This is a genomic window from Streptomyces sp. NPDC023157 (assembly GCF_055560575.1).
Window position 1 is genome coordinate 53,657 of the sequence record NZ_JBVHIL010000001.1, and the last position, 55,253, is coordinate 108,909.

The following is a 55,253-nucleotide window of genomic DNA, read 5'->3' on the forward strand; positions in this document are numbered from 1 at the left end:
GTCGCCCTTGGCGACTCGGAAGGAAGCGGACTCGATGAGGACGCGCGCGCCGGCGCGCAGCTCGATTCCGGAAGCGGTGATCACGGACATACTCCTGGGCGGTGGGAAGGGCGGAAGGACGGCTGATGCGGGCTTCGACGCCGCTAATGCACCCAGAGGAGAACGACCATGCGGTCAGTCTAACGGTCCGTTGCAACTGATTTTGGGCCATGCGGCATACCTCACATGCTTCACAAAAGGGGTGACAAACGACCGAAGCCTCGATACTCGGCAGAAACGCGGAGGGCGGTGGGCATGCAGTTCGACGACGACGCCGATCTGGACACCTCGGAGGTCAAGGACGTCCGGGGCAGCCGGGTACCGGGCGGCAAGGCCACCATCGGTGGCGGGATCGCCGGCATCGTCGCGCTGATCCTGGGCCTGCTCTTCGGGGTGGGTCCCGAGCAGCTGGGCCTGTCCTCGGGCGGCGACGAGCCGGCCGCGACCGCCTCCTCCGCGACCCAGGTGAGCCAGAGCTGCAAGAAGGGCTCGGACGCCAACACCCGCGAGGACTGCCGGATCGTGGCGGTCGTCAACAGCGTGCAGGACTTCTGGCGGGCCGAGTTCGCGCGCCGCGGCGGGCAGTACGCGCCGGCCGCGACCGTGATGTTCACCGAGCGGGTGTCCACCGCCTGCGGCACGGCCACCTCGGCCGTCGGCCCCTTCTACTGCCCGGGCGACCGCCGGGTCTATCTGGACCTCGGATTCTTCGACGAGCTGCGCACCAAGTTCGGCTCGACCGGCGGACCCTTCGCGCAGGCGTACGTCGTGGCGCACGAGTACGGGCACCACGTGCAGAACCTCATGGGGACGCTGGCCAAGGCCCAGGACGGGCGGACCGGGGCGAACTCCAACGCGGTACGGGTGGAGCTCCAGGCCGACTGCTACGCGGGCGTGTGGGCGCGGCACGCGACGACCACCCCCGACGACAGGACCGGCCGGCCGGTGATCACCCGGCTGACCGAGGAGGACATCCGCGACGGCCTGGACGCGGCCGCGGCGGTCGGCGACGACCGGATCCAGGAGCGCTTCCAGGGGCGGGTGACGCCGGAGAGCTGGACGCACGGCTCGGCGGCGCAGCGGCAGCAGTGGTTCGCCACCGGCTACCGCACGGGCGACATGGCGCGGTGCAACACCTTCCGGTGAGGCGGCGGCCTCCGGCGATGTGTCAGTGGCGGCTGCCAGACTGAGATCCAGGTCACAGTCACATGAGTCACCGGAGAGGAAGTGATCGGGATGGCCGAGGCACCCGACATCTGTCCGACACTGCGGTACGAGGACGCGAAGGCCGCGATCACGCTGCTCACCGAGGCGTTCGGCTTCACGGCGACCGCGGTGTACGAGGGCGAGGACGGGCGTGTGATGCACGCGGAGCTCGCGTACGGGAACGGGATGGTGATGCTCGGCAGCGCGGGTTCGGGCAGCGAGTTCGACAAGCTGATGGCCCGCGGCGGCCCGACGGGGGTGTACGTGCGCGTCGCGGACGTGGACGAGCACCACGCCCGTGCCGTGGCCCACGGCGTCGAGATCGCGATGCCGCCCACGGACCAGGACTACGGCTCCCGGGACTACATGGCCCTGGACGCCGAGGGCAACGTCTGGAGCTTCGGGACGTACGCCCCCGGCGTCGCGGCCGGGTAGCGGGGCGACCGGCGGCCGGTCCGCAGGCCGGACCCGGCCGGCGGACCGGATCGGGCCCGCGGACCGGATCGGGCCCGCAGCCCGTCGGAAGGTCAGGCGCCGCCCGTGTGGACCTGGAAGGCGGCCCGGCGGACCGCCTTCGCCAGGGCCGGGTCGGGGTGCGCCGCGGCGAGCGCGACCAGGACCTGCACGGTGCGGGGGTGGCCGACGGCCATGACCGCGTCGAGCAGCGCGGGGACGGTGCCCTGCACGGCGGAGTCCAGGTGCCGTACGAGCAGGGTGCTCTCGCCGTGGTCGGCGACGGCGGCCGCGGTGTCCACCCAGAGCCAGGTCGCCTCCTCCCGGGTGAGCACCTCGGGGGCGTCGTCGGGGTCGGCGCCCTCGTACTCGGCGAGCCACAGCAGCGCGTACGGGCGCAGCGAGGGCTCGGCGAGGGCGGCGCGGACCTCGGGCTCGGCCGGGGCGCCGACCACCCGCAGGGCCTCGAAGGCGAGGCCGCGCAGCAGGGCGTCCTCGCCACGGGCCACGGCGAGGAGCTCGCCGACGGCGCTGGAGAGGGTGCGGGCGGCGAGCCAGGCGCGGTACTCGTCGCGGGCGGGGCCCGGGGTGAGGCGGGCGCAGCCGCGCAGCATGTCCTCGGCGGACTGCTCGATGTTGCCGGCGGGGCTCTGCGCGGCGACGCAGATCTGCTCCAGCTTGACCCAGACCGCCCAGTTCCCGAGCGGGGTCAGGGTGGCCTGGCCGGAGCCCAGGGTCAGGGCGCCGACGGCGGCCAGGCCCTCCAGGGCCCAGTCGAGCAGCGCGGACAGCCCCTCGGCGGCGGGGGCGGTCTCGACGACGGTGCCGGGGGCCGGGACCTCGCAGCGCTCCCCGCGCAGCTCCTCGACGCGCTGCCCGAGCAGGTCGAGCAGGGCGGGCACCAGGACGGGCCCGGCGGAGAGCTGGAGCAGCGAGAGGACCTGCGGGACGGCCTCGACGACCTCGGCGACGGCGCCGGGGGCGACGGCCTCGGGCGCCGGGTGGACCAGCGACCAGGCGTCGAAGAGGGCGACCCAGCCGCGCAGCACGGCGGAGTCGTCGCGGTCCCAGGCGTGCAGCCGCCAGCCGGGGCGGGCGGTGTCGCCGTGCAGTTCGACGAGTCCGGCGAGCCGGGCGCGGTCCCAGCCGGCCCGTACCTGGGCGGGCGTCAGATCCAGTGCGGCGGCGGCCCGTTCCCCGTCGACGACGTCCGGGGGTGCGGTCACGGCGTTGCGGTCCACGGCCGCCCAGCGGGCGATGCGTACGGCGTCGGCCAGCACGGCACGGGCCTGGCCGGCGAGTACCGCCCGGGGCGGTGTCCCCTCGGGCGGGCGTGGCGCCGGGCGGGTGCGCCGGGTCGTCACGGCCCGCCGCGCGGTGGCGAGGGCCCGCGGACGGACGAGTCGGAGTCTGGAGTTGCGCGCCAATGGTTCATCGGGCTTTCGAGACGTCACGGGGGCAGTCTTCCCGCTGACGGCCCGAAAGCCCAATCGGAATCCGCAACGCCGCTGCATTGGTCCCCTTCTTCGGGGGCGGTGGGGGCAACGCCGGGGGCGGCTCCGGCGGCGGTCCGGGGCCGGAGCCCTCCGCCCGCCGGACGCGTCGTTACACGAGCGGCGTCAGGAAGCGCCGCAGCGCCTCCTCGTAGCGGACCGGGTCCGCGTTCCACATGGACGCGTGCGGGGCGTTGCCGACCGTGGTGAGGGTGACCAGGTCGGGGCGGAGGGCGGCCAGCTGCTGCGAGCGGTCCCAGGGGGCGATCGTGTCGTCGGGTCCGTGGAAGACGAGGGTCGGTACGCGCAGCCCGGCGGGGTCGGCGGCCTCGGCGAGCCGGTCGCCGTGCAGGCCGGTCCTGCCCTGGGCGGCGCGGACGGCGAGCGGCACGAGGGGGCCGGGGACCCCGCGGGCGGCGGCGAGGTTGCGCAGGGTGGCCTCCCAGTCGAGGACCGGGGAGTCGAGGACCAGGCCGCGGATCCGGTCGCGCACCCCGGAGCCCGCGGCGGCGTGCAGGGCCATCGCGGCGCCCGCGCCCCAGCCGTGCAGGACGACCTGTGCGGCGCCCCGGCGGACGGCGTAGCGGATGGCGGCGTCGACGTCACGCCACTCGGAGTCGCCCAGGTGGGCGAGGCCGTCGGGGGCGGCGGGCGCGCCCTCGTCGCCGCGGTAGGCGGGGACGAGGACGGGGACCTGCCGGCGGTGGAGGAAGGGGACGAGGTTGAGGGCGTGCTCGCGGGTGGCGCCGAGGCCGTGCAGGGCGATCACCCAGGTGGAGTGGGCGCCGGGGACGAGCCAGGCGGGCAGGTTGCCGAGTTCGCCGGGGATCTCGACGTCCTCGTAGGGCAGGCCGAGGGCGGTCTCGGGGGTGCCGCAGTGCAGCTGGGGGGTGAAGCGGACGCGGGCGCCGGTGGAGAGGGTGCCGAGCTCGACGCGTTCGAGGCGGCGCACCACGGTGTCGGCGGTGTGCGGGACCCGGTCGAGGACGGGTCCGACGACCGCGTGCAGTCCGGTGGCCTCGATGCCGTAGGTGCCGGGGCGCAGCGAGGCGAGGCTGCGGGTGAGGGTGATCCGGCCGGGTCCGGTGGCGTGCACGGTCAGTCTGGGGTCGCCCGGGAGGGGGCGTCCGGACGGCACCCCGAGGGCGGCGTCGCTGGCGTACCGGCCGGCCGCCACCGCGGCCGCGCCGACACCGATCACTGTGGTGACGGCAAGTGCCGTCGCTGTAGCCGGGCGCACGCTCCCAGTGTCGGCAGAGGTCGGGAAGGCTGCCACCGGGCGGGCCCCCTGACGAGTGACATGGGTCTCCTCGGCGGGGTCGTCCGTCCGGCTGACGGGCCGCGCGCGGGGGCGACGGGGGGTCTTCGCGGGGGTCGTGCGGGGTCCACGGGACGGAACGGGTGGAGTGGGGTGGAAGGGGCGCGAGTCGTATGCGTCCTGGTACGGCAGGGCTTACCCCGGGTCGCACCCCGACCGCATGGTGGACAGGCGTGCCGGACGGCATGGTTCCGGGGGCGGAAACGGAATGCCGGGACCCCGGTTGGGGACACCACACAGCCCGACCCAGTTCATCTTCCGTTCACCCAGGTTGCGTACGTTCGACGAGCCACTGACGTCAAACGATTGCCTGGGTAAATGGAACACATCACGCTGCTGCTCGCGATTGTGGTCGTGACAGCTCTCGTGTTCGATTTCACGAACGGTTTCCACGACACCGCCAACGCGATGGCGACGACCATCTCGACCGGTGCTCTCAAGCCCAAGACGGCGGTGGCCATGTCCGCCGTGCTGAACCTCGTCGGCGCGTTCCTGTCCGTGGAGGTCGCCAAGACGATCTCCGGCGGGATCATCAACGAAGAGGGCATTCGTACAGAAGTGATCTTCGCGGCGCTCGTCGGCGCCATCCTGTGGAACCTGCTGACCTGGCTGCTCGGTCTGCCGTCCAGCTCCTCCCACGCCCTGTTCGGCGGCCTCATCGGCGCCGCCGTGATGTCGGCGGGCTGGGGCGCGGTCAACGGCCCGACCATCGTCACCAAGGTCCTCATCCCCGCCGTCGCGGCCCCGATCGTCGCCGGTCTGGCCGCGATGGTCGCCACCCGCCTGACGTACCGCATCGGCGCGAAGACCGAGACGAAGGCCACCGCGAAGGGCTACCGGGCCGGCCAGATCGCCTCCGCCGGTCTCGTCTCGCTCGCCCACGGCACCAACGACGCCCAGAAGACGATGGGCATCATCACCCTCGCCCTGGTCACCGGCGGTGTCCTCGCCCCCGGCTCCAACCCCCCGATGTGGGTCATCGTCGCCGCCGGCATCGCGATCGCGGCCGGCACCTACCTCGGCGGCTGGCGCATCATCCGCACCATGGGCAAGGGCCTCACCGACCTCCAGCCGCAGCAGGGCTTCGCCGCCCAGACCAGCGCCGCCACGGTCATCCTGGCCTCCTCCCACCTGGGCTTCTCGCTCTCCACCACCCAGTCCTGCTCGGGTGCCGTGATGGGCGCCGGCCTCGGCCGCAAGGGCGGAGTCGTCCGCTGGTCGACCGCCACCCGGATGTTCGTCGCCTGGGGTCTGACCCTGCCCGCCGCGGCCGTGGTCGGCGCCGGCGCCGAGTTCCTCACCAAGCAGGGCCCCTGGGGCATCGCCGCCGTCGCGGTCCTGCTGGTCGCCGGCTCCGGTGTCATCTGGTCGCTGTCCCGTCGCAAGCCGGTCGACCACAACAACGTCACGGCCGACGACCTCGACGCCCCCGCCGAGCCCGCGGGTGTGGTGACCACCGCCATCGCGGCCGTCACCCCGCCGCCGGCCGGCTCCGTCGCCGCCGTCACGGACACGGACCTGAAGGCCACCATCCCCACCCCGGGCCCCACGGACCCCGCCGCTCCCCCGGCCCCCGCCGCCGCGGTCTAAGGAACTGGAACCAAGCATGAAGATCGACTGGGCAGCCCTCGGCTCCGTCTTCGGAGTCAGCCTCGTGGCGACCGTCGCCCTGGTGGGCCTCTTCACCCTCGGCGTCATGGGCCTCTCCAAGCAGGAGGAGGCCGCCGCGAACGGCGGCTCCGCCTCGCTGGCCCGTACCGGCGCCTACGCCTGCTTCGCCCTGTGCGCGGCGGCCGTGGCGTACGGCATCTACCTGATCGTCATCTGACGCGCTCCACCGAGCGTCGTCCGAGGCGGCGAGCACGACGGCCGGGCGGTCCGCACCACAGGGTGCGGGCCGCCCGGCCGTCGTGTCTGTGGCGCTCCGCACAGTGACCCGACGCAGGTCAAGGGTGAGTTGACGGCTGTTCGCGCAGCGTGGTGGACTGCCGGGGCCATTACGGCGCCAGTAGAGGAAGTCCGGTGCGAATCCGGCGCGGTCCCGCCACTGTGACCGGCCCCCCGGGGCCGGGAGTCAGGAACTCTCGCCGCCGGTCACGTCGATCCAGGGCGCGGACCCTGAGTGAGGACAGAGCGCCATGCCCGGCCGCGGCCTCGGCTTTCCCGGCACCATCGGTTCCACCGGCGCCACCAGCGCCAGCAGCGCCACCAGCGCCACCCGCACTTTCGCTTACGGAGCGGCCGCCGGCCTCGCCGTCGACCTGCTCGCGGGCGACCCCCGCCGAGGCCATCCCGTCGCCGCCTTCGGCCGGGCGGCCGGCGCGGTCGAGGAGCGCCTGCTGCGCGACCACCGCGGCTGGGGCGCCCTGCACACCGCCGTCTGCGCCGGCTCCACCGTGGCGCTCGGCGCGCTGGCCGCCCGTACGGTACGGGGCAGCCGCGCCGCCACCGTCGCCCTGACCGCCGCCTCCGTGTGGGCCGTCGTCGGCGGTACGTCGCTGGGCCGCGAGGCCCGCGCGATCGGCGGGGCGCTCGCGGCCGGGGACCTGGAGGTCGCCCGGGAGCGCCTGCCGCACCTGTGCGGACGCGACCCGCACTCCCTGGACGGTCCCGCGATGGCCCGCGCGGTCGTCGAATCGGTCGCCGAGAACACCTCCGACGCCGTCGTGGGCGCCCTGTTCTGGGGTGCCGTCGCGGGCGTGCCCGGCCTGCTCGGCTTCCGGGCGGTCAATACCCTGGACGCGATGGTCGGCCACAAGTCGCCGAAGTACCGCCGCTTCGGCTGGGCCTCGGCCCGGCTCGACGACCTCGCCGGCTGGCCGGGCGCCCGGCTCACCGCCGTCCTCGCCACCGTCGCCGGCGGGAACCCGCGCGGCGCGGCCCGGGCCTGGCGCGCCGACGCGGCGAAGCACCCCAGCCCCAACGCGGGCCCCGTGGAGGCCTCCTTCGCGGGCGCCCTCGGCGTACGGCTCGGCGGGACCCTCGCGTACGGCGGCCGGATCGAGCACCGGCCGGTCCTCAACGGGGCGGGGCGGCCCGTCGAGGTCGCCGACATCGACCGGGCGGTACGCCTGTCCCGCCGGGTGACCGGACTGACCCTGGCCGCCTGTGTCGGCGGCCGGATGATCGCGAGCGCGCTGAAGCGGAGGAACGCATGAGGGGTGGGGGGCTGCTCGTCGCCGGGACCACGTCCGACGCGGGCAAGAGCGTCGTCACGGCCGGCATCTGCCGCTGGCTGGTCCGGCAGGGCGTCAAGGTCGCGCCGTTCAAGGGGCAGAACATGTCCCTGAACTCCTTCGTGACCCGGGAGGGCGCCGAGATCGGCCGCGCCCAGGCGATGCAGGCGCAGGCCGCCCGCGTCGAGCCCACCGCGCTGATGAACCCGGTGCTCCTGAAGCCCGGCGGCGACCGTTCCAGCCAGGTCGTGCTCATGGGGAAGCCGGTCGGCGAGATGAGCGCCCGCGGCTACCACGGCGGACGGCAGGGGACGCTCTTCGAGCCGGTGCTGGCGTGCCTGGAGGAACTGCGGGGCACGTATGACGCCGTGATCTGCGAGGGGGCGGGCAGCCCGGCCGAGATCAACCTGCGGCGCACGGACATCGTGAACATGGGCATCGCGCGGGCCGCGCGGCTGCCCGTCGTGGTCGTCGGCGACATCGACCGGGGCGGGGTGTTCGCCCAGTTCTTCGGGACGACGGCGCTGCTCGCGCCCGAGGACCAGGCGCTCGTCGCCGGCTTCCTGGTGAACAAGTTCCGCGGCGACGTGACGCTCCTCGAACCCGGTCTCGACATGCTCCACGGGCTCACCGGACGCCGCACCTTCGGTGTCCTGCCGTTCGCCCACGGGCTCGGCATCGACGAGGAGGACGGCATGGGGGTCCCCCCGGCCGGAGGCTGGGGGAGGGTCTCGCAGCGGGGCACCGTCCGCGAGTCGGTGGTGGCGCCGCCGGTCGGCGCCGACGTGCTGCGGGTCGCGGTCTGCGCCGTCCCGCTGATGTCCAACTTCACCGACGTGGACGCGCTGGCCGCCGAGCCGGGCGTCGTGGTCCGGTTCGTGGACCGGCCCGAGGAACTCGTCGACGCGGACCTGGTGGTCGTGCCCGGCACCCGCGGCACCGTCAAGGCCCTCGCCTGGCTGCGGGAACGCGGCCTGGCCGACGCCCTGGCCCGGCGCGCCGCCGAGGGGCGGCCGGTGCTCGGCATCTGCGGCGGCTTCCAGGCGCTCGCCGAGCGGATCGAGGACGAGGTCGAGTCGAAGGCCGGCGTGGTCGACGGACTCGGGCTGCTGCCCGTACGGGTGCGCTTCGGGGTCGAGAAGACCCTGGCCCGGCCGGTCGGCGAGGCGCTCGGCGAGCGGGTCGAGGGGTACGAGATCCACCACGGCGTCGCCACCGTCGAGGGCGGCGAGCCCTTCCTCGACGGCTGTCGGGTGGGCGCCGTCTGGGGCACCCACTGGCACGGCTCGCTGGAGAGCGACGGCTTCCGCCGGGCCTTCCTGCGCGAGGTCGCCGCCGCGTCCGGCCGCCGCTTCGTCCCGGCCCCGGACACCTCGTTCGGCGCGCTCCGCGAGGAGCAGCTGGACCGGCTCGGCGACCTGATCGAGGAGCACGCCGACACGGACGCGCTGCTGCGGCTCATCGAGGAGGGCGCCCCGACGGGGCTGCCGTTCGTACCGCCGGGGGCGCCGTGAGCACCCCGCCCGCACCGCCCGCCCCGACCCCCGTACGACTCGAAGGAGTGACCACCCGATGAGCACCCGCTATCCGTTCACCGCCGTCGTCGGCATGGACGACCTGCGGCTCGCGCTGCTGCTGAACGCGATCAGCCCGGCCGTGGGCGGTGTGCTGGTCCGCGGCGAGAAGGGCACCGCCAAGTCGACCGCCGTGCGCGCGCTCGCCGAGCTGCTGCCGGCCGTGCCCGTGGTCGCGGGCTGCCGCTTCAGCTGCGACCCGGGCGCGCCCGACCCCGCCTGCCCGGACGGGCCGCACGAGACCGCGGGCGGGGACGAACGGCCCGCGCGCATGGTCGAGTTGCCCGTCGGCGCCTCCGAGGACCGGCTGGTCGGCGCGCTCGACATCGAGCGGGCGCTCGCCGAGGGCGTGAAGGCCTTCGAGCCGGGCCTGCTCGCCGACGCGCACCGGGGCATCCTGTACGTGGACGAGGTCAACCTGCTCCACGACCATCTGATCGACCTGCTGCTCGACGCGGCCGCCATGGGCTCCTCGTACGTCGAGCGCGAGGGCGTCTCCGTGCGGCACGCGGCCCGCTTCCTGCTCGTCGGCACGATGAACCCCGAAGAGGGCGAGCTGCGGCCGCAGTTGCTCGACCGGTTCGGGCTCACCGTGGAGGTCGCCGCGTCCCGGGTGCCCGAGCAGCGGGTCGAGGTGGTCCGGCGGCGGCTCGCCTTCGAGGACGACCCGGCGGCGTTCGCCGCGCGCTGGGCCGGCGAGGAGGCCGCGCTGCGTGAACGGATCGTCGCCGCAAGGGAGTTGCTGCCACAGGTGGCGCTCGGTGACGCGGAGCTGCTGCAGATCGCCGCGACCTGCGCCGCGTTCGAGGTCGACGGCATGCGCGCCGACATCGTGATGGCCCGTACGGCGACCGCGCTGGCGGCCTGGGCGGGGCGGACCGAGGTGACGTCCGAGGACGTGCGGCAGGCCGCGCTCCTGGCCCTCCCGCACCGGCGGCGGCGCAACCCCTTCGACGCCCCCGGCCTCGACGAGGACAAGCTGGACGAGACCCTCGACCAGTTCAAGGGCGACGCCCCGGACGACGAGCCCGAGCCCGAGCCGGACGGTCCGGGCGACGGCGGTCCCGGCGGGGGTGGCGGGGGCGGGATTCCGCCGCAGGGCGACGGGCCCGCGCCCGAGAGCGAAGGGGCCGCGCCCGAGGAGGCCCCGGCCCCCGCGCCGCAGGACAGCGGCGCCGGTTCCGGCACAGGCGCGGGCTCGGGCTCGGGCGCGGGTGAGCGCGCCGCCGTCCAGGCCGCCGAGCCGTTCCGTACGAAGATGCTGAGCGTGCCCGGCCTCGGCGAGGGCGCCGCCGGGCGCCGCTCCCGGGCCCGTACCGAGCACGGTCGCACCACCGGCGCCGTCCGCCCCCGGGGCGCGCTGACCAAGCTGCACCTGACCGCCACCGTGCACGCCGCCGCCCCGCACCAGAAGGCCCGCGGGCGCGGTGGCCCCGGCCTGGTGGTGCGCCGGGACGACCTGCGGCAGGCGACCCGTGAGGGCCGGGAGGGGAACCTGGTGCTGTTCGCCGTGGACGCCTCCGGTTCGATGGCGGCCCGGCAGCGGATGGGCGCGGTGAAGGGCGCCGTGCTGTCGCTGCTGCTCGACGCGTACCAGCGGCGCGACAAGGTCGGTCTGATCACCTTCCGGGGCCGGGACGCGGAGCTCGCGCTGCCGCCGACCTCGTCGGTGGACGCGGCCGCCACCCGGCTGGAACAGCTCCCGACGGGCGGCCGTACGCCGCTGTCGGCCGGGCTGCTCAAGGCGCACGACGTGCTGCGGGTCGAGCGGCTGCGGGACCCCTCGCGCCGCCCGCTGCTGGTGGTCGTCACCGACGGCCGCGCGACCGGTGGCGGCGCCGATCCGCTGGCGCTCGCCGCCCGCGCCGCGCGGCTGCACGCCGCCGACGGCACGGCGAGCGTCGTCGTGGACTGCGAGACGGGACCGGTGCGGCTGGGCCTCGCCGGGACCCTCGCCCGTGAACTCGGCGGCACCGCCGTCACCCTGGACGAGCTGCGCGCGGACGCGATCGCGGGTCTCGTCAGGGACGTGAGGAACGTACAGGACAACCGCTCTGCCAGGAGGGCCGCCTGATGCCACAGGGACAGCCGACCGTCGTTCCCGACGACGGTCTCACCACCCGCCAGCGCCGTAACCGCGCACTCGTGATGGTGCACACGGGCGTCGGCAAGGGGAAGTCGACCGCCGCGTTCGGCATGGCGCTGCGCGCCTGGAACCAGGGGTGGCCGATCGGGGTGTTCCAGTTCGTCAAGTCCGCCAAGTGGAAGGTCGGCGAGGAGAACGCCCTCAAGGCACTCGGCGAGACCGGCAAGGGCGGCACGGTCACCTGGAACAAGATGGGCGAGGGCTGGTCCTGGATCCAGCGCGAGGTCGCCGAGGGCGAGCAGTCGCACGAGGAGAAGGCCCGCGAGGGCTGGGAGCAGGTCAAGCGGGACCTCGCCGAGGAGAAGTACCGGTTCTACGTCCTCGACGAGTTCGCGTACCTGCTGCACTGGGGCTGGATCGACACCAAGGAGGTCGTCGAGGTGCTGCGGGACCGTCCCGGGCAGCAGCACGTCGTCATCACCGGCCGCAACGCCCCGCAGGAGCTGGTGGACTTCGCGGACCTCGTGACCGACATGTCGAAGGTGAAGCACCCGATGGACGCGGGTCAGAAGGGCCAGCGGGGCATCGAGTGGTAGCACGTCTCGTCATCGCCGCGCCGTCCTCGGGCGCGGGCAAGACCACGGTCGCGACCGGCCTGATGGCCGCGTTCGCCGGCCGTGGTCTCGCGGTCTCCCCGCACAAGGTCGGCCCGGACTACATCGACCCGGGCTACCACGCGCTCGCCACCGGCCGCCCGGGCCGCAACCTCGACGCGTACATGTGCGGTACGGAGCTGATCGCGCCGCTCTTCGCGCACGGCGCGCGGGGCTGCGACCTGGCGGTCGTCGAGGGCGTGATGGGGCTGTACGACGGCGCCGCCGGGCAGGGCGAGCTGGCCTCCACCGCGCAGGTGGCGAAGCTGCTGCGGGCGCCGGTGGTGCTCGTCGTGGACGCCTCCTCGCAGTCCCGGTCGGTGGCCGCGCTCGTGCACGGCTTCGCGTCCTGGGACCCGCGGGTGCGGCTGGGCGGGGTGATCCTCAACAAGGTCGCGACCGACCGGCACGAGCTGCTGCTGCGGGAGGCGCTGGAGGAGTCGGGCGTGCCCGTGCTCGGGGTGCTGCGGCGGGCGCCCGCCGTGGCCACGCCGTCGCGGCACCTGGGGCTCGTGCCGGTCGCCGAGCGGCAGGCGCAGGCCGTGGAGGCGGTGGCCGCGCAGGCGGAGCAGGTACGGCGGGGCTGCGATCTGGAGGCGCTGCTCGCGCTGGCGCGCAGTGCGCCCGCACTGGACGGTGCGCCGTGGGACGCCGCCGCGGCGTGGGCGGGCGTGCCGCGGGGCGGCACGGGCGGGCACCCCGCGACCGCCGGTGCGCGGACGGCGGTCGAGCCCGGCCGGAGGCCCGTCGTCGCCGTCGCCGGCGGTGCCGCGTTCACCTTCTCGTACGCCGAGCACACGGAGCTGCTGACCGCCGCCGGAGCCGAGGTCGTCACCTTCGATCCGCTGCGGGACGAGGCGCTTCCCGAGGGGACGCGGGGGCTGGTCATAGGGGGCGGGTTCCCCGAGATGTACGGCGAGCAGCTGTCCGCGAACGAGCCCTTGCGGAAGGCCGTCGCCGAGCTCGCCGCCTCGGGCGCGCCGGTGGCCGCCGAGTGCGCGGGGCTGCTGTATCTGGCGCGGTCGCTGGACGGGCGGCCGATGTGCGGGGTGCTCGACGCCGACGCGCGCATGTCGGAGCGGCTCACGCTGGGCTACCGGGACGCGGTCGCCGTCAGCGACAGCGTGCTGGCGGCGGCGGGGACGCGGATGCGGGGGCACGAGTTCCACCGCACGGTGATCGAGCCGGGCGCCGGGGAGCAGGCCGCCTGGGGGCTGTGGCAGCCGGAGCGCCGGGTCGAGGGCTTCGTACGGGGCGGGGTGCACGCGAGCTATGTGCACACGCACTGGGCGGGGGCCCCGCAGGCGGCCGCGCGTTTCGTGGAGCACTGCGCGTGAGCTCAGCCGCCGGACAGGCCCACCACGAGCCAGATGAAGGCCACGCCGGCCACCGTGCACAGCAGGGTGGTCAGGGCGGGGTGGTCGTGGTGGGCCTCGGGCAGGATCTCGGCGGCGGCGAGGTAGAGCAGGGCGCCGCCGAAGAAGCCGAGATAGCTGCCGAGCAGTTCCTCCGGAAGGGTGAACAGCAGGGTGGAGGCGGCGCCGACGAGCGGGGCGACCGCGTCGGCGACGAGCATGGCGAGGGCCTTGCGGCGGGCGTTCCCGTACAGGCTGGTGATCGTGTACGTGTTGAACCCGTCGGCGAAGTCGTGGGTGATGACGGCGAGCGCGACGGTCGCGCCCATGCCGCCACCGACCTGGAAGGCGGCACCGAGGGCGATGCCGTCCATGAGGCTGTGACCGACCATGGCGGCGGCGGCCGTGAGTCCGACCTGCGGGACGCGCTCCCCCGGCTCGGCTCCGTGCGCGGCGCTGCGGACGGCGAGGAGACGTTCCATCACGTGGGCGAGGAGGAAGCCGCCGACGAAGAGCAGCAGCGCCTGGGGGACGCCGAAGACCTGCTTCCCGGCGGCGTCCATGGCCTCGGGGAGCAGGTCGAGTCCGACGACGCCGAGCATGAGACCGCCGGCGAGGCCGAGGACGAGGTGGCGTCGGTCGGTGACGCGCTGGGCCGTCCAGCCGCCGAACAGCGTCATGAGGAACGCGCCGAGCGCGACGACTACAGCCATGGGCCTTTGCTATCCGATGGCGGGACGTCCGCGCACCTCGAAGTGGGGGTGCGGGTCGTGGTGGGGGTCGGGGCCCGGTCCGGGGCCGAGGCGGCGGAGGTGCTGGGGCTGATCGGGTCGGCGCTGCGCGAGGCGGGGCTCGGCGGCGGGGACGTGGGCGTGCTCGCGACGCTGGAGGCGCGGGCCGGTGAGCCGGGGATCGCGGGGGCGGCGGAGCGGCTCGGGGTGCCGGTGCGGGCGTTCCGGAGCGAGGAGCTGGCCGGGGTGCCCGTACCGCATCCTTCGGGGCGCGCGCTGGCCGCGACGGGGACGGCGTCCGTGGCGGAGGCGGCGGCGCTGCGGGCGGCGGGGCCGGGGGCGGTGCTGGTGGTGCCGAAGCGGCGGACGCGGAGCGTGACGTGCGCGATCGCCCGTTCTGTCACGGGGTGGCCGGATGATGCGGGTGCGTCGAACGAAGATGGCTTAGGCGTACGGTTGTTGGGCCGGGGCCACGGGTACATCGCAGGCGAGCCCGGCTCATCCCCCACACGCGCCCTCCCCCCGGGCACCATCCCCACCCCCATCCCCACCCCCCACACGACGGCGGCCATGGACATCCACACTCATGCTGATGCACACGATCTGCGTCACCACGGCGACGCCGAGGTCCGGGACGAGAAGCTGATCGACCTCGCGGTCAACGTCCGGACGAACACGCCGCCGGAGTGGCTGCGGGAGCGGATCGCGGACTCCCTGACCGGTCTGGCCGCCTACCCCGACGGGCGGGTGGCGCGGGCGGCGGTGGCCGAGCGGCACGATCTGCCGGCCCGGCGGGTGCTGCTCACGGCGGGCGCGGCGGAGGCGTTCGTGCTCCTGGCGCGGGCGCTGCCGGCGCGGCGGCCGGTCGTGGTGCATCCGCAGTTCACCGAGCCGGAGGCGGCGCTGCGGGACGCCGGGCACGAGGTGGAGCGGGTGCTGCTGCGCGAGGAGGACGGTTTCCGGCTGGATCCGGCGGCGGTGCCGGAGGAGGCCGATCTGGTGGTGATCGGCAATCCGACCAACCCCACCTCGGTGCTGCATCCGGCGGAGGCGATCGCGGCGCTGGCCCGGCCCGGGCGGACGCTGGTGGTCGACGAGGCGTTCATGGACGCGGTGCCGGGCGAGCGGGAGTCGCTGGCCGGGCGGACGGACGTGCCGGGTCTGGTGGTGCTGCGGAGCCTGACGAAGACCTGGGGTCTGGCGGGGCTGCGGATCGGCTATGTGCTGGCGGCGGCGGAGACGATCGCCGCGCTGGAACGCGCCCAGCCGCTGTGGCCGGTGTCGACGCCGGCGCTGGTGGCGGCGGAGGCGTGCATGGCGCGGGCGGCGCTCGCGGAGGCGGAGGAGGCGGCGCACCGGATCGGCAGGGAGCGGGCGCATCTGCTCGCGGGGCTCGCGGAGTTCGACGAGGTGCGGGTGGTCGAGGCGGCGGAGGGGCCGTTCGTGCTGGTGCGGATCGAGGGCGCGGACGCGGTACGGGAGCGGCTGCGGGGGCTCGGTTTCGCGGCGCGGCGCGGGGACACCTTCCCGGGGCTCGACCGGAACTGGCTGCGGCTCGCGGTGCGGGACCGGGTGACGACGAACCGTTTCCTCCAGGCCCTGGACCAGGCGTTGTTGATGCTGGGCTGAGACCCAACGGACCCCGCGGGCCTCACGGACCCCACGCCTGGGTGGCGCCGGGGGCGGTGCCGCACGTGCGGCACCGCCCCCGGCGTCCCCTTTCGTTCTCCCCTCGGGCCGGTCAGCCGCGGGCGCGGGCGCGGCCGCGGGCGAGCAGCATCGAGCCGCCGCCCACGCCGAGGAGCAGGAGGGCGCCGCCGGCCAGGTACGGCGTCATGGAGCTGCCGCCGGTCTCGGCGAGGTTCTCGGTGGGGGTGGTGCCGCCGTTGTTCGTCGTCACGCCGGTGTCGTGGCTGGGCGGGGTGGAGGGCTGCTGCGAGGGCTGCTCGGACGGCTGCTGGGAAGGCTGCTCGCTCGGGCGCTCGCTGGGCCGCTCGCTCGGCTTGTTGCCGGCGGGGGTGGCGCAGGTTGCTTCGGCGAGGGTGATCGTGCCGCCGACCTCGGCGACGTTGAGGTTGAGCGGGTTGACCGTGACCTTCAGCTCCAGGGCCGTGGCGGCGGCGGTGCGGGAGGTGGTGGAGGTGCGGGAGAGGTCGAGGACGACCTCGCCGACGCCGGGCACGCTCACCTTGGTCCGACCGCCCGTCGACAGCGTCGTCTTCTTGCCGAGGACGGTGATGTGGCCGAGCAGGTTGGACTCGGCGACGGGGCGCTTGCCGGCCTCGCAGACGGCCTTGGAGGTGACCTTCTCGACCTCGACGAGGGAGAGCAGCGGGAGTCCGGGGACGTGGACCCGCGCCTTGACGAGGTTGACGTACCCCTTGGCGGTGGTGCCGTGGACGGTCGCCTCGGAGGTGGCGACGTCGGCGCGCAGGACGTCGACCGGCTTGTTGTTCTCCGCGCCCTTCACCTGGACGGTGAGGGCGGTCCGCTTGGCGCTGGCCGGGGCCTCGACCTCGTTGAGGGAGGCGCGCAGCGGCACGCTCACGGCCTTGTTGAGCAGGTTCACGTCGAGTCCGGCGCGCAGGACGACGGCGGTGGCGTGCCCTTCGGCGCCCTCTCCGCCCGTGGCGTGGGCCGCCGGGGCCGCGAGGAGCACGGGGCCGACCGCGAGCGCGGCGACGGTGGCGGCTGCGGCGGAACGGCGTACGGGCATGCGGAAGGTGTTGCTGTTCAAGGCGGTGGAACCCCCACGAGAGACATGGCGTCGCCGGCCGCTCGCCACGGGGACTGTGGGTCGGTGCGGCAGCGGCGACTTGAGACACCGGAATCTTTACGCACTGTGGGTGAACTGGCAGACACCTGGAGTGAGTTCACTCCAAAGGGTGGTTTCCGTGCCCATATTCGAATCTTTCGACACAGGCGTTCCCGCAAGCCCCGCGCGTCGCGGTGTGCGCGGGGCGCGGGGCGTGCGTGGCGGCGTCGGCGTGAAGTGCTTCAACGATCCATGCCGGGCGGGGGTAACGGATCGTCAACCGGTCACAAGATCCCCGGCACGCTCCCACTGGACCCGCGCGGCCCACCCCACTCTCGCCCCTGTCCGCCCTGTAGGTTAATTTAGGTCAGCCTAACCTAAGAAACCACGATCGGATCGGGGCCGAACGCAGTGAGCATCGAGGTCTACCGGGACCCCTTCGGCATCCCGCACCTGCGCGCCGGCGATCCGCGCGAACTGGCCCGCGCCCAGGGCCTGGTGACCGCGCGGGACCGCGCCTGGCAGCTGGAGGTCGAGCGGCACCGGGCGCAGGGCACCACCGCCGCCTTCCTCGGCGCGGCGGAGACCGGCTGGGACACCTTCGTACGGCAGGCCAGGCTGGCCGACACCGCCCGCCGCTGCCACGACCGGCTGGACGCGGAGACGGCGGCCTGGGTGCGGGCGTACGTGGACGGGGTCAACGAGGGCCTCGCGGAAGGCGCCCGGCGGGCACCGGAGTTCGCGGCGACCGGCCTGGAGCCGGGGCGCTGGGAGCCCTGGACGCCGCTCGCCGTGTGGCTCTCCACCCACATCCTCTTCGCCGGCTTCCCCACCAAGCTGTGGCGCGAGCAGGTCGCGCGGCGGCTCGGCGAGGAGTGGACCGAACTGTTCGCGACGGACGGCCCCGGCACGGCGGGCTCCAACGGCTGGGTCGTCTCCGGCGCCCGGACCGCGAGCGGCGCGCCGATCGTGGCGGGCGACCCGCACCGCTTCATCGAGGCACCCGGCGTCTACCAGCAGATCCGGCTCTCCTGCCCCGAGCACGACGTCCTCGGCCTCGCCGTCCCGGGCGTCCCCGGCCTCGCCCACTTCGGGCACACGGGCCGGGTCGCCTGGGCGATCACCAACGCGATGGCCGACTACCAGGACCTCTACCGCGAGCGCCTGCGCCGCCACCCCGACGGGCGCGTCGAGGCCCTCGGCCCGGCCGGCTGGGAACCCGCGACCGCGCACACGGAGACGATCCGGGTCGCGGACGCGGCACCGGTCGCGATCGAGGTGATCGAGACGGCACGGGGGCCGGTGATCATCGGCGCGGCCGGCGAGCGCGGCGCGGCACCGGGCGCGGGCACGGGCACGGGCGACACCGCCGTCACGGGCGACCCGGGCGTCACGGGCGACCCGGGCGTCACGGGCAACCCAGGCGTCACGGGTAACCCGGGCGCACCGGGCGACACGGGCGCCGTCCCCGCCGACGGAGGCGCCACGGACGCCGCCCCCGAATGGGAAGCCGTCAGCCTGCGCTACCCGCCCCGCGTCACCGGCGAGTCGGGCTTCGCCGTGCTGCCCGCGCTGCTGCGGGCGCGGAACGTCGAGGACGTGGACCGGGCGCTCGACCGCTGGATCGAGCCGGTGAACGTCGTGCAGGCGGCCGACGCCGACGGCGGGCTGCTGCACCGGGTCGCCGGGTACGTGCCGGTGCGCGACCGGCTCAACTCGCTGCGGGTGGTGCCCGCCTGGGAGGCCGCGCACGCCTGGACGGGCGAGTCCGCGGCCACGCCCCGCGCCGAGGTCGGGGAGCGGGCGGTCATGGCCAACGCGCGCGGGCTCGCCGCGCCGCTGGGCGTCGAGTTCGCGCCGCCGCACCGCGCCGAGCGGATCACCGCGCTGCTCGACGCCTCGAAGGCCTGGACGCCGTCCGCGATGGGCGCCGTCCACACCGACACCGACAACCCTTCCGCCCGCCGCCTGCTCGACGCCGTACGGGACACCGACGAGGCGGCCCTCTCCCCCGCCGCCCGGGACGTGCGCCGCACGCTCCTCGGCTGGGACCGGCGGATGGACGCCGACAGCACGGACGCGGCGCTGTACGCGGCGGTGCGCGGGGCGGTCGTGCGCCGGCTCGCGGCGCACGAGGCGTTCACGGAGCTGCGGACGCCCGCCCCGTACCCCGAACTGTTCCGGCCCTGGCTGGCGCTGGGCCCGCGGGTGGCCTTCGCCCTGGAGACGCTGCTTGTCGGCGGGCCCGTACCGGCCGGGGACGTACGCGGGATCGTGCGCGCGTCCCTGGAGGAGGCCGGGGCCGCCGAGGCGCCGCCCGCGTGGGGCGTGACGCACCGGCTCGCGCCCTGGCAGGCGCTGCCGGACGAGGAGCGCACCCCCGACGCCGCGTGGCCCGGGCTCGCCGGGGACCACGACTGCGTCCTGTCGACGTCCTCCGTCCCCGGCTTCACCGACCGGTCCGCCCGCGCCTCGGCCGCCCGCTACGTCTGGGACCTGGCCGACCGCGAACGCAGCCTGTGGGTCGTGCCGTTCGGCGCCTCCGGGGTGCCCGGAGACCCGCACCACCATGACCAGCTGCCCCTGTGGCTGCGGGGCGGCCTCGCCCCGGTCGTCACCGGCTGGAACGACCTCGTGAAGGAAGAGCATGAGCAGAACTGAGCACGTCCGGACCATCGAGGGCTTCGGCACCGTCCGGGTCGACCGCATCGACCCCGAGCACCACGCCGAGCTCATCCACCGCTGGGTGAACGAGGAGCGCGCCCGCTTCTGGGGCATGAACGGCACGAGCGTCGAGCAGGTGCGGGAGATCTACGCGCACCTCGACTCGCTCAGCACCCACCACGGCTACCTGGTGCACCGGGACGACGTGCCGGTCGGCGTCTTCCAGACGTACGACCCCGAGGCCGACCGGATCTCCGAGTGCTACGAGGCACGGCCGGGCGACATCGGCGTGCACCTGTTCGTCGCCCCCTCGGCCGCCCCGGAGCGGGGCTTCACCGAGAAGCTGTTCAGCGCCCTGCTCGACTTCGCGCTGACCGACCACACCCGGGTCGTGGGCGAGCCGGACGCCGCCAACGAGAAGGTGCTCGCCCGGCTCGCGCGCAGCGGCTTCGAGCTGGGCCCCGAGATCACGCTTCCCGAGGTGGACCTGCCGGAGGTGTTCATCCCGGAGAAGCGGGCCCGGCTGGTCTTCTACAGCGAGGCGTGACGCTCGGCCACGGCGAGGCGTGACGGCTCAGCTGCGACTGACCGCTCAGCCGATCACCCGTCCGTTGACGATCACGCGCCGGGGCGCCGCCAGGACGCGGACGTCGGCGCGCGGGTCCTCGGCGTAGACGACGAGGTCGGCCGGGGCGCCCTCCTCCAGGGAGGGGCGGCCCAGCCAGGCGCGGGCGCCCCAGGCCGTCGCGGAGAGCGCGTCGAGGGCGGGGATGCCCGCCTTCGTCAGCTCCTCGACCTCCGCGGCGACCAGTCCGTGCGCCAGCGAGCCGCCCGCGTCGGTGCCGACGAAGACGGGGATCCCGGCGTCCCAGGCGGCGCGGACGGTGTCGTACCGGCGCTCGTGGAGCCGGCGCATATGGGCCGACCAGCGCGGGAACTTCTCCTCGCCGCCGTCCGCGAGGTGCGGGAAGGTCGCGATGTTGACCAGGGTCGGGACGATGGCGACGCCCCGCTCGGCGAAGAGCGGGATGGTCTCCTCGGTGAGCCCGGTGGCGTGCTCGACGCAGTCGATGCCCGCCTCGACCAGGTCGCGCAGCGAGTCCTCGGCGAAGCAGTGCGCGGTGACCCGGGCGCCGAGCCGGTGCGCCTCGGCGATGGCCGCCTGGACCTCGGCGCGCGGCCAGGACGGGGACAGGTCGCCCAGGTCGCGGTCGATCCAGTCGCCGACCAGCTTGACCCAGCCGTCGCCGCGCCGCGCCTCGCGCCCGACGTACGCGACCAGTTCGTCGGGCTCGATCTCGTGGGCGTAGTTGCGGATGTAGCGGCGGGTGCGGGCGATGTGCCGGCCCGCCCGGATGATCTTCGGCAGGTCCTCGCGCTCGTCGATCCACCGGGTGTCGGAGGGCGAGCCGGCGTCGCGGATGAGCAGGGTGCCGGCGTCCCGGTCGGTGAGGGCCTGCTTCTCGGCGGTGGCCTCGTCGACCGGACCGTGCTTGTCGAGCCCCACGTGGCAGTGGGCGTCGACGAGACCGGGCAGTGCCCAGCCCTCGACGGTCAGGGTCTCGCCGGCCGGGGCCCCGGGGCGCTCGAAGGTGATCCGCCCGTCGACGCACCACAGTTCGTCCCGTACGTCCTCCGGGCCGACGAGCACCCGCCCCTTCACATGCAGCACCACGTGATCGCTCATACGGGCACTCTACGGGCGCCAGTCGGCCTGCAGATCGTGCGTACCGGCCTTGGTGAGCTGGGTGAGCGCGGTGCCGTCGGCCCGTACCAGGAAGAGGTGCTGGGGGTCCGCGTCGTCCGTGCCTCCCCGGGTGAAGACGAGCCGCCGGCCGTCCGGCGACCACGAGGGGTACGTGTCGTTGGCGCGGGCCGAGGTGATGCGGTGGGCGCCCGAGCCGTCGGGGCGGACGACGTAGAGGTGGGCGAAGCCGGTGGCGTCGACGCGGCTGAAGACGATCCGGTTGCCGCGCGACCAGTCGGGCGTCCCGTCGTGGGTGCCGGGCCCGGTGACGGGGCTCTGGGCCAGGGTGGACAGCTGGAGGCGCATCAGACGGCTGGTCCCGGAGGCGTCGGCGCGGCTGAACGCCAGCTGCTTGCCGTCCGGGGACCAGGTGGGGCGGAACTCGTCGCCCGCGGTGTGGGTGAGCCGGGTGGCGGAGGTGCCGTCGACGCCGGCCACGTAGATCTCGCGCTGGGTGCCGACCGGCCGGGAGTAGGCGATCCGCTTGCCGTCCGGGGACCACGCCGGTTCGGACGCCCCCTTGGTGCCGGGCACGGCCTTGAGGCCGCCGCCCGTGCTCTTCATCGTCCAGATGCCGTCGACGGCGCCGCCGGACCCGTAGCGGAGGAACGCCACCCGCTCGCCGTCCGGGGACCAGCTGGGCATCACGTCGCTGACGGCCGGGGTGTGGGTGAGCTTGACGGGGGCGCCGCCGGTCGGGGCGATGGCGTACAGGTCCTCGACGGGGGCCGCCGTGCTGTAGCGGGCGAAGACGATGGGCCGGTCCGGCGCCACCACCCGCACCGCGCCGGTCCCGGCGGCCGGCGCCGCCGCCCCGAGGGTCGGCGGCACGACGACGGCCAGCGCCGCGGCGCTCACGACGGCCCGCCCGAGTCTTCCGGCTCTCGCGGCTCTCGTGGTTCTCCGCGTCATGGTGTCCACCCCGTTTCCTCCCGGCGGCTCCCCCGCGGGGCCGCTCAGGCCCGCACCATCCCACCGGTGGGGCGCCGGGGGAAGCGCCAGGGCGCGGCGGTGCACGCCCTGTGACAGGTTCCGCACAGCGCCGTGACGGGGCGCCCGCGAGCGGCGCCCCGACGGCACCGCCCCTCCACGGCGCCCCCGCCGGTGGGTCAGACGCTCCCGAAGAACAGGCTGCCCGGCGCGGCCGGGTCGTCCGAGAAGAAGTACTCCCGCATGGCGCGGAGGAACTCCTGCCGCGAGATCGCGCCGTCCCCGTCGGTGTCCATCTTGTAGAACGAGTCCATCGCGTCGGGCGCGGTGACCTTCCACACGTCGTTCAGTGCACGGGCGAACTCGTCCTTGGTGACCTCGTTGTCGCCGTTGACGTCGATGACGTCGAAGATCGCGTGGGCGATGGCATCGGTCACGTTGATCCGGCTGCTGTCGATCGCGGCGAGCCGGCTGGCGGCGACGAACTGCTGCTTGGTGAGCCGGTCGCCGTCCACGCCGGAGTGGCGCAGCAGCTCCAGCCAGAACATCTGGAAGACGTTCTGGAGCGCCCTGGACCGACGGTCCTTCGCGTCCAGGGCGTACGCCGTGGTGTAGCGGTCGGCGATCGCCCGGTAGTCCGCCCATTCCAACTGCCCGTCGCCGTTGGCGTCCACGGTGTCGAAGGCGCGCTCCAGCTTGGCGGTGATGACGTCCTGCGGGGTGGTGGTCATGGACCAGTCCTTCCGTGATCTTGTCGCGAGCGAGCCCAGCATGGGGGTGGGGTCGCACGATCCGGTATCGAACAGTCCCCGACTCACCCGATCCGGTGATCACGGCGCACGGGAGTGACCGGCCGGGGCGGCGGCCGGACCGCTTACGCTGGCACCAGCTCGATCCCGATGTATGCGACACGCATTCGACCCCGAAGAAGGCCCTCCGTGACCGTGACCCATCCGCTTCTGGACCTGGCCCCGCTGACCGCCGCGCACTTCGCGTCGATCGAGCGGCGGGTCGCCGCGCTGCTCCGCACCGAGCAGGACGTCGTGATCACCCAGGGCGAGGCGCTGCTGCCTCTGGAGGGCTGCATCCGCAGCGGCGCGCGGCCGGGCTCGACCGCGCTGAACATCGTCACGGGGCCGTACGGGCAGACCTTCGGCAACTGGCTGCGCGACTGCGGCGCGACGGTCGTCGACCTGGAGGTGCCGTTCCACACGGCGGTGACCGCCGAGCAGGTGGCGCGGGCCTTCGCCGAGCACCCGGAGATCGACTTCGTGTCCCTGGTGCACGCGGAGGCGGCGACCGGCAACACCAACCCCGTCGCGGAGATCGGCGAGGTCGTGCGGGCGCACGGCGCGCTGTTCTACCTGGACGCGGTGGCCTCGATCGGCGCCGAGCCGGTGCTCCCGGACGAGTGGGGCGTCGACATGTGCATCATCGGCGCGCAGAAGGCGATGGGCGGCCCGGCGGGCGTCTCCGCGGTGTCGGTGAGCGCGCGGGCCTGGGAGCGGTTCGCCGCCAACCCGCAGGCGCCGCGCCGCTCGTACCTCTCCCTCCTGGACTGGAAGGAGCGGTGGATCGACGGCGGCCGCAAGGCGCTGCTGCACGCCCCGGCGCAGCTGGAGATGCTGGCCCTGGAGGCCTGCCTGGAGCGGATCGAGGCGGAGGGCCTGGACGCGCTGATGGCCCGGCACGCCTCGGCCGCGGCGGCCACCCGCGCGGGTGCGCTGGCGCTGGGCGGCGGCCTGGAGCCGTACGTGCACGAGGCGCCGGACGCGGCCCCGGTCGCCACGACCCTGCGCTCCCCCGCCGGGGTCGACGCCTCCGAGCTGGTGGCGAAGGCCCTGGCCGCGGACCCGTCGCTGCCGCTGATCGCGGGCGGCGGGGCGCTGGCCAAGGAGATGATCCGGGTCAACCACTACGGGGTGGACGCGACCCCGGGCGCCGTCCACTCCTCGCTCGCGGCCCTGGGCACGGCCCTCACGGAGACGGGCCGCACGGTGGACCTGGAGGGCGCCCGCCGGGCGGTCACGGAGGCGTGGGGGCGCTGACGGCGGGCCGGGACCGGGCCGGGGGCCAGCGGGGCACCCCACCGCGCACCACCGCCGGCCCGAGCGCCCGCCGGCCGCCCGGCGCCGTCCAGGGGCCGCCGGGGAATGCGTACCTCCGCGTCCCCCGGCGGCCCCTCCGTCTGTCCCCCGGTACGACAGGGGCTCAGCCCGCGAGGACCTCCAGGGCCCGTTCCACGTCGGCCGAGGAGTTGTAGAGGTGGAAGGAGGCCCGCAGGTTGCCCGCGCGGGCCGAGAGGAGGACGCCCGACGCGCGCAGGGCGTCGGCGCGGGCGCCGAGGCCCGGGATGCCGACGACGGTCGACTCGTCCGCGACGGCGGCGTGGCCGAGTTCGGTGAGGCCGGCGCGGAAGCGGGCGGCGAGGGCCTTGTTGTGGGCCTCGATGCGCTCGATGCCGACCTCTTCCAGGAGGGCGAGCGAGCGGGCCGCGCCGTGGTACGAGAGGAAGGCGGCGGGCTCGTCGAACCGGCGGGCCGAGCGGGCCAGTTCGCGCACCGGGCCGTAGCTGTTGGCCCACAGGTCCTCGCCGGTGACCCAGCCCGCGTGGATCGGCAGCAGCGCGTCCTGGGCCTCCTCGGTGACCGTGAGGAAGGACGCGCCGCGCGGGCAGAGCAGGTACTTGTAGCCGCCGGCGACGGTGAAGTCCCACTCCGCCGCGTACAGCGGCAGCCAGCCCGCCGACTGGGTGGCGTCGAGGAGGGTGCGGGCGCCGTGCGCGGCGGCCGCGGCGCGGATCGCGGCGAGGTCGGCGGTCCGGCCGTCCGCCGACTGCACGGCGGAGAAGGCGACGAGGGCGGTCTCGGGCCGCACCGACTCCGCGAGCCGCTCCAGGGGGACGAAACGAATCTTCAGGTCGCCGCGGACGGTGAACGGCGTGATGACGGAGGAGAAGTCGCCCTCGGGGAAGAGGATCTCGGCCCCGGACGGCATGGACTGCGCCACCATGCCGACGTGGACGGAGACCGAGCTGCCGACCGCGACCCGGTCGGTGCCGATGTGGGCGATCCGCGCGAACGAGGCCCGGGCCTCGTCGACGATGTCGAAGCTGCCGGCGCCGTCGGGGCGCCCGGCCGCGGTCTGCTCGGCGAGGAGGGTGACGGCCTCGACCGTCCGGCGGGGCAGCAGGGCGCAGGCGGAGGTGTTCAGATAGGTCTGCGTGGGGGCGAACTCGGCTCCGCCCAGGGGCTCCAGAATGTCCATGGGCCCAGCCTGGATTCCCCACGATCTCCCGTCAATTGCCATAGATCATGGGGAATCTCCAAGTGGCGCTTATGCGTCGGTCAGCCAGCGACCTCGGCGGGCGTCCCGTGGGTGCTCAGCAGTTCCCGCCGTCGATGTCGCAGGCGTCGGCGTCGCCGCCGACGGGCTGGAGGGTGCGGCCCTGCCAGGCCTGCTCCAGGGCCTGGGTGAAGACCTCGGCGGGCTGCCCGCCGGAGACGCCGTACTTCCGGTCGAGGACGAAGAACGGCACGCCGTTCGCGCCGAGCTCGGCGGCCTCGCGCTCGTCCGCCCGTACGGCGTCGGCGTACGCGGACTCGTCGGCGAGCACCGCGCGGACCTCGGCCTCGTCGAGACCGGCCTCGACGCCGAGGGCGACCAGGGTGTCGGGCGTGAAGACCGAGCGCTCCTCGGCGAAGTTGGCCCGGTAGGCGAGGTCGAGGAGCTCGCTCTGGCGCCCGCGCTCCTTCGCCAGGTGCAGCAGGCGGTGGATGTCGAAGGTGTTGCCGTGGTCACGGCCCTCGGTGCGGTAGCCCAGGCCCTCGGAGTGGGCGTTGGAGGCGACGTGGGCCTCCATGGCGCGGGCCTCGTCGAGGGTGCGGCCGTACTTGGTGGCCAGCATCTCCAGGACGGGCGCGGTGTCGCCCTTGGGCCGGTTCGGGTCGAGCTCGAAGGAGCGGTGCACGACCTCGACGTCGTCGCGGTGGGCGAAGGCTTCGAGCCCCTTCTCGAAGCGGGCCTTGCCTATGTAGCACCAGGGGCAGGCGATGTCGCTCCAGATCTCGACGCGCATGGTGGGGTTCTCTCCAGACGGGGGCGGGGGCGGTTGTCCACGATGCGGAACGCCCCGCCCCGCCCGATTCATTCCGCCGCGGGCCCGGACCGGAGTGTGAGCCGGAGCACGAGGTGGTCCCCGGCGTGCGGGGTGTCCGGGTCCGGGAGCCAGCCGCGGGCCGCGTAGAAGGCCTGGGCGCGGGTGTTCCGGTCGAACACCTCCAGGCGGGCGGTGCGCACCCCGGCGGCCCGCCAGGCGTCGACGCAGGCGGTGTGCAGGGCGGTGCCGACCCCGCCGCGCCAGCGGGCCGGGGCGACGTGGAGCTGGGTGAGGTGCGTGACGCCGTCCCGCTCCCCGTACGCGGCGACGCCGAGGAGCTCCCCGGCGGCGTCGCGGGCCCGGAGCACCCGCCCGGCGTCGATGGCCGCGGCCCAGCCGGCCCGGGAGCGGGCCAGCTCCTCGGGGCCCTCGAAGGCGGCGTCGGGGAGGTGGCCGCGGTAGTAGCTCGCGCGGGCCTCAGCGTGGAGGGCGGCGATGGCGTCGAGGTCGGCGGGGAGCGCGTACTGGATACGCAGGGGGGATCCGGTCATGATCTCTCAGGACGCGGAGGCGACGGGCCCGGTTGCGGACGCACCCAGCCGGTTGAAGGAGCCGCGGTAGGCGCTCGGGGTCAGGCCGGTCCTGCGCAGCAGGTGCTGGCGGAGCGAGTCGGCCGTGCCGAGGCCGCTCGCCCGGGCGACCTGGTCCATGGGCAGGGAGGTGGTCTCCAGGAGCTCCTTGGCGCGTTCGACGCGCTGGTGCAGCAGCCACTGGAGCGGGCTGACCCCGGTCTCGGCGTGGAAGCGGCGGGAGAGGGTGCGGACGGAGACCCCGGCGTGCCGGGCGAGGTCGGTGAGGGCGAGCGGTTCGTCGAGGTGCTCCATGGCCCAGGCGCGGGTGCGGGCGAAGGAGGCGCCGCGCTCGGGCGGCAGCGGGGTGAGGGTGAACTGGGTCTGCCCGCCGGGCCGTACCGGCGCGACGAGGGCGAGCCGGGCCACGGTGTTGGCGACGGCGGCGCCGTGGTCGGTGCGGATGATGTGCAGGCACAGGTCGATGCCGGCGGCGTAGCCGGAGGAGGTGAGCACCGGGCCGTCCTGGACGAAGAGGACGTCGTCCTGGAGATCGACGGTCGGGTGCCGCTCGGCGAGCTGCTCGCGGTAGGCCCAGTAGGTGGTGGCCGCGCGGCCGTCCAGGAGTCCGGCGGCGGCGAGCGCGAAGGAGCCGGTGCAGATGGAGGCGATCCGCTTGCCCGCGGCGGCGGCCCGGCGCAGCGCGTCCAGGATCCGGGGGTCGGGATCGGTGTACGAGCCGCTGCCGGCGAGGATCACGGTGTCGGCCGCGTCGGTGGCGTCGAGGCCCAGCGGGACGTGCAGGTCGAGGCCGCCGGTGGTGGCGACGGGGCCGGGGTCGGGGGCGCAGATGAGCGTCTCGTAGCCGGGGCCGCCGTCGACCTCCACCTTGGCGAAGAGCATCTCCGGGATGGCGAGGTTGAACATCGAGGCGGGCGGGGCGGCGATCACCGCGACGCGGCGGACCCGGGACGACGGCATGGCCAGAACCTCCGGTCATATGGCATTCGGGCCACTACTCTACGGCCCGCGCGCTCACCAAGCTGGGCGCATGACCTCAACCGACCTTCCCGAAGCCGCCGTTGCCACCGCTCCCGAAGCTCTCCGCAAGGCCTCCCCCGGCGCCCGGCGTCCCGGCCCCGCCCTCGTCGCCGCGATGCTGGGCTTCGCCCTGATCACGCTCGACACCTCGGTGGTCAACGTCGCCCTGCCCGCGATCGGCGCCGACCTGGGGGCCGGGATGACGGGCCTGCAGTGGGTGGTCGACTCCTACACGCTGGTGTTCGCCGCGCTGCTGCTGTCCAGCGGGGCGCTCGCCGACCGGATCGGGGCGAGCCGCGCGTACGCCGTGGGGGTCGTCGGCTTCACACTGGCCTCCGTCGCCTGCGGTCTGGCCCCGGGCCTGCCCGCGCTGCTCGCGGCCCGTACGGTGCAGGGCGCGGCGGCGGCGGTGATGCTCCCGGCCTCGCTCGCGCTGGTGCGCGAGGCGTACGGCGACCCGGTGCGGCGGGCCCGCGCGGTGTCGCTGTGGGCGGCGGGCGCCACGGTCGCGGTGGCGCTGGGGCCGGTGGTGGGCGGCGCGCTGACCACGGCGTGGAGCTGGCGCGGGATCTTCTTCGTCAACCTGCCGCTCGGCCTGGTCGCGCTCGCCCTGCTGACCCGGGTCGCGGGCTCGGCGCGGCGGCCGGCGCCGCTGGACCTGCCGGGCCAGCTGACGGCGATGGCGGCGCTGGGCGGGCTGACGTTCGCGGCGATCGAGGGCGGCACGGCCGGGTGGTGGGCGCTGGGCGGCGCGGTGCTCGCCTTCGCCGCGTTCCTCGCGGTCGAGGCGCGGCGGGCGCACCCGATGGTGCCGCTGGGTCTGTTCCGGGAGCGGATGGTCGTGGTGGCGGTGCTGGCGGGCTCGGCGAACAGTGTCGCGTTCTACGGCATGATCTTCGTCTTCAGCCTCTTCTTCCAGCAGGTGCTGGGGCTTTCCGCGCTGGGCGCGGGCCTGATGTTCCTGCCGATGACGGGGCTGCTGGCCGGGGTGAACGTGCTGTCGGCGAAGGTGGCGGCCCGCCATGGCGCCCGGCTGCCGATCGTCGTGGGCCAGGTCGTGGCGGTGTTCGGGCTGCTCGGTCTGCTGACGGTGGACGCGGGCACCCCGCGGGCGCTCCAGGCGCTGCTGCTGGTGCCGCTGGCGCTCGGGGCCGGCTTCTCGCTGCCGCCGCTGATCGCCGCGATGATGGAGGCCGTCCCGGCCGAGCGCGCGGGCACGGCGGCGGGTCTCCTGAACGCGGTCCGGCAGACGGCGGGCGCCCTGGCCATCGCGGTCTTCGGCTCCCTGGCCGCCGACGGGGTGGAGCCGAGCCTGCGGGTGTCGTTGCTGATCAGCGCGGTGCTCCTCGCCCTGACCACGCTGGTCTCGCTGCGCCTGCCGCGCCACCGCACGCGCGCCTGACGCCCGGCCGGGCGGCGGCCCCGGGCCGCCCCGGGCGGGCCCTAGGCGGCCTTCCGGTACTGGCCGGGCGCGACTCCGTACTCCCGCTTGAAGGCCTTGGCGAAGGCGAACTCCGAGGAGTAGCCGGAGCGTCGGGCCACGGTCCGCAGGGGCAGGTCGTCGGTGCGCAGCAGCCGGCCGGCGGTCGTCATGCGCCACCAGGTGAGGTACGCGAGCGGGGGCCGGCCCACCAGGGCGGTGAAGCGGCGGGCGAACGCGGCCCTCGACAGGCCGCCGAGGGCGCCGAGTTCCTCGACCGTCCAGGGGCGGGCCGGGTCGTCGTGGAGGGCGCGCAGGGCGCCGGCGACGGCCGGGTCGCTCAGCGCGGCGGACCAGCCGGTGGAGCGGTCGGCGCGCTCGGCCAGCCACCAGGTGCGCAGCAGGTACAGCAGCAGGGTGTCGAGGAGGGCGGGGACGATGGTGTCGGCGCCCGGCTGGGGTTCGGCGAGTTCGGCGCCGAGGAGGTCGACGGCGGCGCGCAGCCGGGGGTGGGCGCCGACCCGGGCGGGGATGTGGACGTACGGGGGCAGCCCGGTGAGCAGCGGGTGGGCGCGGGCCCGGCTCAGCTGGTAGGCCCCGCACAGCAGCAGGGTCTCCTCGGCGCCGACGGGCCCGCGGTCGGGGAGGGTGGGCCAGGAGCCGTCGGGTGCGGGGACGGCGTCGGCGAGCGGGGTGTCCGGGTGGTCGGCGAGGCCGTGTCCGGTGCCGTGGGCGAGCAGGACGACGTCGCCGGGGCCGAGCCGGACGGGCGCCGCGCCGTCGGGCGGCAGCAGCCAGGCGGTCCCCTGGAGCACGACGTGGAATCCGGCTCCTTGGGTGGCGGGGAAACGTAAACCCCAGGGCGCGAATCTGACGGTACGGGAGGAGTGCGGCCGGCCGGTGCGCATGGCGGCGATGGCATCGCTCAGTACGTCCATGCCCCGCACCGTACCTCCGGCGCTCTCGCCCCCTCTCACCCTTCGTCCGTGGGACGAGACGATCGGACATGACGGGGAGCCATCGGGACATGGATCGTCTCGCCCGCTCCTCCTAGCGTCGAAGGCATGGGAAACGACACGATGACGAAGGCCGTCCTGTTCCACGAGCTCGGCGGCCCCGAGGTGCTGACCGTCGAGGAGGTGCCGCTGCGGGCGCCCGGGCCGGGCGAGTTGCGGGTCCGGGTGGAGGCGATCGGCCTCAACCGGGCGGAGGCGCTGTTCCGTTCGGGCACGTACCACTACCAGGCGACGCTGCCCGGTTCGCGGCTCGGTTACGAGGCGGCCGGGGTGGTCGAGGAGGTCGGCGAGGGCGTCACGGCGTACGCGCCGGGCGACGCGGTGATGGCGGCGGCCAACTTCGACTTCGGCGTGCACGGGGTGTACGCGGAGCGGGTGGTGCTGGCGGAGGAGTACGTGGTGCCGCGTCCCACGGGGGTGGACGCGGTGACCGCGGCGGCGGCGTGGCTGACGTACTCGACCGCGTACGGCGGCATGGTGGAGGCGGGCGGGCTGCGCCCCGGGGACGCGGTGGTGATCACCGGCGCGTCCAGCGGGGTCGGCACGGCCGCGATCCAGACGGCGCTGCGGATCGGCGCGGTACCGATCGCCACGACCCGCGGCACAGAGAAGCGGAAGCGGCTGCTCGAACTGGGCGCCGCGCGGGTGATCGCCACCGACACCGAGGACCTGGTGGCGCAGGTGCGGCGGCACACCGGCGGGCGGGGCGCCCGGGTCGCGTTCGACGCGATCGGCGGCCCCGGCTTCGCCGAGCTGGGCGACGCCCTGGAGCGGGGCGGCACGGCGGTGCTGTACGGGTGGCTGGACCCGCGGCCCGCGGCCGTCCCGCTGAACTGGCCGATGACCGTGCGGGGTTACGCCAACGGAGCGGTGGTGCGGACGCCCGAGGGGCGGGCCCGGATGGCCGGCTTCATCGGCTCCGGACTGCGCGACGGCTCGCTGGCGCCGGTGATCGCCGAGACCTTCGAGGGGCTGGCGGCGATCCCCGACGCGCACCGGTTGATGGAGTCCAACACCCACACCGGGAAGATCGTGGTGCGGGTGTAGGACCGCCCGCTCAGAAGCGCGGCACGCCCAGCGGGTTGTCGTCGCGCAGCTCCGGCGGGAGCAGGTGTCCGGGGGTGGACTGGTAGGCGACCGGGCGCAGCCAGCGCTCGATGGCCGTCCCGCCGACGGAGGTGCCGGTGGAGGTGGTCGCCGGGTAGGGGCCGCCGTGGTGCTGGGCGGCGGCGACGGCGACGCCGGTCGGCCAGCCGTTGACGAGGATCCGGCCGGCGAGCGGGGTGAGTTCGGCGAGCAGCGAGGCGGCGGCCGGGTCCTCGTCGGCGAGGTGCAGGGTGGCGGTGAGGTTGCCGGGCAGCAGGCCGAGGACGGCGCTGACCTGCTCGCGGTCGGTGTAGCGGGCGACGACGGTGACGGGCCCGAAGCACTCCTCCAGGAGCGGGTCGTGGCCGCCGTCGGGCAGCAGGCCCGCGTCGACGGTGAGCACTCCGGCGCTGACCGTGTGCTCGCCGCCGGCGCCCGGGGTGACGGGAGCGGTCACGCCGGGCAGCCCGGCCCGCTCGCGCACCCCCTCGACGAAGGCTCCGCGCATCCGGTGGTCGAGCATCACGCCGGGTTCGGTCTCGCTGACGGCGGCGGTGAGGGCGGCGACGATCCGGTCGCCCGCCTCGCCGTGGGGCGCCAGGACGAAGCCGGGCTTGGTGCAGAACTGGCCCTCGCCCAGGGTCATGGACCCGGCGAGTCCGGCGCCGATCTCCTCGGCCCGCTCCTCGGCGGCGGCCTGGGTGATCACCACCGGGTTGAGGGAGCCGAGTTCGCCGTGGAAGGGGATGGGCACGGGACGGGCGGCGGCGGCGTCGAAGAGCGCGCGCCCGCCGCGTACGGAACCGGTGAAGCCGGCCGCGGCGACCAGCGGGTGGCGGATGAGCTCCACGCCCGCGTCGAAGCCGTGCACGAGGGAGACGACGTCGGCGGGGAGCCCGGCCTTGACGGCGGCCCGGCGCAGCAGCGAGGCGCAGAGCTCGGAGGTGGCCGGGTGTCCGGGGTGGGCCTTGATCACGACGGGGCAGCCGGCCGCGAGGGCGCTGGCGGTGTCGCCGCCGGGGACGGAGAAGGCGAGCGGGAAGTTGCTGGCCGCGTAGACCGCGACTACCCCGAGCGGGATCTTCATGCGCCGCAGGTCGGGGGTGGGCGGGGTGGTGGCCGGGTCCGGCGGGGAGATCCGTACGTCGAGGAAGGCGGCGGCGTCGACGATGTCGGCGAAGGAACGCAACTGGGCCGTGGTGCGGGCGAGTTCGCCGGTGAGGCGGACGGGACCGAGGGCGGTCTCCGCGTCGGCCGCCTCGATGACGTGGTCGCGGGCCTCGTCGAGGAGGTCGGCCGCGGTCCGCAGCAGCGCGGCGCGGGCGGTGCGGTCGGCGAGCGCGTCGAGGGCGGCGCGGGCGGCGCGTACGGCCCCGTCGATCTCCTCGGCCGTGGCCTCCACCGCGACCTGTTCGCGCGGCTTTCCCGTCCGGGGGTCCACGCTCCACACTGGTTCTGCCGCCACCGCCACGCACCTCGTTCGCTATTCTGAACACTGTCCAGGTAGGTGAATCCTGAGCGGACTCTATTGACGGCCCGGCCGTCTCCACAAGTGGCTTCCTGAAGAGGGGCGAGGGCGATGTCGACGAACGACGCGGGTGGGGCCCAGGTCAAGTCCGCCGTGCGGACGGTGGAGTTGCTGGAGCACTTCGCGGGACGGCCCGGCATGCACTCGCTCGCCGCCGTCCAGGAGGCCGTCGGCTATCCGAAGTCCAGCCTGTACATGCTGCTGCGCACCCTCGTCGAGCTCGGCTGGGTGGAGACCGACGCGACCGGCACCCGGTACGGCATCGGCGTGCGGGCGCTGCTCGTCGGCACCTCGTACCTCGACGGCGACGAGGTGGTGGCGGCCTCCCGCCCCGCCCTCGACCGGCTGTCCGACGACACCACCGAGACCATCCACCTGGCCCGCCTCGACGGCACCGACGTGGTCTACCTGGCGACCCGTCAGTCCCCGCACTTCCTGCGCCCGTTCACCCGCGTCGGACGCCGGCTGCCGGCCCACTCGACCTCGCTCGGCAAGGCGCTCCTCGCCACCCACACCGACGAGCAGGTGCGCACGCTGCTCCCCGAGACGCTGCCCGCGCTCACCGCACACACCGTCACCGACCGGGAGCAGCTCATCGAGGAGCTGCGTCTCGTCCGCGAGCAGGGCTACGCGGTGGACCGCGAGGAGAACACCCTGGGGCTGTGCTGCTTCGGCGTCGCGCTCCCCTACCGGACCCCGGCCCGGGACGCCGTCAGCTGCTCGGTGCCGGCGGCACGGCTGACCCCGGGGCACGAACAGCTCATCAAGGAGGCCCTGTTCGACGCGCGCGACCGGCTGGCGCCGGCGACCCGCCGGCTCTGACCGCCGCCGGGACCCGCCGTCCCCTCGCGGCCACCCGCCCACCGAGCCCCGAGGTCGGGCCGTCTCCCCCGTGCGGCGGAGGCGGTTCGTCTTCCGGCAGGAGGTGCCGGGGCGGGTCCGGGCGGGACGGTGGGGTCATGACCGCACCGACGCTCCCCGCTCCCGCCGCCACCGTGCCGGCCGGCCCCCTCCGGCCGGTCCTGCGCACCCTGGCGATCCTCGCCTGCCTCCCGTACATCGTGCTCAAGGTCGTCTGGGTGGCCGGCGGCCGGCTCGGCATCCCGGACGGGAGCGTGCTGCTCGACCACCCGACGATGATGGGCGTGGCCAACGGGGTCTCCGTGCTCGCCGACGCCGTCGTGGTGCTGCTCGCGCTGCTGCTCACCCGACCGTGGGGGCTGCGGGTGCGGGCCTGGCCGCTGGTCTTCCCGCTGTGGGCGGCGATCGGCCTGATCGCGCCGATCATGACGGCCTACCCGGCCCAGCTCGCCGTCTCCCTGCTGGGCGGCGACGGCGGCGGCAGCGCGGGGCCGCCCCGCGAACCCTTCCTCGACGCCTGGGTCTTCCCCGTCGTCTACGGCGGCTTCATCGTCCAGGGCCTCAGCCTCGGCACCCTCTTCGTCCTGTACGCCCGCGACCGCTGGGGCCGGGTCTGGAGCGGGCGGCTCCGGGAGCTGCCCGCCGGGGCGAGCACCCCCGGGCTCCGCGCCGCCGCCGTCACCGGGGCCGTGCTCGCCCTCGCGCCGGCCACCCTGTGCTTCCTGTGGGCCTCCGGCTCGACGACCGGTCTCTCCGCCGACCTCGCCGCCGTGTACGACTCCGACCGGGCGGTCGTCGACACGGTGCGCGGGATCTTCCTCCTCGTCGCCGCCGTCGCCGTCCTCCTGCTCGTCCTGCGCCGGCCCGCCGGGCCGCGGGTGCGCACCGTCATGGGCGCGGCCTGGGTGGCCTCCGGTGCGGCCGGGTGCTGGGGCGCGTACATGACGCTGGTCTCCCTGCTGCCGGCGGCCGGGGCCGGGAATAGGCCGACGGGCCTGATGATCACGACCTACGCTGTCGAGATGATCACCGGATTCCTGCTGGCGGGCTGCCTCGCCCGCGTCCTCGGCCGCCGGAGCGCGGCGACGTGACACGGTTCTGGGGCGTCCTCTTCGGGCAGTCGGCCCGGCGGCGCTGGCTGCATCTGATCCTCGGCGGCGCGCTGTTCATGCCGTACTGGCTGGTCGGGACGGTGGTCGTGGGGCCGTTCACCCCGGACGGCAACGTCTTCGGCGGCGGCCTCCGCTACCAGTTCGCGGCCTACGCCGTCGGGCTGCCGCTCGCCGCCCTGACCGCCCTCTTCCCGCTCGCCCGGCCGATGTCGGTGGCGGCGGCGCGGGCGCTGTGCGGGGTGGCGCCGGGCCGGTTCGCCGACGGGCCCGCCCGGGGCCGGGCCGCCAGAGCGCGGACCGCCGGGTGGTTCACCCTCCACCTCGGGACGGGCGCCCTGCTCGCCGGGGCCTCGCTGGCACTGCCGCCGTTCGCGCTCGCGGTGAGCGCGCTGCCGTTCTCGGCGGCCCTGCGCGCCTCCGAGGCCGGCCGCTTCTGGCACCTGGACCGGCCCTGGCTCGCCTGGGCCGGGCTCCCGATCGGCCTCCTGCTGCTGCTCGCCCTCGCGGGCGCCGCCGCCGCGACGGGCGCGCTGCTGGCCCGCGAGGCGCCCCGGCTGCTCGGACCCAGCCCGGCGGACCGGCTCGCGGCGGCCGAGCGGCGCGCCGCCGAACTGGCCGTGCGCAACCGGCTCGCCCGCGAGCTGCACGACTCGGTGGGCCACGCGCTGAGCGCGGTCACCCTCCAGGCCGGTGCGGCCCGCCGGGTCCTGGAGACCGACCCCGGGGGCGCGGACCTCGGTTTCGTACGGGAGGCGCTCACCGCGATCGAGGAGACCACCCGCCGCACGGTCGGCGAACTCGACGCGGTCCTGGGCCTGTTGCGCCGCGGCGAGGACGACGGCGAGCTCGCCGCGCCGGGCCTGGACGCACTGGACGCGCTGGTGAAGGGCGCCGGTCCCGGGGTGGCGCTGACGGTGAGCGGGAGCCTCGCCGAGCTGCCGGAGGCGGTGTCGCGCGAGGCGTACCGGATCGTGCAGGAGGGGCTGACCAACGCCGTGCGCCACGCGCGCGGCGAGACGGTGACGGCGCGGATCGCGCTGTCGGGGGACGAACTGGAGATCACCATGGAGAATCCGCTGCCCGGCACCGCGCCGGTGGCCCGCCCGGACGGCGGTCGCGGCCTGCGCGGCATCGCCGAACGCGCCCGGCTGCTGGGCGGCACCGCCCAGGCCGGCCCGGCGGACGGGACCTGGCTGCTGGCCGCGCGGCTGCCGGTGGGCACGGCCGGGGGGCGGGGCTGATGGGCGGCACGGTCAGGGTCGTCCTCGCGGACGACGAGCGGATGGTCCGGACGGCGCTGCGGGTGATCCTGGACGCGGAGCCCGGCCTGGAGGTCGTCGGGGAGGCCGCCACCGGCGCCGAGGCGGTCTCGGTGGTGCGGGAGCTGCGGCCCGACGTGGTCCTGATGGACGTCCGGATGCCCGAGATCGACGGCATCCAGGCGACCCGGCGGATCCTGGCCGCGCTGCCGGACCCGCCCCGGATCGTGGTGGTGACCACCTTCGAGAACGACGCCTACGTGTACGACGCGCTGCGGGCGGGCGCGGCCGGGTTCCTGCTCAAGCGGGTCGCGCCGGAGGAGCTGGTCAGCGCGGTGCGGCTGGTGGCGCACAGCGAGTCGCTGCTCTACCCGGCGGCCGTCCGCGGTCTCGCCGCCGAGCACGCCCGCCGCCATCCGCCGGTCGCGCCGTGGGCGGCCCGGCTCACCGAGCGGGAGGCGGAGGTGCTGCGCCGGATGGCGAAGGGGCTGACCAACGCGGAGATCGCCGACGGCATGGGCGTGGGCCCGGCGACGGTGAAGACGCACGTGGCCGCGGTGCTGGCGAAGACCGGCGCGCGGGACCGTACGCAGGCGGTGATCGCCGCGTACGAGTCGGGGTTCATCACCCCGGGCTGAGAGCCGCGGGGCCGGCCGGACACGGGGGTGCCGGCCGGTCCCGCTCCGGTCGGCGGGTCCGCATGAACGTTTCCTGAGAAAGCTGAGAAAGCTGAGAAATGGGACACATCCGGAACGCCTGCCGCCGTTCCGTTCGTCCCCTCTAGCGGGATGAACAAGACGATCAGGCGCGCCTCGGTCTTCTCGCTGCTCCTGGTGCTCGCCCTGCTGGGCCGGGCCACCTGGGTGCAGGCGTACGAAGGCAAGGCCCTCGCGGACGACAAGAGCAACCGGCGGAACACCATCGCGCAGTACGCGCAGCCGCTCGGGAACATCATCGTGGCCGGTTCGCCGGTCACCGGTTCGAAGGAGACGAAGGGCGGCGATCTCGCGTACAAGCGCGACTACACCGACGGCGAGCTCTACGCGGCGGTCACCGGGTACAGCTCGCAGGCGTACGGCGCGACGCAGCTGGAGGGGATCTACTCCGATGTCCTGGACGGCACCGACACCCGGCTGAAGAACCCGGTGGACGCCGTCACCCGCAAGCAGGCGGAGCCGGGCTCCGTCCTGACGACGATCGACCCCGCCGTGCAGAAGGCCGGCTACAAGGCGCTCGGCAACAAGAAGGGCGCGGCGGTCGCCATCGACCCGAAGACGGGCCGCGTCCTCGGCATGGTCTCGACGCCCTCGTACGACCCCTCGAAGATCGCGGGGCTCAACGACGGCGCGATGTGGAAGCAGCTCACCGAAGACGAGGACAAGCCGCTGGTCAACCGGGCGCTGCGGCAGCCGCTGCCGCCGGGTTCGACGTTCAAGCTGGTCGTCGCGGCGGCCGGTCTCGAGGACGGCCTGTACGGCTCGGTGGACACGCCGACGCGCAGCCCCAACCCGTACAAGCTGCCCGGCACGACCCGCTACCTGGAGAACGAGAACCCCTCGGCGCCCTGTGAGAACGCCACCATCCGCACCGCGCTCCAGTACTCCTGCAACAACGTCTTCGCGAAGATGGCGGTCGACCTCGGCCAGGACAAGGTGAAGGCGATGGCGGAGAAGTTCGGCTTCAACGACAAGGAGCTGGACGTTCCCGTCCGCGCCTACGCCAGCGTCTACCCGTCCGGCATGGACAAGGCGCAGACGGCGCTGACCGGCATCGGCCAGTTCGACGTGACGGCCACCCCGCTCCAGATGGCCATGGTGTCGGCGGCCATCGCCAACGACGGCCTGATGGCGAGTCCGCACATGGTCTCCCAGGTCGTCGACTCCGACGGCGACGCCCTGAAGTCCTTCGAGGACGGGGACACGAAGCGGATCGTCTCCTCCGCGACGGCGGAGCAGCTGCGCAGCGCGATGCAGACGGTGGTGGAGAAGGGCACCGGCAGTAACGCGGCGATCGACGGCATGGAGGTCGGCGGCAAGACGGGCACCGCCCAGCACGGCGAGAACAACAGCAAGACGCCGTACGCCTGGTTCACCTCGTACGCGAAGGACCCGGCCACCGGCAAGGAGGTCGCGGTGGCGGTGATGATCGAGGACTCGGGCGCGGCACGCTCGGAGGTCAGCGGCAACGGTCTGGCGGCGCCGGTGGCGCAGAAGATGATGAAGGCCGCCCTGAACTGACGCACGGGCGGAACACACCGAGGAAACGCACTGGGGGAACGCGCTGAGGTGACGTAACGGCTCAAGTGCCGTGGAAGCGGGGGCCGGTGGAACGACCGCCCCCGCTTCACGATATGCAGGGTGCATGCTCTCCACCGCACGCCTGCCCCGCTCCCCCTCCGGCTGGACCATGGCCGTCTTCGGCACCCTCGCCGCCGCCCTGGGGGTGGTGGGTCTGGTGTCCCCCGACACCACGATCCGACTCATGGGTCTGACCCCCATACCCGGCGCGGACCGCGCGGACGCGGACCACACCCTCCTCTTCCTGACGGCCTCCTCCATGGCGGCCCTCAACATGGGCGTCTACTACCTGCTGGCCGCCCTGGCCGACTGGAAGGCCTTCTTCCGCTGGACGGTCCCCTTCCGCCTCCTCACCTTCGCGGTCTTCACCCTCGCCGTCGTCACCGGCCGCGCCCCGGCCGGCTTCCTGGGCGTGGGCCTCTGGGAGGGCCTGGGCGCACTGGCCACCGGGGTGGCGCTGCGGTACGAGAAGCGGGCCGGGCGGTCGGCCCTCAGCGGGAGCCGGGCGTCCTAGGCGGGAGCCGGCGGTCCCGGGCCGGAACCGGGCCCGCCGATTAGGGCATCCGCCCGATCCGGAGGGGGCTCCTCAGACGTCAGCCTGCGGGAATGCGTCTTCCTCTCTACCTCTGCGCCGTCCTCGTCTCCGGGTTCGGCACCACCGCGATGTGGCTGGTCTCCGGGATCTGGGTGAAGTCCCTGACCGGATCCGACTCCCTCGCGGCACTCACCGCCTTCGCCCTCTGGGCGCCCGCGCTGTTCGGCCCGGTGCTCGGCGGGCTCGTCGACCGGGTGCCCCGGCGCCCGTTGCTGATCGTGGCGAACCTGGCCATGGCGGCCCTGCTGCCGCTGCTGCTGTGGGTGGACCGGGCGGACAGAGTCTGGCTGCTGTTCGCCGTGCTCGTCGTGTACGGGACGCAGGGCGCGGTCCACGAGTCGGCGGAGGCGGCGCTCGCCGCGGGCGCGCTCGATCCGGAGCGGCTCGGGTCCTTCAACGGGCTGCGGATGACCGTGAACGAGGCCATGAAGCTGGTCGCCCCGCTGGTCGCCGCCGGGCTCTTCGCGCGCCACGGCGGCGGGCCGGTCGCGCTGCTCGACGCGGCGACGTTCGCCGTGGCGGCGGGCGTGTTCGCGCTGCTGCGGGTGCGGGAGGCGCGGATCCCGGCGGCGACGGGCGACGGGCGGGGCCGGATCGCCGAAGGGGTCCGGCTGGTGTGGGGCGTGCCGAAGCTGCGGGCGCTCGTGGTGGCGGGCGGGTTCGTCATGTTCCTCGCCGGGCTCAACGGCGCCGCCGTCTACGCCGTGGTGGACCGGGGACTCGGGCAAGCCCCCGCGTACGCCGGGGTCCTGTACGCCGCGCAGGGCGCGGGCTCGGTGGTGGCGGGGCTCGCGGCGGGGCCCCTGCTGCGGCGGGTGCCGGAGCGGGGTCTCGCGGCGGCCGGGCTCGCCCTGTTCGCCGTGGGGGTGGCCGCGCGGGCCCTGCCGTACGACGGGGTGGCCCTGGCGGCGAGCGGGGTGATCGGGGTGGGGCTGCCGTGGGTCCTGATCGCCGCGATGACGGCGGTCCAGCGGGGTGTGCCGGCCGAGGCCGTGGGGCGGGCCGCCGGCACCGCGAACACCCTGGTCTTCGTCCCGAACGCGGTGGCCCTGGCCGTGGGGGCCGGACTGGTCGCGGTACTGGACGTCCGGGTGCTGCTGCCGGTGGTGGCGGTGGCGGGTCTCGCGGGCGCGGCGCTGCTGGCGGGCACGCCCCGGGCGCGCCTCGCACGGGGCCGCGCGCTGGGTCGCGGGGGCTCGACCGCACGCTGACCACGAACGGAGACCGGTACATGACGCCCGCTCGACGTGCGGCCCGTCCCGGGCGCGCCGGAGGCGATCGTGGCCGCCGGCATCACCGGACTCCGGCGCCTGTACGAGGCCGTGGGCGAGGCGGCCGTTGCCGGAGGCGGTGAGGGACGCGCCGGAGCCTGCGGGGAGGCGCCTGGAAAGGGGAACGGGCCCGGCCGGACAATGCGGGGGAGCCGGCCAGGCCCGGGTCGACGCGTGCGGCTGGCGCACGCGGACATTCAGAAGATATGACCCGGTCAAGATCATCGCGAGCCGCGGAACGCGGCGGCCGTCCGGAAAGCGCGATCGGTTCCCGCCATCCGCGTACGACCGGCGCGTACGCGGTCCGTAACCGCCGGTACGGAGTCGCCGGTCCTTACCCACCAACCCGGTCCCGGCCCCGCTCAGCGCCGCAAGGTCGCCGAGGGCGACTCGCCGAACCGTTCGCGGTACCGCGCCGCGAACCGGCCCGGGTGGGCGAAACCCCAGCGCCAGGCCACCTCGGTCACGCTCAGGCCGTCCGGCGCGCCCGCCCGCAGCTCCTCGTGGACCCGCTCCAGGCGCACCTCGCGCACGTACGCCATCGGGGACATCCCCACGTACTCCCGGAACGACTCCTGGAGCCGGCGCACGCTCACCCGGGCGAGGGCGGCCAGTTCGGTGCTGGTGAAGGGGTGTTCGGGGCGGGCCCGTACCGCGTCCATCGCCCGCTTCACCGGACCGGGCCGCGCGGGCCCGCCCGGGTGGGCCAGCTCCTCGCGCCAGGGGTGTTCGGCGGCCAGCAGCAGCCCGTTGAGCAGGGCCTCCTGGAGCGGTCGGGAGACCAGCTCGTGGGTGGCGAGGCCGTCGCCCGCGAGCGCCCCGGCCGCCACCTGGCGGGCGAAGGTCACCCAGCTGAGGCCGGGACCGCTCGTGATGTCGAGGCCGGCACCGAAGGCGAGCCGGCCGCGCGGCGGACGCCCGATCAGCTGCTCCAGACGCTCGTGCAGCGCCGTCGCGTCGATCTTGACCGAGAGGGCGCGGCAGTCCCCGCTCCACCGGTCGAGGACGGTGTCGCCCAACGGGTCGAGCAGCACCGCCTCCCGGCTCGTGGCCACCAGCGGGCGCCCGCCGCCGCCCTGGCGCAGCTCCATGGTGCCGCTCATCGGCGCGTTGAGATGGAACGCGCCCAGCTCACCGAAGCGCATCCGCACGTCGGCGCCGCAGCTCAGGTCGCCGATCATCAGCGGCCCGAGCCCGACGGTGTCGAACCGGGCGGCGAAGGGACGTTCCTGCGCGTCGATCACGTCCATGAAGTTGGCGTAATAGCGCGCGCCGATCTCGGCCCGCGCCTCATCCACGTCCCGCGTCCGGAAAGAGCTCCCCACGGGTCATAAGAATATTCATATGACGGATGTGGCCGGGAACGGCAGGATGCCCGGCATGCCAGCACCTCAGGGATTCTCCTACGCACGCCGTGCGGACGGCACGGTCGTCCTCACCCACCGTGGCCGCGCCGCGGGCACCCTGCGCGGCGGCCGCGCGGAGAAGTTCCTGGCGGAGGTCGAGGCCGGCGACCCGCAGCTGGTGATGGCCCGCTGGACCGGCTCGTACCGCTTCGGGAACGAGCGCACCGCGCGCGAGCATCCGCGTCACCGAGGTGGCCGAACCGGGCGAAGGTAAGGGAACGGCAAAAGCGTCTCGTTCGTTACCCCCGGCATGACCGCAATGACCCCCGGCTCGAACATCCCTCTCACCGCCGCGCGCGTGGCGGTGGACGTCGCCGCGCCCGTGCGGCTCGACGTGTCGGGCCTGCTGCTCGGCGCCGACGGCAAGGTGCGCTCCGACGACGACTTCATCTTCTACAACCAGCCCGCCGGGCCCGGTGTCAGCTACCGCTCCGGCGGCGGCAGCGCCCCGGACGCGATCGTGGTGGACACCGGGGCCGTCCCGGCCGGCGTCGAGAAGATCGTCGTGACCGCGAGTCCCGACGCCGCTGGCCAGACCTTCCAGGGCATCGAGCCCACGGCGACCGTGCGCAACGCCGACGACGGCAGCGTCCTCGCCACCTTCACCCCGCCGCGGCTGGGCACGGAGACGGCCCTCGTGGTCATGGAGATCTACCTGCGCAACGGCGCCTGGAAGGCCCGCGCGGTGGGCCAGGGGTACTCCAACGGCCTCGCCGGGATCGCGACCGACTTCGGCGTCAGCATCGACGAGGAGCCGACGCCCGCCGCGGCACCCGCCGCCCCCGCGCAGGCCCCCGTGCCGGTGCCGGCCGCCGCGCCCGTCGCCGCTCCCCCGGCCCCGGCCGCGCCGCCCGCCGCCCCCGCCCCCGGCACGGGGAAGATCAACCTGGACAAGGGCCGGGTCAGCCTCCAGAAGAACCAGACGGTGTCCCTGGTCAAGGGCGGCCGGCCGCTGCTCTCCCAGGTCAAGATGGGCCTCGGCTGGGAGCCCGCCTTCCGCGGCAAGGACATCGACCTCGACGCCTCGGTCATCGCGTACGGCCCCCAGCGCAACCACCAGGACAGCTGCTACTTCGGCAAGCTGTCCATCCTCAACGGCGCCATCAAGCACTCCGGCGACAACCTGACCGGCGAGGGCGCGGGCGACGACGAGGTCATCGTGGTCGACCTGGGTCGGCTGCCCGCCGACACCACCGGCCTGGTCTTCACGGTCAACTCCTTCTCCGGCCAGAAGTTCACCGAGGTCGCCAAGGCGTACTGCCGGCTCATCGACGCCGCCTCCGGCGAGGAGCTGGTCCGCTTCGACCTGACCACCGCCGAGCCGCAGACCGGCGTGATGATGGCCAAGCTGATCAAGCAGTTCACCGGCGAGTGGGAGATGACGGCGATGGGCGAGTTCGTGAAGTCGCGGACCGTCCGGGGCATGGTGAAGCCCGCGGCCCAGGCGCTCTGAGCGGCGGGCCGGGAGCGGCGCGGGTCCCCGTGCCGCTCCGGCGTGCGGCTAGAACAGCGCGCTGTACGCGTTGAGGGCCGGCTGGCCGCCCAGGTGGACGTAGAGCACGGTCGCGTCCCGGGCGATCTCCCCCCGGTCCACCAGGTCGATCATTCCGGCCATCGACTTCCCCTCGTAGACGGGGTCGGTGACCATGCCCTCGGTGCGGGCGGCCAGCCGCATCGCGTCGAGGGTGGCCTCGTCCGGGACGCCGTACACCCCCGCGTGGTACCGGGCGTCCAGCTCGACGTCGGCGGCCGTCAGCGGCCGTTCGACGCCGATCAGGGCGGCCGTGTCCCGGGCGATCCGGGTGATCTGCTCATGGGTGGGCACCGGCTTCGCGGAGGCGTCGATACCGAGCACCCGGCGGGGCCGCCCGCCCTCCTCGGCGAGCGCGGCGAAGCCCGCGACCATGCCGGCCTGGGTCGAGCCGGTCACCGAGCAGACCACCACGGTGTCGAAGAAGACGCCGAGCTCACGCTCCTGTTCGGCCACCTCGTACGCCCAGCGGGCGAAGCCCAGCCCGCCGAGCCGGTGGTCGGAGGCGCCCGCCGGGATGGCGTACGGCTTGCCGCCGGACTCCTCGACCTCGCGCAGCGCCCGCTCCCAGCTCTCCTTGAAGCCGATGCCGAACTCGGCCCGCACCAGACGCACATCGGCGCCCGCGAGCCGGCTGACGAGGATGTTGCCGACCTTGTCGTAGACGGAGTCGGGCCACTCGACCCAGCTCTCCTGCACCAGCACGCAGCGCAGCCCGGCGTGCGCGGCGACGGCCGCGACCTGGCGGGTGTGGTTGGACTGCACCCCGCCGATGGAGACCAGGGTGTCGCAGCCCTGGGCGAGGGCGTCGGCGACCAGGTACTCCAGCTTGCGGGTCTTGTTCCCGCCGTACGCGATCCCGGAGTTGCAGTCCTCGCGCTTGGCCCACAGGGTGGCGCCGCCTAGGTGGCCGGTCAGCCGCTGGAGGGGGTGCACGGGCGAGGGCCCGAAGAGCAGCGGATAGCGCTCGAAGTCGTCGATCGTCGGCATAGGGGCTCCCTGGGGTGGTCGCGGTCGAGGTCCTGGACGCCTCGCACGGGCCGACGGCGGATCGGGGCCGGAACGGGAAGGGCCGGACCAGCCCTAGGGCCGGTCCGGTGGGTCCGTCGCCTCGTCGGCGAGCTCCTCAAGGGCCCGCCATATCTCCGAGGTCACCCGCACCGCCTCCTCCGTGTCGCCCGCCTCGCACGCGTCGATCAGGCGCGCGTGGAGCTCGGCGGAGCCGCAGGTGCCCGCGTCGCCGAAGAGGCGGCGCTCGACCCGGCGGATCAGGGGCGTGTAGCGGGCGATCGTGGCGGCCACCGCGTGGTTGCCGCTCGCGCCGACGAGGACGTCGTGGAGCTCGTCGTCGGCGCGCAGGGCGGCCTCGACGTCCGCGGCGCGCACGGCCGAGGCGAACCGCCGGTTGGCCTCGCGCATCGCCCGGATGCCCTCGGGGCCGAGCAGCGGTACGGCGGTGCGGGCGGCGAGTTCGTGCATCACCCGCACCACGGAGGCGGCGTCCCGCACCACCCGGCTGACCAGCCGGGTGACCCGGGTGTAGCTCTGCGGCTTGGTCTCGACGAGACCCTCGTCGCCGAGCCGGGCCAGGGCCTCGCGCACCGGAGCGCGCGAGAGGCCGAGGCGTTCGGCCAGGTCGGCGTCCTTGACCACGGAACCGGGCGCGAGTTCGCCGCGCACGATGGCCTCGCGCAGCGCGTCGTACGCGCGGTCGCGCAGCAGGGTCCGGCCCACCGGCCGTAAGGCGTCCATGGACTGACATGTTAGGTGTCAGCCCGTGGACGGCACCAGGGGCAGGAGGTCAGCGACGCGGCTGGCGGCGCCACGGTCCGGTGATGGCGAGCATGATGCCCGGTTCCTGGATGTTGGCGAACAGGGTGTCGCCGTCGGGCGAGAAGGTCACGCCGGTGAACTCGCTGTCGTTCAGGTCGTTGCGGGCGATCGGGTAGGTCCGGCCGCTCTCGGTCGCGCCGAAGAGGTGCTGGACGCCCTCGCCGTCCTCGGCGATGACGATGCCGCCGTACGGGGAGACGGTGATGTTGTCGGGGCCGTCGAAGGCGCCGTCCTGCTCCGGGGTCGCGTTGACGCCGAGCAGCACCTGGAGGGTGAGGGTGCGGCGCTTGGGGTCGTAGAACCAGACCTGGCCGTCGTGCGCGGCGCCGGGGCTCTCCGCACGGGCGTACGAGGAGACGACGTACGCGCCGCCGTCGGCCCACCACATGCCCTCCAGCTTGCGGGCGCGGGTGACCTCGCCGGGGCCGAACTGCTTGCGGACGGAGGTCTTGCGGGCGTCGCGGTCGGGTACGTCGACCCAGTCCACGCCGTAGACGGTGCCGATCTTCGTGGCGCGGGACAGGTCGTCGACGAAACGGCCGGCCGAGTCGAAGCACTTGAAGGCCTGGAGGACACCGGCGTCGTCGGCGAGGGTGCCGAGCTGCCCCCGGCCGTGCTCGAAGCCCTTCGGCGGGACCCAGCGGAAGAACAGGCCGTTGGGGCCGGAGGCGTCCTCGGTGAGGTAGGCGTGGCCGCGCTTGGGGTCGATGACGACGGCCTCGTGGGCGTAGCGGCCGAAGGCCTTGACCGGCTTCGGGTCACGGTTGGCGCGGTGGTCGTGCGGGTCGACCTCGAAGACGTAGCCGTGGTCCTTGGTCATGCCGTTCTTGCCCGCCAGGTCCTCGGTCTCCTCGCAGGTGAGCCAGGTGCCCCAGGGGGTGCGGCCGCCCGCGCAGTTGGTGGAGGTGCCGGCGATGCCGACCCACTCGGCGACGGTGCCGTCGCGGTGCACCTCGACGACCGTGCAGCCGCCGGCGGCCGCCGGGTCGTAGACCAGGCCCTCGGTGAGCGGGACGGGGTGCGCCCAGCCGGAGCGGGGGCCCTTGAGCTCGTGGTTGTTGACCAGGTACGTGGTGCCGCGGCGCCCGGCGAAGGTGGCGGTGCCGTCGTGGTTGGAGGGCGTGAACTCGCCGGACTCCAGGCGGGTGACACCGCTGTGGGTGATGACGCGGTACGTGAAGCCCTCGGGCAGCGCGAGGACGCCCTCCGGGTCCGGGACGAGCTCGCCGTAGCCGAGCCGGTGCCCGTGGCCGTGCCCGTGGCCCTCGCCGTGGCCCTCGCCCGCGAACTCCTGCGGGTCGTCGGCGGCGAGCGCCTCCGGCGCGGTGGCGAGCGTGCCGACCGCGCCGGTGAGCGCGAGGCCCGCGCCGGTCGCGGCGGACTTCTTGGCGAATTCTCTGCGGTTGAGAGACATGACGGTTCTTTCTCCCTGTCGTCACCCGGTGTCGCGGCACACGGTCGCTCCCCCGTATAAACGGCAGTTGAACAGAAAGGCGATCCCTCATGAACCTGCCACACAGCGGCCGGCGCGTTCTGGTCAGCGGTGCCTCGCGCGGGCTCGGCCGCGCGGTGGCGCGCGCGTTCGCGGCCGGCGGTGACCGGGTGGCCGTGCACTACGGCTCGCGCGCGGAGGAGGCCCGCGCGACCCTCGCGTCCCTGGACGGCACCGGCCACGTGCTGGTCTCGGGCGACCTGGCCGACCCGGCGGCAGCCGCCCGGATCGCGGACGAGGCGGCCGACGCGCTCGGCGGCCTCGACGTCCTGGTGAACAACGCGGCCGTGAACCTGCCGCACCCGCCGGCCACCACCCCGTACGAGGAGTGGGTCGAGCTCTGGCAGCGGCACGTCTCCGTGAACCTGCTCGGCACGGCGTATCTCAGCCATCTCGCGGCCCGGCGGATGATCGAGGCCGGGCAGGGCGAGCGTAGCGAGATGGGGGTCCCCCCGGCCGGAGGCTGGGGGAGGATCGTCAACATCGGCTCGCGCGGCGCCTTCAAGGGCGAGCCGGACCACCCGGCGTACGGCGCCACGAAGGCGGCCGTGCACGCCCTGGGCCAGTCGCTGGCCGTGGCCCTCGCCCCGCACGGGATCGGGGTGGCCTCGGTCGCCCCCGGCTTCTTCGCGACCGAGCGGGTGGCGCCCCGGCTCGCGGGGCCCGAGGGCGAGGCCATCCTCGCCCAGAGCCCGTTCGGCCGGGTCGGCACCGCGGAAGAGATCGCCGCGGCCGTCCGCTGGCTCGCCTCCCCCGAGGCCCAGTGGGCCTCGGGGACGGTGCTCGACCTCAACGGGGCGTCGTACCTGCGGACCTGAGCCGGCCGCCGCCCCCGGGGGGCGGGTCAGCTCTTCGAGCGCGCCTTGAAGGCCGCCTTGCGGGCCTCCTTCGCCGTGGGCTTGTCCCGGTGCAGGCGGCCCATGGCCTCCAGGACCTCGGCCGTCGCCGGGTGCTCGACCCGCCACGCCGCCTCGAAGAAGCCGCCGTGGCGGCCGGTCAGACCCTCGATGAGGTCCTGGAGCTCGGTCAGGTCGCCGTCGGCGTCGAGCTGGGCGGCGATCGTGTCGATGGCCAGCCAGAAGATCATCGCCTCCGGCGGGGCCGGGATGTCCGCCGCGCCGCGCTCGGCGAGCCAGACCCGGGCGAGACCGCCGAGCTCCGGGTCGTCCAGGACCTCCCGGACGGCCGGCTCCGCCTCGGCGCCGACGAGGGACAGGGCCTGCTGCGCGTGGAGCCGGCGCAGCGGGGAGTCCGGGTCGCTGCCCTTGGCGGCGGCGAGGAGTTCGCGGGCGGCGGTGCCGGGCTCGCGGGCGGCGAGCCAGCCCGCGGTCTCGGCGCGGGCGGCGTCCTGCGGGTAGTGGGCGATGCCGTCGAGGAGGGCGTCGGCGCCCTTGTCGGCGAGCTCGCCGACCGCGGGGACGACGAGTCCGGCCTCCAGCATCCGGGCGCGCACGCCGAACAGGCCGAGCGGGGTGAGCCGGACCATGCCGTAGCGGCTGACGTCCTCGTCGTCGACGGGCGGGGCGGGCTCCTCGCCCTCCTCGGCCATCAGGGCCTCGTCGACGGGGTCGTACGCGACCAGGCCGATCGGTTCGAGGACCCGGAACTGCTCGTCGAGCCGCATCATCGCGTCGGAGACCTGCTCCAGCACGTCGTCGGTGGGCTCGCCCATGTCGTCGGGGACGACCATCGAGGCGGCCAGCGCGGGCAGCGGCACCGGGCCCTCGCCCGCCCCGCCCTCGCTGACGGTCAGCAGGTACAGGTTGCCGAGCACGCCCTCCAGGAACTCGGCCTCGCCCTCCGGGTCCCAGTCCAGGGCCTCGAAGTCGATCTCGCCGTCCTCGCCGACGAGCGCGTCGAGGTCCTCGAAGTAGGGCGCGGCGGCGTCGGCGAAGACGGCGTCGAAGCCCTCCAGCCAGAGCGCGAGGACGTCCTGCGGGGAGCCGCCGGTGACCAGCGCCAGGTTCTCGCCGGGGGTGACGGTGCCGTCCTCGGCCCCTTCTGCCCCCTCGGCCCCCGCTGCTCCCTCTTCGGGGTCCTGGACGTCCAGGAGGCCGGTGTCGACGGCGATCCGCCAGGCCTCGCTCACGTACGCCTCGGCGTCCGGGTCGCCGGTGAGGCCGAGGACCTCGGCGGCGGCGGGCAGCTGCTCGTCGACGAGTTCGCCGCCCGGCCCGACCCGGGTCTCCGGGCCGGCCCAGCGGGCGAGCCGCACGGCGCGGGCCAGGAGGGGGGTGGCCAGGGCGTCCCGCGCCAACTCCGCGTCCGAGCGCAAGCGAACGGGGGGCAGGGTCTGGCGGTCCGGTGCCATCTGGGGTGTTCTCCTCGACGAGTGCGGGGGCCTTCACGGCGCTTCGAGCGGCCTTCAGCGTAGACGTATTCGGGGGGCGGTCCGGCGGTTCACGGAGGCGTCAGCCTTCGTACACCCGTCGACCCTTGACAAGTGCGAGGGTCTGGAACGAAATTGACGCGCGTAGACCCTTCGCTCGTATCTCCAAGCCCTCACGGAGCTTCTTGATGTCTTCCTCCATACCGAGATCCGCCGCCGTCGCCGCCGTCGTCACGGCCGCCCTCGCCGCCGGCCTGCTGGGTGGCGCGTCCGCCTCCGCCGACGACGTGACCGCCGGCGCGGCCCCCGTACGCATCCACGACATCCAGGGCACGACCCGGGTCTCGCCGCTGGCCGGCAAGCCGGTCGCGGGTGTCACCGGCATCGTCACCGGGGTGCGCACGTACGGCTCGCGCGGCTTCTGGATGCAGGACCCGCAGGCGGACGACAACCCGGCCACCAGCGAGGGCATCTTCGTCTTCACCAGCTCCGTGCCGACCGTCGCCGTCGGCGACTCGGTGAGCGTCAACGGCTCGGTGACCGAGTACGTGCCGGGCGGCCTGAACTCCGGCAACCAGTCGCTGACCCAGATCTCCAAGCCGGTCGTCACCGTCCTGTCGAAGGGCAACACCGTCCCGGCGCCCGTCACCATCTGGGCGGGCTCCGTTCCCGACGCGTACGCCCCCGAGGGCGACCCGGCGGCCGGCGGCTCCGTCAACGGGCTCACCCTGGACCCCGAGACCTACGCCCTGGACTACTACGAGTCCCTGGAGGGCACCAACGTCCGCATCGGCACCTCGCGCGTGGTCGGCGCCACCGACCCGTACTCCGAGCTGTGGGTGTCGGTGAAGCCGTTCGAGAACGACAACCGCCGCGGCGGCACGGTCTACGGCTCGTACGACGCGCAGAACACCGGCCGGCTCCAGATCCAGCAGCTCGCGCCGATCGCCCAGCAGCCCTTCCCCAAGGCGAACGTCGGCGACTGGCTGGCCGGCCCGACCGAGGGCCCGCTGGACTTCAACCAGTTCGGCGGCTACACCCTGGTCGCGAACACCCTGGGCCGGCACGTGGACCTCGGCCTGGAGCGCGAGGTGACCGAGCGCCAGCACAAGAACGAGCTGGCGGTCGCCACGTACAACGTGGAGAACCTCGACCCGAGCGACCCGCAGGAGAAGTTCGACGCGCTCGCGAAGGCGGTCGTCGAGAACCTGGCCTCGCCCGACGTCGTCGCCCTGGAGGAGATCCAGGACGACAACGGCGCCAAGAACGACGGCACGGTCACGGCCGGCGAGACGCTCAAGAAGTTCACCGCCGCGATCGTCGCGGCCGGCGGCCCGGCGTACGAGTGGCGTTCGATCGACCCGCAGAACGGCAAGGACGGCGGCGAGCCCGGCGGCAACATCCGTCAGGTCTTCCTCTTCAACCCGGAGCGGGTCTCCTTCGTGGACCGCGCGGGCGGCGACGCGACGACCCCGACCGCGGTGACGGGCACCAAGGGCAACGCCCACCTGACCCTCTCCCCCGGCCGGATCGACCCGGCGAACACCGCCTGGGAGAACAGCCGCAAGCCGCTCGCGGGCGAGTTCCTCTTCCGCGGCCGCACGGTGATCGTGGTTGCCAACCACTTCGGCTCCAAGGGCGGCGACGAGTCCATCGTCTCGCACCACCAGCCGCCGAACCGTTCCTCGGAGACCAAGCGGCTGCTCCAGGGACAGGCCGTCAACGCCTTCGTCAAGGACGTCCTGGCGCTGGACAAGCAGGCCGACGTGCTGGTCCTCGGCGACATCAACGACTTCGAGTTCTCCGGCACCACGAAGGCGCTGACCGACGGCGGCGCGCTGTACCCGGCGGTCAAGTCCCTGCCGCTCAGCGAGCGCTACTCGTACGTCTACCAGGGCAACAGCCAGGTCCTCGACCAGATCCTGACCAGTCCCGGCGTGCACCACTTCGAGTACGACAGCGTGCACATCAACGCCGAGTTCGCGGACCAGAACAGCGACCACGACCCGCAGGTGCTGCGCTTCCGCCCGTGATCACCGATGGCACGGGTGTGCGAGACTGCGGGCCGTGATCCTGCGCCCCGCCACCCGTGCCGACCTGCCCGCCGTCCTCGCGCTCCTCGCGGACGAGGAGCGGGTGGTGGACCCCGCCTCGATGCCCGTCACGCCCGCGTACGAGCGGGCGTTCGCGGACATCGAGGCGGATCCGCGCAACGAGGTGCTGGTGCTCGTCGAGGAGGCCGCCGGCGCCTCCGACGGCCTCGTGCTCGGCTGCCTGCAGGCCACGTACATCCCCGGCCTCGGCAAGGGCGGCGCCGAGCGGGCCCTGATCGAGGCGGTCCGGATCAGGGCCGACCGGCGCGGCGGCGGTCTCGGCCGGGAGCTGATGGAACGCGCGGTGGCCCGGGCCCGGGCCCGTGGCTGCGCGCTCGTCCAGCTCACCAGCAACAAGGACCGGACGGCCGCCCACCGCTTCTACGCCTCGCTGGGCTTCGCCCGCAGCCACGACGGCTTCAAGCTGAGCCTGTAGGCGCGGCCCCGGGCGCGCCGTCAGCCGAGCAGGTGCCCGCCGCCGTCCACGAGCAGCACCTCACCCGTGATGTACGTGGCCTTGGCCAGGTCGTGCACGGCCTCGGCGATGTCCTCCGGCCGCCCGACCCGGCGCATCGGCACGACCGGGACGTTGACGTCGTACAGGTGGCGCCACACCTCGGGCGAGGCCGCCTCGAAGTCGTCGTGCGGGATGAAGCGGGTGGTGCCCGCGCTGTTGACGAGCAGGTCCAGGCGGCCGAAGTGCGCCACCGTCTCCTCGACCAGGCGGGTGGCCTGGGCCTGGTCGGAGACGGCGGCGCGGACGTAGTGGGCGCCGGGCAGTTCCGCGGCCGGCTTCTCGCCCGCCTCGACGGAGCGGGCCGAGTTGACGGCGACGCGGTAGCCCGCGTCGGCGAGCCTGCGGGCGACGGCGGCTCCGATCCCGGAGGAGGAGCCGGTGACGAGGGCGACGACGCGCGAGACGGCCGACGGCCCGCCGCCCCGGGGAGGGGCGGCGGGCCGTCAGGTGCGCGCGGACTCCGCCGGATTCAGGCCGAGTCGGTCGTCGCGGTGCTGCCCAGGATGGCGGCGTGCTCCAGGACGTCCTCCAGCGGGTCGTCGATCTGACCGGTGGAGATCAGCGCCACGTGCGGCCCGTTGTGGGAGTGGCTGTGCGTCTCGTCGGCCCCGGCCGTCCCGGCCGGGAAACACGACCGCCGCGGCGGCGAGCGCACCGGTGAGCACCGGCCGCCGCGCCTTGGCCGCCCCGGTCGCCTGAGTCGCCTTGGTCGTCGCCCTGATGCTCATCGATTCTCCTCGCCTCGACTGCCGTACGTACGGTCCCCGCGCTCTGTCAACGCGGGGACCCACGGGTCAGTTGTGGCTGTGGAGGATCTCGTTGAGGCCGCCCCAGACCGCGTTGTTCGGGCGGGCCTCGACGGCGCCGGTGACCGAGTTGCGGCGGAAGAGGATGTTCGAGGCGCCGGAGAGCTCGCGGGCCTTGACGATCTGGCCGTCGGGCATGGTGATCCGGGTGCCGGCGGTGACGTACAGACCGGCCTCGACGACGCACTCGTCGCCCAGGGCGATGCCGACGCCGGCCTCGGCGCCGATCAGGCAGCGCTCGCCGATGGAGATGACGACGTTGCCGCCGCCCGAGAGGGTGCCCATGGTGGAGGCGCCGCCGCCGATGTCGGAGCCGTCGCCGACGACGACGCCGGCGGAGACGCGGCCCTCGACCATCGAGGTGCCGAGGGTGCCGGCGTTGAAGTTGACGAAGCCCTCGTGCATGACGGTGGTGCCGGCGGCGAGGTGGGCGCCGAGGCGGACGCGGTCGGCGTCGGCGATGCGGACGCCGGCGGGCACGACGTAGTCGGTCATGCGGGGGAACTTGTCGATCGAGGTCACCTGGAGGTGCAGGCCCTCGGCGCGGGCGTTGAGCCGGACCTTCTCGATGTCGTCGACGGCGACGGGGCCGAGCGAGGTCCAGGCGACGTTGGCGAGCAGGCCGAAGAGGCCGTCCAGGCTCTGGCCGTGCGGCCGGACCAGCCGGTGGCTGAGGAGGTGGAGGCGCAGGTAGGCGTCGTGGGCGTCGAGCGGCTTGTCGTCGAGCGAGGCGATGACGGTGCGGACGGCGACCACCTCGACACCCCGGCGGGCGTCCACGCCGAGGGCCTTGGCGGCGCCCTCGCCGAGGGCGTTGACGGCCTCGTCGGGGCCGAGCCGCTCGGTGCCGGCGGGGCCGGGGTCGGCGGTCAGCTCGGGGGCGGGGAACCAGGTGTCGAGAACGGTGCCGTCACCGGCGATGGTGGCGAGGCCGGCGGCGACGGCGCCGGTGGAGCGAGGAGCAGTGGTCATGACGGAAAACCTAACCGGCGGGCCCCCGCGCGGGCCAACCGGTCTCAGGTGTCGGTCCGCTCCCCTGGCGGTTCGGACGAGTCCCCGGGCCGGGTCTTCGGCGCTTCGTTCAGCCCGCCCGGCGGCCGTCGCCCAGCACCCGTCCGAGCATCTCGCGGGTGTACTCCTCGTCGTACGTGCCGTCGGTGAGCAGGACCTGGAGACAGATGCCGTCCATGAGGGCGATGACGGCGCGGGCGGTGGCCGGGTCGGTGCGCCGGGCCAGGCAGGCGCTGACGTCCTCGGCCCATTCGGCGGCGACGGGCCGCAGGGCGGGGCGGCGCAGGGCGGCGAGGTACAGCTCGTACTCCAGCTCCACGACGGTCCGTTCACCACCGAGCCACTCGCCGATGAGGCGGGCGAGGACGGCGGCGAGGTCGGCGGCCGGGTCGGCGAGGCCGGGGCTCTCGCGCAGCGCGCGCCCGAAGTTGGCGTTGGCGCGGCGCAGGGCGGCGACGAGGAGTTCGTCGAGGGAGGCGAAGTGGTACGTGGTGGAGCCGAGCGGCACGTCGGCCTCGGCGGCGACGGTGCGGTGGCTGAGGCCCGCGATGCCGCGGCTGCCGACCACGCGCAGGGCCGCGTCGACGATCCGGTCGCGCCGCTCGGGGTCGTAGCGCCTGGGGCGGGCCATCAGTGGGCGCCGCCCATGTTGAGGACGGCGACCCCGGCGACGATCAGCACGATGCCGGCGATCTTGGCGAGGTTCATGGACTCGCCGAGGAAGAGCGCGCCGATCGCGGCGACGGCGGCGGTGCCGACCCCGGACCAGATGGCGTAGGCGGTGCCGACCTGGAGGGTCTTGAGCGCCTGGGCGAGCAGCGCGAAGGCGACGACGTAGCCGGCGCCGGTGATCAGCGAGGGCACCAGTTTCGAGAAGCCCTCGCTGTACTTCATGGAGGTGGTGGCGATGATCTCCGCCGCTATGGCGCCCGCGAGCAGTCCGTATCCCATGTGTACGAGCGTACACAACGCCGGACGCTACGGTGTGCGCATGACATATCCCTCGGGGCCGTACGGATACGGATACGCTCCCCCACCACCACCGCCGAAGCCCGGCGTCATACCCCTGGTGCCGCTGTCCTTCGGGCAGATCCTGACGGGCGCGTTCAGTGCGTTCGGGCGCTACTGGAAGCCCCTGCTGGGCATCGCGGCGATCGCCTACGGGGTGGCGACGGCGCTCGTCGGCGGCGCGATGGCACTCGCCTGGAACGCCGTGTCGGACAACGTCGACCGGCTCTCGAACCTCCCGCACGGCCAGGACCCCGAGATGGCGGACGTCCGGGGCCTGTTCGTCGCCTTCTGCTGCGTCTGGCTGACCGGCGCGCTCTGCCTGGTGCTGGCCAACGCCCTGGTCTACGCCGCCGTCCCGGTCGTCGCGCAGGAGGCGGTGCTCGGCCGCCCCGTCGGCTTCGGGGCCGTCTGGCACCGCGCCTGGTCGCGACTGGGCGCGGTGCTGGCCTCGGTCCTCCTGACGATGCTGGCCGCCCTCGTGCCGGCGCTGCTCTTCGTGCTCGGCTCCGGCTTCCTGATGTACGGCATGCTCGCGGGCATCGGCGCGTCCGGGAGCGACGAGGGCATGGGCCCCATGGTCGCCGGCACGCTGGTCCTCCTGGTCGCCCTGGCGACCGTCCCCCTCACCGTCTGGCTCTGGGTGAAGTTCAGCCTGGCCCCCGCGGCCGCCGTCATCGAGGGCGCGAGCCCGATGGCCGCACTGCGCCGCTCCGCCGACCTGGTCCGCGGCTCCTGGTGGCGGATCTGCGGCTGCACGCTCGCCGCGGGAGCGATCGTGGCCTTGGTCAGCGGGGCGATCCAGCAGGTGTTCTCGATCCTCGCCTGGATCCCGATGTCGACGCTGACCTTCGACGCGGACGCGTCCCCCGGCGACTTCATCGCCTCGATGA

The 55,253-nt window shown here is 74.4% G+C and carries 51 protein-coding genes, 1 pseudogene and 1 riboswitch (2 of these 53 running past the window's edge); of the genes and pseudogenes, 28 read left to right on the forward strand and 24 right to left on the reverse strand.

Going from position 1 to position 55,253, the window contains the following annotated elements; translation table 11 throughout:
• A protein-coding gene (locus ACZ3ZE_RS00295; RefSeq protein WP_361179626.1) for an ABC-F family ATP-binding cassette domain-containing protein crosses the window boundary here: on the reverse strand, positions 1-84 show its 5' end (the start). 1,515 nt of this gene lie to the left of the window's left edge; only the first 84 of its 1,599 coding nucleotides appear in the window; the start codon lies at positions 82-84; its stop codon lies beyond the left edge, outside the window.
• Between the two features lie 210 nt (positions 85-294).
• On the opposite strand from ACZ3ZE_RS00295, the gene ypfJ reads away from it, so the two are divergent.
• Both ypfJ and ACZ3ZE_RS00305 read left to right on the forward strand, forming a co-directional pair.
• A complete protein-coding gene (gene ypfJ / locus ACZ3ZE_RS00300) occupies positions 295-1,185 on the forward strand; it encodes a KPN_02809 family neutral zinc metallopeptidase (RefSeq protein WP_363292813.1) in 891 nt (296 codons plus the stop codon).
• A gap of 90 nt (positions 1,186-1,275) precedes the next feature.
• On the forward strand, positions 1,276-1,680 hold the full coding sequence (locus ACZ3ZE_RS00305; RefSeq protein WP_361179622.1) for a VOC family protein: 405 nt from the start codon (positions 1,276-1,278) through the stop codon (positions 1,678-1,680).
• A gap of 92 nt (positions 1,681-1,772) precedes the next feature.
• Here ACZ3ZE_RS00305 and ACZ3ZE_RS00310 read toward each other — a convergent pair whose 3' ends face one another.
• Both ACZ3ZE_RS00310 and ACZ3ZE_RS00315 read right to left on the reverse strand, forming a co-directional pair.
• Positions 1,773-3,152, reverse strand: coding sequence for a hypothetical protein (locus ACZ3ZE_RS00310; RefSeq protein WP_467256873.1), 1,380 nt, complete (start codon positions 3,150-3,152; stop codon positions 1,773-1,775).
• Between the two features lie 151 nt (positions 3,153-3,303).
• Complete coding sequence (locus ACZ3ZE_RS00315) at positions 3,304-4,431, reverse strand: alpha/beta hydrolase (protein ID WP_361179618.1); 1,128 nt, start codon at positions 4,429-4,431, stop codon at positions 3,304-3,306.
• Positions 4,432-4,827: 396 nt separating this feature from the next.
• Here ACZ3ZE_RS00315 and ACZ3ZE_RS00320 point away from each other — a divergent pair, with 396 nt between their 5' ends.
• From ACZ3ZE_RS00320 to ACZ3ZE_RS00350, 7 genes are all read left to right on the forward strand, one after another.
• Positions 4,828-6,099 carry an inorganic phosphate transporter gene (locus ACZ3ZE_RS00320; protein WP_361179616.1) on the forward strand — a complete coding sequence of 424 codons (1,272 nt, stop codon included), beginning with the start codon at positions 4,828-4,830 and terminating at the stop codon, positions 6,097-6,099.
• Between the two features lie 16 nt (positions 6,100-6,115).
• On the forward strand, positions 6,116-6,337 hold the full coding sequence (locus tag ACZ3ZE_RS00325; protein ID WP_361179614.1) for a hypothetical protein: 222 nt from the start codon (positions 6,116-6,118) through the stop codon (positions 6,335-6,337).
• Between the two features lie 182 nt (positions 6,338-6,519).
• A riboswitch (adenosylcobalamin (AdoCbl) riboswitch) is annotated at positions 6,520-6,594 on the forward strand.
• Positions 6,595-6,647: 53 nt separating this feature from the next.
• Positions 6,648-7,667, forward strand: coding sequence for a cobalamin biosynthesis protein (locus tag ACZ3ZE_RS00330; RefSeq protein WP_467256875.1), 1,020 nt, complete (start codon positions 6,648-6,650; stop codon positions 7,665-7,667).
• A complete protein-coding gene (locus ACZ3ZE_RS00335) occupies positions 7,664-9,199 on the forward strand; it encodes a cobyric acid synthase (RefSeq protein ID WP_467256877.1) in 1,536 nt (511 codons plus the stop codon). The genes ACZ3ZE_RS00330 and ACZ3ZE_RS00335 overlap by 4 nt, the downstream gene beginning before the upstream one ends.
• 58 nt (positions 9,200-9,257) lie before the next feature.
• The gene (locus ACZ3ZE_RS00340; RefSeq protein WP_361179606.1) at positions 9,258-11,333 is read left to right on the forward strand and encodes a putative cobaltochelatase; all 2,076 of its coding nucleotides are present in this window, start codon (positions 9,258-9,260) and stop codon (positions 11,331-11,333) included.
• On the forward strand, positions 11,333-11,941 hold the full coding sequence (gene cobO, locus ACZ3ZE_RS00345; RefSeq protein WP_329419540.1) for a cob(I)yrinic acid a,c-diamide adenosyltransferase: 609 nt from the start codon (positions 11,333-11,335) through the stop codon (positions 11,939-11,941). Before ACZ3ZE_RS00340 ends, cobO begins: the two co-directional genes overlap by 1 nt.
• A complete protein-coding gene (locus ACZ3ZE_RS00350; protein ID WP_361179602.1) occupies positions 11,935-13,335 on the forward strand; it encodes a cobyrinate a,c-diamide synthase in 1,401 nt (466 codons plus the stop codon). Before cobO ends, ACZ3ZE_RS00350 begins: the two co-directional genes overlap by 7 nt.
• A 2-nt stretch (positions 13,336-13,337) precedes the next feature.
• Here the strand turns inward: ACZ3ZE_RS00350 and ACZ3ZE_RS00355 are convergent, their stop codons facing one another.
• Positions 13,338-14,066, reverse strand: coding sequence for a ZIP family metal transporter (locus ACZ3ZE_RS00355; RefSeq protein ID WP_361179599.1), 729 nt, complete (start codon positions 14,064-14,066; stop codon positions 13,338-13,340).
• A gap of 57 nt (positions 14,067-14,123) precedes the next feature.
• Here ACZ3ZE_RS00355 and cobC point away from each other — a divergent pair, with 57 nt between their 5' ends.
• A complete protein-coding gene (gene cobC, locus ACZ3ZE_RS00360; RefSeq protein ID WP_467256879.1) occupies positions 14,124-15,713 on the forward strand; it encodes an Rv2231c family pyridoxal phosphate-dependent protein CobC in 1,590 nt (529 codons plus the stop codon).
• Positions 15,714-15,825: 112 nt separating this feature from the next.
• On the opposite strand, the gene ACZ3ZE_RS00365 is transcribed toward cobC, so the two are convergent.
• Entirely contained in the window at positions 15,826-16,821 is a 996-nt protein-coding gene (locus ACZ3ZE_RS00365) for an SCO1860 family LAETG-anchored protein (RefSeq protein WP_363291168.1), read from the reverse strand.
• Between the two features lie 429 nt (positions 16,822-17,250).
• Here ACZ3ZE_RS00365 and ACZ3ZE_RS00370 point away from each other — a divergent pair, with 429 nt between their 5' ends.
• Together ACZ3ZE_RS00370 and ACZ3ZE_RS00375 are read left to right on the forward strand one after the other, a co-directional pair.
• On the forward strand, positions 17,251-19,500 hold the full coding sequence (locus ACZ3ZE_RS00370; protein WP_467256881.1) for a penicillin acylase family protein: 2,250 nt from the start codon (positions 17,251-17,253) through the stop codon (positions 19,498-19,500).
• Positions 19,487-20,050, forward strand: a complete 564-nt coding sequence (locus ACZ3ZE_RS00375) for a GNAT family N-acetyltransferase (RefSeq protein ID WP_361164580.1) — start codon at positions 19,487-19,489, stop codon at positions 20,048-20,050. The genes ACZ3ZE_RS00370 and ACZ3ZE_RS00375 overlap by 14 nt, the downstream gene beginning before the upstream one ends.
• 45 nt (positions 20,051-20,095) lie before the next feature.
• Here the strand turns inward: ACZ3ZE_RS00375 and ACZ3ZE_RS00380 are convergent, their stop codons facing one another.
• The 3 genes from ACZ3ZE_RS00380 to ACZ3ZE_RS00390 form a co-directional block, all read right to left on the reverse strand.
• The gene (locus ACZ3ZE_RS00380; protein WP_361164577.1) at positions 20,096-21,190 is read right to left on the reverse strand and encodes an amidohydrolase family protein; all 1,095 of its coding nucleotides are present in this window, start codon (positions 21,188-21,190) and stop codon (positions 20,096-20,098) included.
• 9 nt (positions 21,191-21,199) lie between these two features.
• Positions 21,200-22,108: a hypothetical protein gene (locus tag ACZ3ZE_RS00385; RefSeq protein WP_361164574.1), complete on the reverse strand. Its 909-nt coding sequence runs from the start codon at positions 22,106-22,108 to the stop codon at positions 21,200-21,202.
• A gap of 251 nt (positions 22,109-22,359) precedes the next feature.
• A complete protein-coding gene (locus ACZ3ZE_RS00390; protein ID WP_361164571.1) occupies positions 22,360-22,911 on the reverse strand; it encodes an EF-hand domain-containing protein in 552 nt (183 codons plus the stop codon).
• Between the two features lie 213 nt (positions 22,912-23,124).
• Here ACZ3ZE_RS00390 and ACZ3ZE_RS00395 point away from each other — a divergent pair, with 213 nt between their 5' ends.
• Complete coding sequence (locus ACZ3ZE_RS00395; protein WP_361164767.1) at positions 23,125-24,228, forward strand: pyridoxal-phosphate-dependent aminotransferase family protein; 1,104 nt, start codon at positions 23,125-23,127, stop codon at positions 24,226-24,228.
• Positions 24,229-24,391: 163 nt separating this feature from the next.
• Here ACZ3ZE_RS00395 and ACZ3ZE_RS00400 read toward each other — a convergent pair whose 3' ends face one another.
• The 4 genes from ACZ3ZE_RS00400 to ACZ3ZE_RS00415 form a co-directional block, all read right to left on the reverse strand.
• Positions 24,392-25,447, reverse strand: a complete 1,056-nt coding sequence (locus ACZ3ZE_RS00400) for an aminotransferase class V-fold PLP-dependent enzyme (protein WP_361164568.1) — start codon at positions 25,445-25,447, stop codon at positions 24,392-24,394.
• 115 nt (positions 25,448-25,562) lie between these two features.
• The gene (locus ACZ3ZE_RS00405; RefSeq protein WP_361164565.1) at positions 25,563-26,258 is read right to left on the reverse strand and encodes a DsbA family oxidoreductase; all 696 of its coding nucleotides are present in this window, start codon (positions 26,256-26,258) and stop codon (positions 25,563-25,565) included.
• Between the two features lie 68 nt (positions 26,259-26,326).
• Positions 26,327-26,830 carry a GNAT family N-acetyltransferase gene (locus ACZ3ZE_RS00410; RefSeq protein ID WP_467256883.1) on the reverse strand — a complete coding sequence of 168 codons (504 nt, stop codon included), beginning with the start codon at positions 26,828-26,830 and terminating at the stop codon, positions 26,327-26,329.
• Positions 26,831-26,836: 6 nt separating this feature from the next.
• On the reverse strand, positions 26,837-27,829 hold the full coding sequence (locus ACZ3ZE_RS00415) for a GlxA family transcriptional regulator (protein WP_361164559.1): 993 nt from the start codon (positions 27,827-27,829) through the stop codon (positions 26,837-26,839).
• A gap of 70 nt (positions 27,830-27,899) precedes the next feature.
• Here ACZ3ZE_RS00415 and ACZ3ZE_RS00420 point away from each other — a divergent pair, with 70 nt between their 5' ends.
• A complete protein-coding gene (locus tag ACZ3ZE_RS00420) occupies positions 27,900-29,291 on the forward strand; it encodes an MFS transporter (protein ID WP_467256885.1) in 1,392 nt (463 codons plus the stop codon).
• A 41-nt stretch (positions 29,292-29,332) separates the two neighbouring features.
• Here the strand turns inward: ACZ3ZE_RS00420 and ACZ3ZE_RS00425 are convergent, their stop codons facing one another.
• Positions 29,333-30,247 (reverse strand): AraC family transcriptional regulator, encoded by a 915-nt coding sequence (locus ACZ3ZE_RS00425; protein ID WP_361164553.1) that lies wholly within the window; start codon positions 30,245-30,247, stop codon positions 29,333-29,335.
• Positions 30,248-30,373: 126 nt separating this feature from the next.
• Here ACZ3ZE_RS00425 and ACZ3ZE_RS00430 point away from each other — a divergent pair, with 126 nt between their 5' ends.
• On the forward strand, positions 30,374-31,372 hold the full coding sequence (locus ACZ3ZE_RS00430; RefSeq protein WP_361164550.1) for a zinc-dependent alcohol dehydrogenase family protein: 999 nt from the start codon (positions 30,374-30,376) through the stop codon (positions 31,370-31,372).
• A gap of 10 nt (positions 31,373-31,382) precedes the next feature.
• On the opposite strand, the gene ACZ3ZE_RS00435 is transcribed toward ACZ3ZE_RS00430, so the two are convergent.
• Entirely contained in the window at positions 31,383-32,876 is a 1,494-nt protein-coding gene (locus ACZ3ZE_RS00435; RefSeq protein ID WP_361164547.1) for an aldehyde dehydrogenase (NADP(+)), read from the reverse strand.
• A 114-nt stretch (positions 32,877-32,990) separates the two neighbouring features.
• Here ACZ3ZE_RS00435 and ACZ3ZE_RS00440 point away from each other — a divergent pair, with 114 nt between their 5' ends.
• The 7 genes from ACZ3ZE_RS00440 to ACZ3ZE_RS00470 all read left to right on the forward strand — a co-directional run bounded on the left by ACZ3ZE_RS00440 (position 32,991) and on the right by ACZ3ZE_RS00470 (position 40,274).
• Positions 32,991-33,761: an IclR family transcriptional regulator gene (locus tag ACZ3ZE_RS00440; protein WP_361164544.1), complete on the forward strand. Its 771-nt coding sequence runs from the start codon at positions 32,991-32,993 to the stop codon at positions 33,759-33,761.
• A 137-nt stretch (positions 33,762-33,898) separates the two neighbouring features.
• Positions 33,899-34,891 carry a hypothetical protein gene (locus ACZ3ZE_RS00445; protein ID WP_467256887.1) on the forward strand — a complete coding sequence of 331 codons (993 nt, stop codon included), beginning with the start codon at positions 33,899-33,901 and terminating at the stop codon, positions 34,889-34,891.
• On the forward strand, positions 34,888-36,153 hold the full coding sequence (locus tag ACZ3ZE_RS00450; protein WP_361164538.1) for a sensor histidine kinase: 1,266 nt from the start codon (positions 34,888-34,890) through the stop codon (positions 36,151-36,153). The genes ACZ3ZE_RS00445 and ACZ3ZE_RS00450 overlap by 4 nt, the downstream gene beginning before the upstream one ends.
• Entirely contained in the window at positions 36,153-36,809 is a 657-nt protein-coding gene (locus ACZ3ZE_RS00455) for a response regulator transcription factor (protein ID WP_361164535.1), read from the forward strand. Before ACZ3ZE_RS00450 ends, ACZ3ZE_RS00455 begins: the two co-directional genes overlap by 1 nt.
• A gap of 150 nt (positions 36,810-36,959) precedes the next feature.
• Complete coding sequence (locus ACZ3ZE_RS00460) at positions 36,960-38,408, forward strand: peptidoglycan D,D-transpeptidase FtsI family protein (RefSeq protein ID WP_467256889.1); 1,449 nt, start codon at positions 36,960-36,962, stop codon at positions 38,406-38,408.
• Positions 38,409-38,532: 124 nt separating this feature from the next.
• On the forward strand, positions 38,533-38,982 hold the full coding sequence (locus tag ACZ3ZE_RS00465; protein ID WP_361164529.1) for a hypothetical protein: 450 nt from the start codon (positions 38,533-38,535) through the stop codon (positions 38,980-38,982).
• 92 nt (positions 38,983-39,074) lie between these two features.
• Positions 39,075-40,274, forward strand: a complete 1,200-nt coding sequence (locus tag ACZ3ZE_RS00470) for an MFS transporter (protein WP_467256891.1) — start codon at positions 39,075-39,077, stop codon at positions 40,272-40,274.
• A 422-nt stretch (positions 40,275-40,696) separates the two neighbouring features.
• Here ACZ3ZE_RS00470 and ACZ3ZE_RS00475 read toward each other — a convergent pair whose 3' ends face one another.
• Positions 40,697-41,632: an AraC family transcriptional regulator gene (locus tag ACZ3ZE_RS00475; RefSeq protein ID WP_361164523.1), complete on the reverse strand. Its 936-nt coding sequence runs from the start codon at positions 41,630-41,632 to the stop codon at positions 40,697-40,699.
• Positions 41,633-41,714: 82 nt separating this feature from the next.
• Between ACZ3ZE_RS00475 and ACZ3ZE_RS00480 the strand changes: the two genes are divergently transcribed.
• Positions 41,715-41,954 carry a hypothetical protein gene (locus ACZ3ZE_RS00480; RefSeq protein WP_361164520.1) on the forward strand — a complete coding sequence of 80 codons (240 nt, stop codon included), beginning with the start codon at positions 41,715-41,717 and terminating at the stop codon, positions 41,952-41,954.
• A 36-nt stretch (positions 41,955-41,990) separates the two neighbouring features.
• Positions 41,991-43,193, forward strand: a complete 1,203-nt coding sequence (locus ACZ3ZE_RS00485) for a TerD family protein (protein ID WP_467256893.1) — start codon at positions 41,991-41,993, stop codon at positions 43,191-43,193.
• A 48-nt stretch (positions 43,194-43,241) separates the two neighbouring features.
• On the opposite strand, the gene ACZ3ZE_RS00490 is transcribed toward ACZ3ZE_RS00485, so the two are convergent.
• From ACZ3ZE_RS00490 to ACZ3ZE_RS00500, 3 genes are all read right to left on the reverse strand, one after another.
• Entirely contained in the window at positions 43,242-44,261 is a 1,020-nt protein-coding gene (locus ACZ3ZE_RS00490; protein ID WP_361626005.1) for a 1-aminocyclopropane-1-carboxylate deaminase, read from the reverse strand.
• A 93-nt stretch (positions 44,262-44,354) separates the two neighbouring features.
• The gene (locus ACZ3ZE_RS00495; RefSeq protein ID WP_361164511.1) at positions 44,355-45,023 is read right to left on the reverse strand and encodes a GntR family transcriptional regulator; all 669 of its coding nucleotides are present in this window, start codon (positions 45,021-45,023) and stop codon (positions 44,355-44,357) included.
• Between the two features lie 49 nt (positions 45,024-45,072).
• Positions 45,073-46,518 carry an alkaline phosphatase PhoX gene (locus ACZ3ZE_RS00500; protein ID WP_361164508.1) on the reverse strand — a complete coding sequence of 482 codons (1,446 nt, stop codon included), beginning with the start codon at positions 46,516-46,518 and terminating at the stop codon, positions 45,073-45,075.
• A gap of 89 nt (positions 46,519-46,607) precedes the next feature.
• Between ACZ3ZE_RS00500 and ACZ3ZE_RS00505 the strand changes: the two genes are divergently transcribed.
• Positions 46,608-47,414 (forward strand): SDR family NAD(P)-dependent oxidoreductase, encoded by an 807-nt coding sequence (locus tag ACZ3ZE_RS00505; RefSeq protein ID WP_361164505.1) that lies wholly within the window; start codon positions 46,608-46,610, stop codon positions 47,412-47,414.
• A gap of 26 nt (positions 47,415-47,440) precedes the next feature.
• Here the strand turns inward: ACZ3ZE_RS00505 and ACZ3ZE_RS00510 are convergent, their stop codons facing one another.
• Complete coding sequence (locus ACZ3ZE_RS00510) at positions 47,441-48,907, reverse strand: hypothetical protein (protein WP_361164502.1); 1,467 nt, start codon at positions 48,905-48,907, stop codon at positions 47,441-47,443.
• Between the two features lie 206 nt (positions 48,908-49,113).
• On the opposite strand from ACZ3ZE_RS00510, the gene ACZ3ZE_RS00515 reads away from it, so the two are divergent.
• The gene (locus ACZ3ZE_RS00515; RefSeq protein WP_361164499.1) at positions 49,114-50,958 is read left to right on the forward strand and encodes an endonuclease/exonuclease/phosphatase family protein; all 1,845 of its coding nucleotides are present in this window, start codon (positions 49,114-49,116) and stop codon (positions 50,956-50,958) included.
• Positions 50,959-50,992: 34 nt separating this feature from the next.
• Positions 50,993-51,454: a GNAT family N-acetyltransferase gene (locus ACZ3ZE_RS00520; protein WP_361164496.1), complete on the forward strand. Its 462-nt coding sequence runs from the start codon at positions 50,993-50,995 to the stop codon at positions 51,452-51,454.
• 20 nt (positions 51,455-51,474) lie between these two features.
• Here the strand turns inward: ACZ3ZE_RS00520 and ACZ3ZE_RS00525 are convergent.
• The 5 genes and pseudogenes from ACZ3ZE_RS00525 to ACZ3ZE_RS00545 all read right to left on the reverse strand — a co-directional run.
• A pseudogene (locus tag ACZ3ZE_RS00525) lies at positions 51,475-51,915 on the reverse strand (SDR family NAD(P)-dependent oxidoreductase); the annotation flags it as partial.
• An 89-nt stretch (positions 51,916-52,004) separates the two neighbouring features.
• Positions 52,005-52,190 carry a hypothetical protein gene (locus ACZ3ZE_RS00530; RefSeq protein ID WP_467256895.1) on the reverse strand — a complete coding sequence of 62 codons (186 nt, stop codon included), beginning with the start codon at positions 52,188-52,190 and terminating at the stop codon, positions 52,005-52,007.
• A gap of 139 nt (positions 52,191-52,329) precedes the next feature.
• Positions 52,330-53,313, reverse strand: a complete 984-nt coding sequence (dapD, locus tag ACZ3ZE_RS00535) for a 2,3,4,5-tetrahydropyridine-2,6-dicarboxylate N-succinyltransferase (protein WP_361164490.1) — start codon at positions 53,311-53,313, stop codon at positions 52,330-52,332.
• Positions 53,314-53,422: 109 nt separating this feature from the next.
• Entirely contained in the window at positions 53,423-53,983 is a 561-nt protein-coding gene (locus ACZ3ZE_RS00540) for a TetR/AcrR family transcriptional regulator (RefSeq protein WP_467256897.1), read from the reverse strand.
• A complete protein-coding gene (locus ACZ3ZE_RS00545) occupies positions 53,983-54,303 on the reverse strand; it encodes a DMT family transporter (protein WP_361626014.1) in 321 nt (106 codons plus the stop codon). Before ACZ3ZE_RS00545 ends, ACZ3ZE_RS00540 begins: the two co-directional genes overlap by 1 nt.
• A 40-nt stretch (positions 54,304-54,343) precedes the next feature.
• On the opposite strand from ACZ3ZE_RS00545, the gene ACZ3ZE_RS00550 reads away from it, so the two are divergent.
• A protein-coding gene (locus ACZ3ZE_RS00550; protein ID WP_361626017.1) for a DUF7847 domain-containing protein crosses the window boundary here: on the forward strand, positions 54,344-55,253 show its 5' portion. 155 nt of this gene lie beyond the right edge of the window; 910 of the gene's 1,065 nt are visible here — the first part of the coding sequence; the start codon lies at positions 54,344-54,346; its stop codon lies beyond the right edge, outside the window.

Bases quoted from the DNA above. Each gene is read 5' to 3' on its own strand.
- ypfJ (WP_363292813.1), top strand. From the start codon at position 295: ATGCAGTTCGACGACGACGCCGATCTGGACACCTCGGAGGTCAAGGAC.
- ACZ3ZE_RS00305 (WP_361179622.1), top strand. From the start codon at position 1,276: ATGGCCGAGGCACCCGACATCTGTCCGACACTGCGGTACGAGGACGCG.
- ACZ3ZE_RS00320 (WP_361179616.1), top strand. From the start codon at position 4,828: ATGGAACACATCACGCTGCTGCTCGCGATTGTGGTCGTGACAGCTCTC.
- ACZ3ZE_RS00325 (WP_361179614.1), top strand. From the start codon at position 6,116: ATGAAGATCGACTGGGCAGCCCTCGGCTCCGTCTTCGGAGTCAGCCTC.
- ACZ3ZE_RS00330 (WP_467256875.1), top strand. From the start codon at position 6,648: ATGCCCGGCCGCGGCCTCGGCTTTCCCGGCACCATCGGTTCCACCGGC.
- ACZ3ZE_RS00335 (WP_467256877.1), top strand. From the start codon at position 7,664: ATGAGGGGTGGGGGGCTGCTCGTCGCCGGGACCACGTCCGACGCGGGC.
- ACZ3ZE_RS00340 (WP_361179606.1), top strand. From the start codon at position 9,258: ATGAGCACCCGCTATCCGTTCACCGCCGTCGTCGGCATGGACGACCTG.
- cobO (WP_329419540.1), top strand. From the start codon at position 11,333: ATGCCACAGGGACAGCCGACCGTCGTTCCCGACGACGGTCTCACCACC.
- ACZ3ZE_RS00355 (WP_361179599.1), bottom strand. From the start codon at position 14,066: ATGGCTGTAGTCGTCGCGCTCGGCGCGTTCCTCATGACGCTGTTCGGC.
- ACZ3ZE_RS00375 (WP_361164580.1), top strand. From the start codon at position 19,487: ATGAGCAGAACTGAGCACGTCCGGACCATCGAGGGCTTCGGCACCGTC.
- ACZ3ZE_RS00380 (WP_361164577.1), bottom strand. From the start codon at position 21,190: ATGAGCGATCACGTGGTGCTGCATGTGAAGGGGCGGGTGCTCGTCGGC.
- ACZ3ZE_RS00390 (WP_361164571.1), bottom strand. From the start codon at position 22,911: ATGACCACCACCCCGCAGGACGTCATCACCGCCAAGCTGGAGCGCGCC.
- ACZ3ZE_RS00400 (WP_361164568.1), bottom strand. From the start codon at position 25,447: ATGGACATTCTGGAGCCCCTGGGCGGAGCCGAGTTCGCCCCCACGCAG.
- ACZ3ZE_RS00405 (WP_361164565.1), bottom strand. From the start codon at position 26,258: ATGCGCGTCGAGATCTGGAGCGACATCGCCTGCCCCTGGTGCTACATA.
- ACZ3ZE_RS00410 (WP_467256883.1), bottom strand. From the start codon at position 26,830: ATGACCGGATCCCCCCTGCGTATCCAGTACGCGCTCCCCGCCGACCTC.
- ACZ3ZE_RS00415 (WP_361164559.1), bottom strand. From the start codon at position 27,829: ATGCCGTCGTCCCGGGTCCGCCGCGTCGCGGTGATCGCCGCCCCGCCC.
- ACZ3ZE_RS00420 (WP_467256885.1), top strand. From the start codon at position 27,900: ATGACCTCAACCGACCTTCCCGAAGCCGCCGTTGCCACCGCTCCCGAA.
- ACZ3ZE_RS00425 (WP_361164553.1), bottom strand. From the start codon at position 30,247: ATGGACGTACTGAGCGATGCCATCGCCGCCATGCGCACCGGCCGGCCG.
- ACZ3ZE_RS00430 (WP_361164550.1), top strand. From the start codon at position 30,374: ATGGGAAACGACACGATGACGAAGGCCGTCCTGTTCCACGAGCTCGGC.
- ACZ3ZE_RS00440 (WP_361164544.1), top strand. From the start codon at position 32,991: ATGTCGACGAACGACGCGGGTGGGGCCCAGGTCAAGTCCGCCGTGCGG.
- ACZ3ZE_RS00445 (WP_467256887.1), top strand. From the start codon at position 33,899: ATGACCGCACCGACGCTCCCCGCTCCCGCCGCCACCGTGCCGGCCGGC.
- ACZ3ZE_RS00455 (WP_361164535.1), top strand. From the start codon at position 36,153: ATGGGCGGCACGGTCAGGGTCGTCCTCGCGGACGACGAGCGGATGGTC.
- ACZ3ZE_RS00460 (WP_467256889.1), top strand. From the start codon at position 36,960: ATGAACAAGACGATCAGGCGCGCCTCGGTCTTCTCGCTGCTCCTGGTG.
- ACZ3ZE_RS00465 (WP_361164529.1), top strand. From the start codon at position 38,533: ATGCTCTCCACCGCACGCCTGCCCCGCTCCCCCTCCGGCTGGACCATG.
- ACZ3ZE_RS00470 (WP_467256891.1), top strand. From the start codon at position 39,075: ATGCGTCTTCCTCTCTACCTCTGCGCCGTCCTCGTCTCCGGGTTCGGC.
- ACZ3ZE_RS00480 (WP_361164520.1), top strand. From the start codon at position 41,715: ATGCCAGCACCTCAGGGATTCTCCTACGCACGCCGTGCGGACGGCACG.
- ACZ3ZE_RS00485 (WP_467256893.1), top strand. From the start codon at position 41,991: ATGACCGCAATGACCCCCGGCTCGAACATCCCTCTCACCGCCGCGCGC.
- ACZ3ZE_RS00490 (WP_361626005.1), bottom strand. From the start codon at position 44,261: ATGCCGACGATCGACGACTTCGAGCGCTATCCGCTGCTCTTCGGGCCC.
- ACZ3ZE_RS00495 (WP_361164511.1), bottom strand. From the start codon at position 45,023: ATGGACGCCTTACGGCCGGTGGGCCGGACCCTGCTGCGCGACCGCGCG.
- ACZ3ZE_RS00500 (WP_361164508.1), bottom strand. From the start codon at position 46,518: ATGTCTCTCAACCGCAGAGAATTCGCCAAGAAGTCCGCCGCGACCGGC.
- ACZ3ZE_RS00505 (WP_361164505.1), top strand. From the start codon at position 46,608: ATGAACCTGCCACACAGCGGCCGGCGCGTTCTGGTCAGCGGTGCCTCG.
- ACZ3ZE_RS00510 (WP_361164502.1), bottom strand. From the start codon at position 48,907: ATGGCACCGGACCGCCAGACCCTGCCCCCCGTTCGCTTGCGCTCGGAC.
- ACZ3ZE_RS00515 (WP_361164499.1), top strand. From the start codon at position 49,114: ATGTCTTCCTCCATACCGAGATCCGCCGCCGTCGCCGCCGTCGTCACG.
- dapD (WP_361164490.1), bottom strand. From the start codon at position 53,313: ATGACCACTGCTCCTCGCTCCACCGGCGCCGTCGCCGCCGGCCTCGCC.
- ACZ3ZE_RS00540 (WP_467256897.1), bottom strand. From the start codon at position 53,983: ATGGCCCGCCCCAGGCGCTACGACCCCGAGCGGCGCGACCGGATCGTC.
- ACZ3ZE_RS00545 (WP_361626014.1), bottom strand. From the start codon at position 54,303: ATGGGATACGGACTGCTCGCGGGCGCCATAGCGGCGGAGATCATCGCC.